Annotated in this window: 47 protein-coding genes and 1 riboswitch (1 of these 48 running past the window's edge); of the genes, 18 read left to right on the top strand and 29 right to left on the bottom strand. The window is 61.5% G+C overall.

Annotated elements, in window-relative coordinates; all coding sequences use genetic code 11:
- On the top strand, nt 1-260 hold the 3' end of the coding sequence (locus HGO38_RS21130) for an RNA polymerase sigma factor (RefSeq protein ID WP_250957882.1). It extends 307 nt beyond the left edge of the window; 260 of the gene's 567 nt are visible here — the last part of the coding sequence; its start codon lies off the left edge, out of view; its stop codon occupies nt 258-260.
- Nucleotides 261-279: 19 nt separating this feature from the next.
- On the opposite strand, the gene HGO38_RS21125 is transcribed toward HGO38_RS21130, so the two are convergent.
- Nucleotides 280-735, bottom strand: a complete 456-nt coding sequence (locus tag HGO38_RS21125; RefSeq protein ID WP_250957881.1) for a response regulator — start codon at nt 733-735, stop codon at nt 280-282.
- A 44-nt stretch (nt 736-779) separates the two neighbouring features.
- On the opposite strand from HGO38_RS21125, the gene HGO38_RS21120 reads away from it, so the two are divergent.
- Both HGO38_RS21120 and HGO38_RS21115 read left to right on the top strand, forming a co-directional pair.
- Nucleotides 780-1,535, top strand: a complete 756-nt coding sequence (locus tag HGO38_RS21120; protein ID WP_250957880.1) for a Crp/Fnr family transcriptional regulator — start codon at nt 780-782, stop codon at nt 1,533-1,535.
- Nucleotides 1,536-1,664: 129 nt separating this feature from the next.
- A complete protein-coding gene (locus HGO38_RS21115; protein ID WP_250957879.1) occupies nt 1,665-2,618 on the top strand; it encodes a 1-phosphofructokinase family hexose kinase in 954 nt (317 codons plus the stop codon).
- Here HGO38_RS21115 and ppsA read toward each other — a convergent pair.
- Nucleotides 2,602-5,001, bottom strand: a complete 2,400-nt coding sequence (gene ppsA / locus HGO38_RS21110; RefSeq protein ID WP_250957878.1) for a phosphoenolpyruvate synthase — start codon at nt 4,999-5,001, stop codon at nt 2,602-2,604. The two genes, HGO38_RS21115 and ppsA, sit on opposite strands and share 17 nt — an antisense overlap.
- 316 nt (nt 5,002-5,317) lie before the next feature.
- Here ppsA and exbB point away from each other — a divergent pair, with 316 nt between their 5' ends.
- The 3 genes from exbB to HGO38_RS21095 are packed head-to-tail and all read left to right on the top strand — an operon-like array spanning nt 5,318 to nt 7,906.
- On the top strand, nt 5,318-6,487 hold the full coding sequence (gene exbB / locus HGO38_RS21105) for a tonB-system energizer ExbB (protein ID WP_250957877.1): 1,170 nt from the start codon (nt 5,318-5,320) through the stop codon (nt 6,485-6,487).
- A gap of 4 nt (nt 6,488-6,491) precedes the next feature.
- The gene (gene exbD / locus HGO38_RS21100; protein WP_250957876.1) at nt 6,492-6,971 is read left to right on the top strand and encodes a TonB system transport protein ExbD; all 480 of its coding nucleotides are present in this window, start codon (nt 6,492-6,494) and stop codon (nt 6,969-6,971) included.
- Entirely contained in the window at nt 6,968-7,906 is a 939-nt protein-coding gene (locus HGO38_RS21095; RefSeq protein WP_250957875.1) for an energy transducer TonB, read from the top strand. The genes exbD and HGO38_RS21095 overlap by 4 nt, the downstream gene beginning before the upstream one ends.
- Here HGO38_RS21095 and HGO38_RS21090 read toward each other — a convergent pair.
- From HGO38_RS21090 to HGO38_RS21080, 3 genes are all read right to left on the bottom strand, one after another.
- Nucleotides 7,903-9,429, bottom strand: coding sequence for a bifunctional aminoglycoside phosphotransferase/ATP-binding protein (locus HGO38_RS21090; protein WP_250957874.1), 1,527 nt, complete (start codon nt 9,427-9,429; stop codon nt 7,903-7,905). The genes HGO38_RS21095 and HGO38_RS21090 overlap by 4 nt on opposite strands.
- A 171-nt stretch (nt 9,430-9,600) precedes the next feature.
- A complete protein-coding gene (gene amaB / locus HGO38_RS21085; RefSeq protein ID WP_250957873.1) occupies nt 9,601-11,142 on the bottom strand; it encodes an L-piperidine-6-carboxylate dehydrogenase in 1,542 nt (513 codons plus the stop codon).
- A 68-nt stretch (nt 11,143-11,210) separates the two neighbouring features.
- Entirely contained in the window at nt 11,211-12,494 is a 1,284-nt protein-coding gene (locus tag HGO38_RS21080; RefSeq protein WP_250957872.1) for an NAD(P)/FAD-dependent oxidoreductase, read from the bottom strand.
- 222 nt (nt 12,495-12,716) lie between these two features.
- On the opposite strand from HGO38_RS21080, the gene HGO38_RS21075 reads away from it, so the two are divergent.
- Both HGO38_RS21075 and HGO38_RS21070 read left to right on the top strand, forming a co-directional pair.
- Nucleotides 12,717-13,655, top strand: a complete 939-nt coding sequence (locus tag HGO38_RS21075) for a LysR family transcriptional regulator (protein ID WP_284739503.1) — start codon at nt 12,717-12,719, stop codon at nt 13,653-13,655.
- 93 nt (nt 13,656-13,748) lie between these two features.
- Nucleotides 13,749-13,985, top strand: coding sequence for an Lrp/AsnC ligand binding domain-containing protein (locus tag HGO38_RS21070; RefSeq protein WP_250957871.1), 237 nt, complete (start codon nt 13,749-13,751; stop codon nt 13,983-13,985).
- Nucleotides 13,986-13,995: 10 nt separating this feature from the next.
- On the opposite strand, the gene HGO38_RS21065 is transcribed toward HGO38_RS21070, so the two are convergent.
- The 7 genes from HGO38_RS21065 to HGO38_RS21035 form a co-directional block, all read right to left on the bottom strand.
- Nucleotides 13,996-16,926, bottom strand: a complete 2,931-nt coding sequence (locus tag HGO38_RS21065; protein WP_250957870.1) for an aminotransferase — start codon at nt 16,924-16,926, stop codon at nt 13,996-13,998.
- A gap of 116 nt (nt 16,927-17,042) precedes the next feature.
- Nucleotides 17,043-17,927, bottom strand: a complete 885-nt coding sequence (purU, locus tag HGO38_RS21060) for a formyltetrahydrofolate deformylase (protein ID WP_250957869.1) — start codon at nt 17,925-17,927, stop codon at nt 17,043-17,045.
- Between the two features lie 131 nt (nt 17,928-18,058).
- Nucleotides 18,059-19,366, bottom strand: a complete 1,308-nt coding sequence (glnT, locus tag HGO38_RS21055) for a type III glutamate--ammonia ligase (protein ID WP_250957868.1) — start codon at nt 19,364-19,366, stop codon at nt 18,059-18,061.
- Between the two features lie 191 nt (nt 19,367-19,557).
- Nucleotides 19,558-20,886, bottom strand: coding sequence for an FMN-binding glutamate synthase family protein (locus HGO38_RS21050; RefSeq protein WP_250957867.1), 1,329 nt, complete (start codon nt 20,884-20,886; stop codon nt 19,558-19,560).
- A 10-nt stretch (nt 20,887-20,896) separates the two neighbouring features.
- Nucleotides 20,897-21,583, bottom strand: coding sequence for a GXGXG domain-containing protein (locus tag HGO38_RS21045; RefSeq protein ID WP_250957866.1), 687 nt, complete (start codon nt 21,581-21,583; stop codon nt 20,897-20,899).
- 27 nt (nt 21,584-21,610) lie between these two features.
- Nucleotides 21,611-22,519 carry a class II glutamine amidotransferase gene (locus HGO38_RS21040; RefSeq protein WP_250957865.1) on the bottom strand — a complete coding sequence of 303 codons (909 nt, stop codon included), beginning with the start codon at nt 22,517-22,519 and terminating at the stop codon, nt 21,611-21,613.
- A gap of 121 nt (nt 22,520-22,640) precedes the next feature.
- Nucleotides 22,641-23,537 carry a GlxA family transcriptional regulator gene (locus HGO38_RS21035; protein WP_284739506.1) on the bottom strand — a complete coding sequence of 299 codons (897 nt, stop codon included), beginning with the start codon at nt 23,535-23,537 and terminating at the stop codon, nt 22,641-22,643.
- Nucleotides 23,538-23,819: 282 nt separating this feature from the next.
- On the opposite strand from HGO38_RS21035, the gene HGO38_RS21030 reads away from it, so the two are divergent.
- Nucleotides 23,820-24,848 carry a glycoside hydrolase family 5 protein gene (locus HGO38_RS21030; RefSeq protein WP_250957863.1) on the top strand — a complete coding sequence of 343 codons (1,029 nt, stop codon included), beginning with the start codon at nt 23,820-23,822 and terminating at the stop codon, nt 24,846-24,848.
- A 3-nt stretch (nt 24,849-24,851) separates the two neighbouring features.
- On the opposite strand, the gene HGO38_RS21025 is transcribed toward HGO38_RS21030, so the two are convergent.
- Nucleotides 24,852-26,117: a UDP-phosphate alpha N-acetylglucosaminyltransferase gene (locus HGO38_RS21025; protein WP_250957862.1), complete on the bottom strand. Its 1,266-nt coding sequence runs from the start codon at nt 26,115-26,117 to the stop codon at nt 24,852-24,854.
- A 102-nt stretch (nt 26,118-26,219) separates the two neighbouring features.
- Entirely contained in the window at nt 26,220-28,259 is a 2,040-nt protein-coding gene (locus HGO38_RS21020) for a GumC family protein (protein ID WP_250957861.1), read from the bottom strand.
- Nucleotides 28,260-28,653: 394 nt separating this feature from the next.
- On the opposite strand from HGO38_RS21020, the gene HGO38_RS21015 reads away from it, so the two are divergent.
- From HGO38_RS21015 to HGO38_RS21000, 4 genes are all read left to right on the top strand, one after another.
- Entirely contained in the window at nt 28,654-29,838 is a 1,185-nt protein-coding gene (locus tag HGO38_RS21015; protein WP_250957860.1) for a glycosyltransferase family 4 protein, read from the top strand.
- Nucleotides 29,835-30,953, top strand: coding sequence for a GumK N-terminal domain-containing glycosyltransferase (locus tag HGO38_RS21010; RefSeq protein WP_250957859.1), 1,119 nt, complete (start codon nt 29,835-29,837; stop codon nt 30,951-30,953). Before HGO38_RS21015 ends, HGO38_RS21010 begins: the two co-directional genes overlap by 4 nt.
- Nucleotides 30,954-31,102: 149 nt before the next feature.
- Nucleotides 31,103-32,614 carry an oligosaccharide flippase family protein gene (locus HGO38_RS21005; protein WP_250957858.1) on the top strand — a complete coding sequence of 504 codons (1,512 nt, stop codon included), beginning with the start codon at nt 31,103-31,105 and terminating at the stop codon, nt 32,612-32,614.
- Between the two features lie 18 nt (nt 32,615-32,632).
- A complete protein-coding gene (locus HGO38_RS21000; protein ID WP_250957857.1) occupies nt 32,633-34,438 on the top strand; it encodes an alpha/beta hydrolase family protein in 1,806 nt (601 codons plus the stop codon).
- Nucleotides 34,439-34,447: 9 nt separating this feature from the next.
- Here HGO38_RS21000 and HGO38_RS20995 read toward each other — a convergent pair whose 3' ends face one another.
- The 7 genes from HGO38_RS20995 to epmA form a co-directional block, all read right to left on the bottom strand.
- On the bottom strand, nt 34,448-36,934 hold the full coding sequence (locus HGO38_RS20995; protein ID WP_250957856.1) for a glycoside hydrolase family 2 protein: 2,487 nt from the start codon (nt 36,932-36,934) through the stop codon (nt 34,448-34,450).
- Nucleotides 36,935-37,007: 73 nt separating this feature from the next.
- Nucleotides 37,008-37,976: a DUF1839 family protein gene (locus HGO38_RS20990; protein WP_250958000.1), complete on the bottom strand. Its 969-nt coding sequence runs from the start codon at nt 37,974-37,976 to the stop codon at nt 37,008-37,010.
- A gap of 8 nt (nt 37,977-37,984) precedes the next feature.
- A complete protein-coding gene (locus HGO38_RS20985) occupies nt 37,985-38,893 on the bottom strand; it encodes an amino acid--[acyl-carrier-protein] ligase (protein WP_250957855.1) in 909 nt (302 codons plus the stop codon).
- Nucleotides 38,894-38,898: 5 nt separating this feature from the next.
- Nucleotides 38,899-40,080 (bottom strand): acyl-CoA dehydrogenase family protein, encoded by a 1,182-nt coding sequence (locus HGO38_RS20980; protein WP_250957854.1) that lies wholly within the window; start codon nt 40,078-40,080, stop codon nt 38,899-38,901.
- A complete protein-coding gene (locus HGO38_RS20975; protein ID WP_250957853.1) occupies nt 40,080-40,331 on the bottom strand; it encodes an acyl carrier protein in 252 nt (83 codons plus the stop codon). Before HGO38_RS20975 ends, HGO38_RS20980 begins: the two co-directional genes overlap by 1 nt.
- Before the next feature lie 201 nt (nt 40,332-40,532).
- The gene (locus tag HGO38_RS20970) at nt 40,533-41,579 is read right to left on the bottom strand and encodes a lysine-2,3-aminomutase-like protein (protein WP_250957852.1); all 1,047 of its coding nucleotides are present in this window, start codon (nt 41,577-41,579) and stop codon (nt 40,533-40,535) included.
- Nucleotides 41,576-42,640 carry an EF-P lysine aminoacylase EpmA gene (gene epmA, locus HGO38_RS20965; RefSeq protein ID WP_250957851.1) on the bottom strand — a complete coding sequence of 355 codons (1,065 nt, stop codon included), beginning with the start codon at nt 42,638-42,640 and terminating at the stop codon, nt 41,576-41,578. The genes HGO38_RS20970 and epmA overlap by 4 nt, the downstream gene beginning before the upstream one ends.
- A 147-nt stretch (nt 42,641-42,787) precedes the next feature.
- Here epmA and efp point away from each other — a divergent pair, with 147 nt between their 5' ends.
- The 3 genes from efp to HGO38_RS20950 all read left to right on the top strand — a co-directional run bounded on the left by efp (nt 42,788) and on the right by HGO38_RS20950 (nt 44,062).
- Nucleotides 42,788-43,357 (top strand): elongation factor P, encoded by a 570-nt coding sequence (efp, locus tag HGO38_RS20960; protein WP_250957850.1) that lies wholly within the window; start codon nt 42,788-42,790, stop codon nt 43,355-43,357.
- Between the two features lie 130 nt (nt 43,358-43,487).
- Nucleotides 43,488-43,703: a ribbon-helix-helix domain-containing protein gene (locus tag HGO38_RS20955; protein ID WP_250957849.1), complete on the top strand. Its 216-nt coding sequence runs from the start codon at nt 43,488-43,490 to the stop codon at nt 43,701-43,703.
- Nucleotides 43,697-44,062 carry a type II toxin-antitoxin system VapC family toxin gene (locus HGO38_RS20950; protein ID WP_250957848.1) on the top strand — a complete coding sequence of 122 codons (366 nt, stop codon included), beginning with the start codon at nt 43,697-43,699 and terminating at the stop codon, nt 44,060-44,062. The genes HGO38_RS20955 and HGO38_RS20950 overlap by 7 nt, the downstream gene beginning before the upstream one ends.
- Before the next feature lie 64 nt (nt 44,063-44,126).
- On the opposite strand, the gene HGO38_RS20945 is transcribed toward HGO38_RS20950, so the two are convergent.
- On the bottom strand, nt 44,127-45,611 hold the full coding sequence (locus HGO38_RS20945) for an NAD-dependent succinate-semialdehyde dehydrogenase (protein WP_250957847.1): 1,485 nt from the start codon (nt 45,609-45,611) through the stop codon (nt 44,127-44,129).
- Nucleotides 45,608-46,894 carry a 4-aminobutyrate--2-oxoglutarate transaminase gene (locus tag HGO38_RS20940; protein WP_250957846.1) on the bottom strand — a complete coding sequence of 429 codons (1,287 nt, stop codon included), beginning with the start codon at nt 46,892-46,894 and terminating at the stop codon, nt 45,608-45,610. The genes HGO38_RS20945 and HGO38_RS20940 overlap by 4 nt, the downstream gene beginning before the upstream one ends.
- Before the next feature lie 160 nt (nt 46,895-47,054).
- On the opposite strand from HGO38_RS20940, the gene HGO38_RS20935 reads away from it, so the two are divergent.
- Nucleotides 47,055-47,885: a MerR family transcriptional regulator gene (locus tag HGO38_RS20935; RefSeq protein ID WP_250957999.1), complete on the top strand. Its 831-nt coding sequence runs from the start codon at nt 47,055-47,057 to the stop codon at nt 47,883-47,885.
- Between the two features lie 62 nt (nt 47,886-47,947).
- Here HGO38_RS20935 and HGO38_RS20930 read toward each other — a convergent pair whose 3' ends face one another.
- The 6 genes from HGO38_RS20930 to HGO38_RS20905 all read right to left on the bottom strand — a co-directional run bounded on the left by HGO38_RS20930 (nt 47,948) and on the right by HGO38_RS20905 (nt 56,511).
- Nucleotides 47,948-49,348, bottom strand: a complete 1,401-nt coding sequence (locus tag HGO38_RS20930) for an efflux transporter outer membrane subunit (RefSeq protein ID WP_250957845.1) — start codon at nt 49,346-49,348, stop codon at nt 47,948-47,950.
- 135 nt (nt 49,349-49,483) lie between these two features.
- Nucleotides 49,484-52,597, bottom strand: a complete 3,114-nt coding sequence (locus HGO38_RS20925) for an efflux RND transporter permease subunit (protein ID WP_250957844.1) — start codon at nt 52,595-52,597, stop codon at nt 49,484-49,486.
- Nucleotides 52,598-52,640: 43 nt separating this feature from the next.
- Nucleotides 52,641-53,834 carry an efflux RND transporter periplasmic adaptor subunit gene (locus HGO38_RS20920; protein WP_250957843.1) on the bottom strand — a complete coding sequence of 398 codons (1,194 nt, stop codon included), beginning with the start codon at nt 53,832-53,834 and terminating at the stop codon, nt 52,641-52,643.
- Nucleotides 53,835-54,043: 209 nt separating this feature from the next.
- Nucleotides 54,044-54,697: a TetR family transcriptional regulator gene (locus HGO38_RS20915; RefSeq protein ID WP_250957842.1), complete on the bottom strand. Its 654-nt coding sequence runs from the start codon at nt 54,695-54,697 to the stop codon at nt 54,044-54,046.
- A gap of 38 nt (nt 54,698-54,735) precedes the next feature.
- Nucleotides 54,736-55,677, bottom strand: coding sequence for a phosphoribosylaminoimidazolesuccinocarboxamide synthase (locus tag HGO38_RS20910; RefSeq protein WP_250957841.1), 942 nt, complete (start codon nt 55,675-55,677; stop codon nt 54,736-54,738).
- Nucleotides 55,678-55,857: 180 nt separating this feature from the next.
- Nucleotides 55,858-56,511: an energy-coupling factor ABC transporter permease gene (locus HGO38_RS20905; RefSeq protein ID WP_250957840.1), complete on the bottom strand. Its 654-nt coding sequence runs from the start codon at nt 56,509-56,511 to the stop codon at nt 55,858-55,860.
- A 53-nt stretch (nt 56,512-56,564) separates the two neighbouring features.
- Nucleotides 56,565-56,781, bottom strand: a riboswitch (cobalamin riboswitch).
- A gap of 288 nt (nt 56,782-57,069) precedes the next feature.
- Between HGO38_RS20905 and HGO38_RS20900 the strand changes: the two genes are divergently transcribed.
- Nucleotides 57,070-57,228, top strand: a complete 159-nt coding sequence (locus HGO38_RS20900) for a hypothetical protein (RefSeq protein WP_250957839.1) — start codon at nt 57,070-57,072, stop codon at nt 57,226-57,228.
- Nucleotides 57,229-57,671 lie beyond the last annotated feature (443 nt).

Below are 57,671 nucleotides of genomic sequence, written 5' to 3'. Positions count from 1 at the left end.
GGGCCTTGGACCTTCAGGATTTCAAGAAAGCCTTGGATCAGCTTCCCAACGACCAGCGCGAGGCGATCATTCTGGTCGGCGCTTCCGGTTTTGCCTATGAGGAAGCGGCTGAGATTTGCGGTTGTGCGGTTGGCACGATCAAGAGCCGCATCAACCGTGCCCGCAACCGGTTGCAGGAAATTCTCGGCGTCTCGGGAGAGGGCGACTACGGCCCGGATGCACACAGCTCTGCTGTTACGAAGCGTGCTTTCGCGGTCTGATACCGCAAAGCTGGAATCGTCAGGCGGGCGATCGGCTGCTGGCCTGACGAACAGCTTCAATGATGATCTTGTCGTCGAAAGGTTTGGCGATGACGATGCTATGTCTAAGCTGCGGCAGGTTTCCGGAAATATCGTCATAGGACGTCAGGAAAATGGGCACCGCGCCGTGCTCTTGAATGAGGTTCGCATATTCCGCATTGCGGTTGATCGAGGGCGCCGCGTCCAGCACAACGACATCGTAACGCGCAGTGGCCAGCTCCGCCTCAAGGTCGTAGCGTGGGCAGACATTGACCACGCAGCCCAGTGCATCCGCCAGTATGGCCTCCACTTCCATAGCGATCAGCAACTGCTTCTCGGCAACGAGTACCCGAAATGGTTGGCAACTCATGGCTTTCGCCTCCTTAAAAAGGCCATATGGGTCGCCGGGCTTCACACTGTCATTTAAAAAAGACATACCATCCGCGGAATGGAACAATCCCGCCTGCCAGGTATTTCAAGAAGAAATGCACAGGGGACATCATGGCGGCGGAACGACGGAAGAACGGTATTCATACGGCATGTCTTGACTGTCCTTTGCGAAAAAACGAACATTTTCGTGAGTTCACGGCGCCGGAACTCGAATTCGTCCGGCGGTTCCGCAAGGGCGAGTTTCACGCCGATGCCGGTACGACAATCTTGGTCGAAGGCAGCCACAGCGCGCATCTCTACACAGTGCTGGAGGGCTGGGGCTTTCGCTACAAGATCCTCGAGGATGGTCGAAGGCAGATCCTCAACTATATTGTCCCAGGCGACATGATCGGCCTGCAGGGGGCGGTCTTCGATGAAATGGCCCATTCGGTCGAGGCCTTGACGCCGATGACGTTGTGCGTCTTCGAGCGCGAACACCTGTTCTCGCTTTTCCAGAAACATGCCGGGCTCGGCTATGACCTGACCTGGATCGCATCGCGGGAAGAGTCGATTCTCGATGAGCACCTGCTGAGTGTCGGACGCAGGACGGCCCTGGAGCGGGCAGCCTACCTGCTGGCCTTCCTCTTCGACCGGGGAAAGGCCGTTGGGCTGCTCAGCGGCAACAGGCGCCAGTTGCCGCTGACCCAGGCGCATATTGCCGACACCCTTGGACTGTCGATCGTTCACACCAACAAGACGTTGCGCAAGCTGGCCGCCAAAAACCTCGTGCGGTGGCTCGACCGCGGTTGCGAAGTTCTCAATGCCGAGGGTCTGCAGGATATTGCCGACTGGCACCCGGGCGCCATCGTCAAGCGACCCTTCATCTGATTGACAGAGCACCAAACGCGCTGGCGATCCGTTGCTCCGGTACCGCTATGCCCGCGAAACAGAACCCGCCACGGATCTTAGGACCGCAGTTATCTTTTCATTGTCACAATAAGGCGCTAGCTATGTGTCATGATCAAAATTCTCGCCCTTGCCCTCAATCCGGCCATCGATATCTCCACGGATGCGGTGAAGGTCGTGCACACCCACAAGACCCGGACACATAACCAGCGGCAGTTTCCAGGCGGCGGCGGGATCAATGTGGCGCGTGTGATTGCTGAACTGGGAGGACAATCGGATCTGGTCTACCTGTCCGGCGGCGCCAGCGGCCTTCTTCTGGAAAGCATGCTGTCGACGCTGCGGGGCCAGCAGCATGTCTTCAAGATGCACGACGCCGTGCGCATTGCCTTCATGGTGCACGAAGAAACGACCAATTTCGAATATCGCTTCGTGCCGGAAGGACCGCTGGTCTCCGAGGCCGAGGTGCAACCGGTGTTCGATCTGCTGGAAACCAGCGATGCGGATTATGTGGTGGCCAGCGGCAGCCTACCGCGCGGCTTGCCGACCGATACCTATGCCCGCATGGCCGACATTGCCGCCCGAAAGGGTGCCCGCTTCGTGATCGATACATCGGGCGAGGCGTTGCACGAGACGCTGACCCGTTCGCGGGTGTTCCTGATGAAGCCCAGCAGCGGCGAGCTGGAGAGTTTTGCCGGCCGAAAGCTCGACACGGACGGTCTGATTGCCACGGCGTCGGAGATCGTTGCCAGCGGTGCTGCGCAGAACGTGGCCGTAACGCTCGGCGCGGACGGCGCCATGCTGGTGAACGCCGATGGGGTCATACGGATGCCGGCCATTGACGTGCCGGTCCAGTCGGCCGTTGGCGCCGGCGACAGTTTCGTCGCCGGCATGGTGTGGTCGCTGGCCGAGGGCCACGATATGGCCGAGGCCTTTCGCTTCGGCGTGGCGACCGGTGCGGCAACCGTGATGACCTCGGGTACGGAACTGTGCCGACGCGCTGATGTCATGACCCTCTATGAGGCGTCCCGCGCCACTGAACGGCCCCAGGTTATGCCGGCTTCCTGACGCCTGCCTTCTCCGCCTCCGCGACCTTCTGCTTCACGTTGATGAAGCTGTCCGGGCTCACCGACATCGAGTTGATGCCGCATTGCACGAGGAATTCTGCGAATTCCGGGTGGTCGCTGGGTGCCTGGCCGCAGAGGCCGATCTTGGCGCCTGCCTTGCGTGCCTCGGTGATCACTTTCTCGATCATCCATTTCACCGCTTCGTCCTGCTCGTCGAACAGGTCTGCCAGTTCGCCGGAGTCCCGGTCGACGCCGAGCGTCAGCTGGGTCAGGTCGTTCGAGCCGATCGAGAAGCCGTCGAAACGATCGGCAAACTTGGCGGCCAGAATGACATTCGACGGGATCTCGCACATCACATAGACTTGCAGGCCGTTTTCGCCACGGGTCAGACCATTCTCCGCCATGACAGCCAGAACCTTGTCGGCCTCGCCGACCGAACGGCAGAAGGGGATCATCACCACGACATTGCTAAAGCCCATCTCGTCACGCAGCCGCTTGATGGCCCGGCACTCCAGCGCAAAACCTTCGCGGTAGCGTGGCGAATAATAGCGCGAGGCGCCGCGAAAGCCGATCATCGGGTTTTCCTCGGCGGGTTCGAATTCCGCTCCGCCGATCAGACCGGCATATTCATTGGTCTTGAAATCGCTCATGCGCACGATGGCGGGTTTTGGATAAACCGCGGCGGCCAGCCGGCCGAGGCCGAGCGACAGCTTGTCGACGAAATAATCCGGCTTGCTGGTATAGCCGGCCGTCAGCGCGGCGATCTCCTGCTTGGCCTTGTCGTCCTTCAAGGTCTCGAAATGCACGAGCGCCATCGGATGAACCCGGATGGCATTGCTGACGACGAATTCCATGCGCGCCAGTCCGATGCCGTCGGCCGGCAGGCGCCACCAGCGGAAAGCCGAGCCCGGATTGGCCAGGTTGAGCATCACCTGGGTCTCGGTCGTTGGCAGGTTGGTCACGTCAAGCTCCTCGACCGTGACGTCGGCAATGCCGTCGTAGACGAAGCCCTCGTCGCCTTCCGCGCAGGAGATGGTCACGTCCTGGCCGGAATGCAGGATTTCCGTCGCATGGCCGGCGCCGACAATGGCCGGCAGGCCCAGTTCGCGACTGACGATGGCGGCATGGGATGTTCGCCCGCCGTGATCCGTGACGATGGCCGCAGCGCGCTTCATGATCGGCACCCAATCGGGGTCGGTGGTCTGGGTCACCAGGATGGAGCCGTCGATGAACGAGCCGATATCCCGGGCATTTTCGATCAGGCAGACCTGGCCGGTCGCCACGGCGTCGCCGATCGACAGGCCCTTGACCAGCATCTTGCCCTTGTTGTGGATCGCATAGGTCTTGAAGGCGCCGGCGCCGCGGCGCGCCTGCACCGTTTCCGGCCTCGCCTGGACGATATACATCGCACCGGTGCGGCCGTCGCGGGCCCATTCCATGTCCATCGGGCAGCCGTAATGGGCTTCGATCGTCGCGGCCCAGCGGGCGAGGGTGACGATTTCAGGATCGCTGAGCACATAGGCAGCCCGTTCGACCTTGGAGGTCGGCACGTTGCGGGTCGGGGTCTCGCCGACGGCGTAGATCATCTTGATCTCCTTGGCGCCGCGTTTCTTTTCGATGATCGGCACAAGGTCAGGCTTGTCGAGCAGGGGCTTGAAGACCTGGTACTCGTCGGGATCGACCGTGCCCTGCACGACATTCTCACCGAGGCCCCAGGCTGCATTGATCAGCACGACCTTGTCGAAGCCGGTTTCGGTGTCGATCGAAAACATCACGCCGGATCCGCCGAGATCGGAGCGGACCATCTGCTGGACGCCGATCGACAGGGCGACCTTCATGTGGTCAAAACCTTTGGTCTTGCGATAGCTGATCGCCCGGTCGGTGAAGAGCGATGCATAGCAGCGCCGGCAGGCATCGATCAGGGCGGCATCGCCCTTGATATTCAGGAAGGTTTCCTGCTGGCCGGCAAAGCTTGCGTCCGGCAGGTCCTCGGCCGTGGCGCTGGAGCGGACGGCGACTTCTACCTCGGCGACACCGGCCCGGCGCGACAATTCGCGATAGGCATCCAGGATCGCGGCAGACATCTCGGCCGGCCAGTCGCCTTTGAGGAAAATGGCGCGGATCGCCTTGCCGGTTTCGGCGAGTGTCGCCTTGCCAGCTTCCCATTCGGCCAAGAGGTCCGTCATGCGCGTCTCAAGATCGTTGGCCTCGACATAGCGCCAATAGGCATCGGCGGTCGTGGCAAAGCCGGGTGGCACATGGATTCCCTTGGGCTCCAGCGTCTGGACCATTTCGCCCAGCGAGGCATTCTTGCCCCCGACCTTGGCCACATCCTGGCGACCAAGGGTTTCGAACCATGCGATGGATTGCGATGCTGCCGTCATATCCACTCTCCCTTGCGGGTGGTCTTGTTTTAGCGCGACCATCAGTCTGGCCACCCGGCTGAGTTGAGCTTAGGGGAATGAGCACGGGATGCTTTGATAGAAATCAAAGAACGGTCGCTATCGCGGCTCGCCGAGTGGGTCTGTCGTCAGGGCGGGAAAACACCGGGATGATTCTCGTTGCGCGGCAACTTATTACTTGTAAACGAAACTCAAGTTTATTATCGGAAGAGACGGGTTTGCGATTTATCGCGCCATTGTTCTGGCTGCGGGGCCGATGCGGACCAGATAAAATCGACGTTTCGAGAAGGAAATCGCCATGATCTTTCGCCCCCAAGTGTCCCTCGCCACGGCAGCGATGTTGGCCTTGCTCTTGAGTGCTGCGATCGACAATAGCGGCTTTGCCCTCGCCCAGGAAACCGCTCCGGCGGCGGCCGTGCCTAGCGCTCCCACTGCGGTCGTGCCGGCTCCTGTCCCGGCGGCAAGTGAAGCGCCTGCCGCTGCTGCGCCGACGACGTCCCGGCCGGTTGCTGTGGCGCCGACCGAAACCGCGGCGCCGGCTGACGTTCCGGCAGCCCCTGTACCGCCCGCCGCGCAACCCGCTCCCACCCAGGATACTGTCCAGGTCGTGCCTGCGAGCCCGCAAACGGCACCGGCAACCTCCGACGTTGCCCCATCTTCCGATCCGCAGGCCCCTGCGCCTGAAGCCGCCCCTGCCGAACCGGCCGGCGGCATATTCAGCGACCTCATCGAGATCCCGCGCTCCGATCTTCCGCATGATCTGTCGCCGATCGGCATGTTCCTGGCCGCGGACTGGGTGGTGAAGTCGGTGATGATCGCGCTTGCCTTTGCGTCTTTCCTGACCTGGACAATTCTGATTGCCAAGACCTTGCAAATGGCCGGTGCCAAGGCGCGGGCGCAGCGAGGCCTGAAGACCGTGCGCAATGCCAAGACGCTGGGCAATGCCGTGACTGCCATGGGTCGACGCCGCGGCGTCGTGGCGCTGATGCTCGCCACGGCAAGCCAGGAACTGCAGTTTTCCGACCAGGCAATCGACCATGCCGGCGGCGAGGGCGTCAAGGAGCGGGTCGGTTCGGCGCTGTCGCGGATCGAGGTGCAGGCCGGCCGGCATATGGCGAACGGCACGGGCATTCTGGCGACCATCGGTTCGACCGCACCTTTCGTCGGGCTGTTCGGCACGGTCTGGGGCATCATGAATTCGTTCATCGGCATTTCGGAATCCCAGACGACCAATCTGGCGGTCGTGGCGCCCGGCATCGCGGAAGCGCTGCTGGCAACGGCAATCGGTCTGGTTGCGGCCATTCCAGCGGTGGTGATCTACAACGTCTTTGCCCGTTCGGTGACCGGATACCGCCAGATGCTGGCCGATGCCGGAGCTGGCGTCGAGCGGTTGGTGAGCCGCGATCTCGACTTCCGCAAGGTGCCGACCGAAAACCGGACGGCGAAAATCAAGCTTGTGACGGAGTAAGGCCATGGGAGGCGGTATTCGCGAAGGGGCCGGCGACGATCTGGTCGAGAACCACGAAATCAACGTGACGCCGTTCATCGACGTCATGCTGGTTCTGCTGATCATCTTCATGGTGGCGGCGCCGCTCGCCACCGTCGATGTCAATGTCGACCTGCCAGCCTCCACATCGACGCCGGCGGAACGTCCTCCCGAACCGGTCTATGTGACGTTGAAGGATGACCTGACGCTCAATCTCGGCAACAATCCGGTGGCGCGCGAGGCGCTGGCGGCCGATCTCGACCGGATGACCGAGGGCAAGAAGGACACCCGCATCTTTCTTCGTGCCGACAAGGCGGTCGACTATGGCCAGTTCATGGAAATCATGAACCTGCTGCGCGATGCCGGCTATCTGAAGATCGCGCTGGTCGGTCTGGAAACCTTGCCGCAGCCGATCGCGTCTCCCCCGGACGGAGCATCGCCGGCGCCTGAGGGCCAGCAACCATGACTGTCCCTCCGGTGCAGCGTCGGTTTTCCCTTGCCGAACTGGCCCTGTGGTCGAGTGCCGGCATTTTTGTATTCGCCGCCCATGCGGGAGCCGTGGCGCTGATGCTGCAGCAGCCGGCCGAAATGGCCGCCGCCGAGGCGCCGCCCGCTGCGATCATGATCGAGATGGCGCCGGAACCGGTGGCGGTGAACACGGAAGAAGACCAGATCGTCCCCGACGAGGTCGATGCCGAGGAAATCAAGACGGCAACCACCGAGCCATTGCCGGAGCCGATCGTCGAGCCGCCGCCGGAGCCCATGCCCGAGCCGGTTGTCGAGCCGGAGCCCATCCCGGAACCGGAGCCGACGCCTCCCGAAGTGGTCGAGCCCATGCCTCCCGAACCGCTGCCGGAACCGGTGGAAGAGGTGGACCCGATCGAGGAAATGATGAAGGCCGAACTCGAAAATGTCGAGGTGCCTTTGCCGATCCTGCGTCCACCACCACCACCGCCGGAAACGAAGAAAGAGGAGGTTGCCGAAAAGCAGCCACCGAAGAAGAAGACTGTCACCCCGCCGCCGCCGGCATCGAAGGCAGCCAAGCAGGCCAAGGCGCAGGTGCAGCAGTCCGACCGGACAGCCGCCGCGCAGAACAGCACCGGTGCCGCCCAGTCGTCGGTGTCTCCGGCGCGCTGGCAGTCGCGGCTGATGTCGCATCTGGAGCGCCGCAAACGTTATCCGAGCGAAGCCAAGGCCAACAAGGAACAGGGCACCGCCTATGTGCGGTTCAGCATCGACGATTCCGGCAATGTGCTGTCGGTGTCGCTGTCGCGTTCCTCGGGCTATGCGTCGCTCGACCGGGCGGTCATCGAAATGGTGCAGCGCGCCTCGCCGGTTCCGGCACCGCCGCCGGGTGCCAACAAGACCATCACGGCGCCGGTGAAGTTCAACATCCGCTAGAGGCTTGCCAGAAGCTGTTTTGTTCGCAGAAACACTTCGAGCGGCGTTCCGGCCGCCGAGATGTGGTGCCAGTCTATGGGGCCGGTCGATTTTGCCAGCTGCCGTTCCAGAATCTCGGGCGTCGCGTCGGACGGTCCTTTCGGCCGGGCGATGACGCGGCCCTTGAGCACGCCCGCATCGGCTTCCAGCCAGATCCCGGTAAACGGCACGCCGAGGTTTTTGGCAACCGCTTCCATGGCGGCGCGGTCTGCTGCACGGTCGAACACGGCGTTGACGATCACCGTGCCGTTGCGGGCCAGGATGCTGTCGGCCTTGCGGCACAGGCTATCGTAGACTTTGGCCGAGACGTCAGGCGCATAGGCCTCCGGCGGTAGCGGTTCGCTTGGCGGCCGGTCGAACATCGCCTTGCGGATGCGGTCGCTTTCCAGCATCCGGGCTCCGGGCGGGCCGCCGATATGGGGTGCCAGGGCCTCGGCCAATGTCGATTTTCCCGAACCGCTGAAGCCGCCGATCACCACCAGGCGCGGCTTTGCGGGCTTCAATAGCTCCCGCGCGAAGTCGAAATAGGAGGTGGCGCTGGCCGTCAGGTCGCCGGAGCCGTCGCCGATTTCGGCGATCTGGGTTCCGGTGACATGGGCGCGCACGGCGGCTCTGACGGCCATGAAGAAGGGCAGAAGGGTAAAGCCATCGTCGTCGCCGGTGACATCGAGGTAGCGGTTGACGACCGTGTTGGCAAATTGCGGAAAGCCGCGATGCCAGAGATCCATCAGCAGGAAAGCCAGGTCATAGAGGGTGTCGATCGTGGCGATCTGGTCATTGAAGTCGATGCAGTCGAACAGACGTGGACCCGACGCCGTCATGTAGATATTGCGCAGATGCAGATCGCCATGGCAGAGGCGCACCTTGCCCGCGGTCTCGCGGCTGTCCATGGCCTCGACATGGGTCGTCCAGGCCTGCCGGAACGCTGCGGTGAGGGCCGTCACATCCGGTTTGGCAAAGACCTCACTGGTGGCAAAGCCGCCTTCGTTGATGTCGAGAACGCCGGCCATGTTGGCCGATCCGCTCACGCCATGCATGACGGGCGCTTTGGCATGAAATTCGGTGATCATCACCGCCGTTTCCTCCATCAACGGCTTGGTGAGCTTGCCTTCGGTCGCCATGCGATCGAACAGGTTATGCTGGCGGAACCGCTCCATTTCCACCACGGCATCGACCGGTTCGCCGGATCCGTCGAAGGCCAGCCGACCATCGGCCTCGCGGGTGATGCGGCGGACGCCGAGATAGAGATCGGGCGCGGCGCGGCGATTGAGTTCGATCTCGCGTTCGCAGAAGGCCAGGCGCAGGTCATAGGTCGAGAAGTCCACATAGGGCAGCTTGACGGCGCGTTTCAGCTTGAAGGCGCGGGCCTCGATGAGGAAGACCAGCGAGATATGGGTCTCGATGATCTTGACCTTGCCCGTCTGCCCATAGCTTTTTGCGTCGCTCAGGAAGGCGATGGCGGCCGTTTGGTCCTGTATGTCCATGCGTGCCTCAGGCGTGCTGTGGTCGTCGTGCCTGCACCTTGGCCGATTTCGCCGGCCAAGACCAGCCGACCTTAGGATGGGTGCCATCATGCCGCGTCTGACCATGAAAAAAGCCGCGCCGGCCTTTTCAGGCGCAACGCGGCTTTGAATGCTTGGCTTTGGCAGATGCGATCAGCCGACGTCGAACTTGACGCCCTGGGCGAGCGGCAGGGTCTTGCCGTAGTTGATGGTGTTGGTGGCGCGGCGCATATAGGCCCTCCACGCATCCGAGCCGGACTCGCGTCCGCCGCCGGTTTCCTTCTCGCCACCGAAGGCGCCGCCGATTTCGGCACCCGACGGGCCGATATTGACATTGGCAATGCCGCAATCGGAACCGCGCGCCGAGGTGAAGGTCTCGGCCTCCTGCATGTTGTTGGTGAAGATCGATGACGACAGGCCCTGCGGCACGTCGTTGTTCATCTCCAGCGCGTCGTCGAATTCGGCATATTTGACGACATAGAGGATCGGCGCGAACGTCTCGTCCTTCATCGGGCCGGATTGTTCCGGCATTTCGACAATGGCCGGCCGGACATAATAGGCGTCTGCCGCTTCGTTCTGCAGCAGCCGCTCGCCACCGGAGACCTTGCCACCGGCCGCCTTGGCGGCGTCAAGGGCGGTCTGCATGCGCTCGAACGAGGCCTTGTCGATCAGCGGGCCGACCAGCGTCGTGCTTTCGAGCGGATTGCCGACGGAGACCGAGCCATAGGCTTGGATCAGGCGGGGCACGAGCTTGTCATAGACGCTTTCATGCACGAACAGGCGGCGCAGCGACGTGCAGCGCTGGCCTGCCGTGCCCATGGCTGCAAAGGCGACGCCGCGCAGCGTCAGGTCGAGATCGGCGGTCGGGGCCACGATGGCTGCATTGTTGCCGCCGAGTTCGAGGATCGAGCGGGCAAAGCGGGCGGCGAGCCGCGGGCCGACCTTGCGGCCCATGGCCGTCGAGCCGGTGGCCGAGACGAGGGCGATTTTTTGATGGTCGACCATCACCTCGCCGATCTCGCGTCCGCCGATCAGCAGGGTCGAGAGATTGGCCGGAGCCGTGCCGCCTTCGGCGACGAAGCGCTTCAGGGCCTTTTCGAAGATCGCGTGGGTGGCGATCGCCGTCAGGGGCGTCTTTTCCGATGGCTTCCAGACGATCGAGTTGCCGCAGACCAGCGCCAGTGCGGCATTCCAGGACCAGACGGCGACCGGGAAATTGAAGGCCGAGATGATGCCGACGGCGCCGAGCGGATGCCAGGTTTCCATCATCCGGTGTTCCGAGCGCTCGGTGGCGATCGTCAGGCCGTAGAGCTGGCGGGACAGGCCGACCGCGAAATCGCAGATGTCGATCATTTCCTGCACTTCGCCGAGGCCTTCGGAAACGATCTTGCCGACTTCGATCGATACCAGGCGGCCGAGCGCCTGCTTGGCCGTGCGCAGTTCCTCACCCAGCAGGCGGATCAGTTCACCGCGCTTGGGGCCGGGAACCAGACGCCATTCCTGGAAGGCCTGGTGGGAGGATTCGATGGCGGCAGCGGTGGCTGCAGCGTCGATTTCCCTGACCTGCGCCAAGGCCGTGCCGCTGATCGGCGACTGGACGGCCAGCGTGCCGCCGGTAAGCTGGTCGGCGGAAACGCCGAGATCGGCCATAATGGCGCGCACATCAGCGGCGAGATCGAGTGGAGCAAGGCTCATGGGTGTTTCCTTCTTTGGACGTGTCATCTCGTTGCAGGTCGGGCCGGTCGCCCCATTCGCCTTCACGGTCAGGCGCGGGCTCCGGCAAAATGGGCAAGCTGCGCGCCGGCTTCGTACCATGTCTCCTTGAGGGTACGGAAGGGTGGATCGCGCGGATCGGTAAGCGGCAGCGGCAGTTCGCTTTCCGGCAGTTCGCCGAGGATATGTCTGGCCAGAACCTTGCCGAACACGGTTCCCGGCGCAATGCCGCGACCGTTATAGCCGGAAAAGCCGACGACATTGGCTGCGAATTTATGGAAGCGCGGCAGGGCATTGGTCGTCATGCCGATCTGGCCATACCACTCGCTTTCGAACTCGACGTCGCCGAGTTGCGGGAAGAGGTGCTTCAGACTGCGGCGGGCCCAGGCCTTGTGAATGCCCGTGCCGGTGCCGCGAAGCGCGCCGACACTGCCGAACACCAGCCGGCCGGCCTGGTCCATGCGGAAGGAGGAGAGCACTTCCTTGGTGTCCCAGCAGCCTTCGTTGCCGGGCAGGATGGTGCGGCGAAGGTTGTCGCCGAGCGGTCTGGTCGCAAGATTGAAATAGGGCAGGTGGACCTGTTCGGTGCGAACCTGCTCCCAGGGGCCGGTGCTGTAGGCATCCGTGGCAACCACGATCCAGTCGGCGGATACGCTGCCGCGATCGGTCGTGACCCGCCAGCCGGTGCCCTGGCGCTCGGTCGCGGTCACCTCGCTTCCGGTATGCAGGATGGCGCCGGCCTTGACGGCGGCATGGGCGAGGCCGCGTACATAGGCGAGCGGCTGCAGGGTGCCGGCCCGCCGGTCGAGCAGCGCGCCGCGATAGCCCTCGGTGCCGATACGCGATGCGGTCTCGGCGGCGGACAGGACTTCAACCGGTGCGCCGCGCTTCTGCCACTGGGCGGCGCGGTCCTCGATTTCCTTGAGCCCGGCAGGGCCCACCGCGCAATGCAGGGTGCCGGCTTTCTGCAGCTCGCAGGCAATCTCATGGGTCTCGATGAGGTCCATGACCACACCAGGCCCGTTGCCGAGCAAATCGAGCAGTCTTTCGCCATGTACCGGACCGAGTTCGCCCGGCAGATCGTCGGGCATGACCCACATGCCGGCATTGATCAGGCCGACATTGCGGCCGGCGCCGCCAAAGCCGATCTCCTTGGCTTCCAGCAGAATGACGCGACTGCCGGCGCTGGCCAGATGCAGCGCTGCCGAAATGCCGGTATAGCCGCCGCCGACAATCACCACATCCGCCTTGGCATCGCCGGCAAGCGGCACCGTTGCCGGAGGCTGAGGCGCCGTCTTTTCCCAAAGGCCGTGGGAGCGGGGATCGTTCAGCATGGGGCTTCTCCATCGGCTCTGCGGTGCACGGGGTGGCGCGCCGGGAAAGGGAATGTCTGGACGGGGCGGCGGAAGAAACGGCAGATGTCTTGCCGTCGCGCTGTGCCGCCCGTTTGCCCGGTGTCATTCCAAAATATACAGTCGGCCATAATTAGGTGAGGATTTTTTTGAGATATAACGATAATTTCTCAAGAGTTCATTCCATCAAGGCATAATATCCCCATGCTGCAGGCCCGCCGTTTCCTTCCCTCCCTGTCACTGCTCGCCGCTTTCGAGGCGGCGGCCCGCACCGGAAGCGTAACAGCGGCGGCCCGCGAGCTGGATCTGACCCAGAGTGCGGTCAGCCGGCAGATCAAGGCGCTGGAGGATCAGCTCGGCGTCGAGTTGTTCCTGCGTGAGCGCCAGACCATTCGTTTGACCGTTGCCGGCGACGGCTATGCCCGCGAAATTCGCGAGGCGCTGAGGCGGATTTCCAGCGCTTCGCTCAACCTGCGGGCCAATCCGCATGGCGGCACGCTCAATCTCGCCATCCTGCCGACCTTCGGGGCGCGCTGGCTGGCGCCGCGGCTCGGCAATTTCCTCAAAGCCAATCCGGGTATCACCATCAATCTGGTGACGCGCCTGGTGCCATTCGATTTCCGGCTCGATACGATCGATGCGGCGATCCATTTCGGGCAACCGTCCTGGCCGGGCGGCGAGTTGACGCTTTTGATGAACGAGACCACCATTCCCGCCTGCAGTCCGGCCTTCAAGGAAAGTCATATCCTCGCCGAGCCGAAGGACATGCTGAAGGTGCCGCTTCTGCATCTGATGACGCGGCCGGATGCCTGGGAAAAATGGCTGACGCTGAACGACGTGCCGTTCGAGACGGTCAGCGGCATGCTGTTCGATCAGTTCGCGACCGCTGCCCAGGCGGCCAAAGCCGGCCTTGGCGTCGCGCTTTTGCCGGTGTTCCTGATCCAGGAGGAGCTGCAGCGCGGCGAACTGGTCGCAGCGATCGACCGGGAGATCGAGAGCAGCGCGCGCTATTATCTGGCCTTCCCCAAGGAGCGGGCCAGCTATCCGCCGCTGGCCGCCTTTCGCGAATGGATCGCGGCCGAGGCGCAGGCGGCCACGGACAGCGGCTGCCATAAATTGCCGGCGCACCGCTTGCAAGCCTAGGGGCATTTGGAGGATAGTGCCGGCGATTTGCCGAACACCGGTCGCGGCCATAGCCTTGCGGCACACTCTCATCGACCGACGCAGGATTGTCTCATGAAGCCGATATTCGTCCAGCTGCAATGCGCCCCGGGCAAGACCTACGAGGTCGCAGACGCCATTTACAAGGCGGAGATCGTCTCCGAACTCTATTCGACCAGCGGCGAATACGACCTGCTGATGAAGGTCTACCTGACCGAAGACGAGGATGTCGGCAAGTTCGTCAACGAGAAGATCGCCTCGATCCCCGGCATCGCCCGCTCGCTGACGACGATGACGTTTACGGCGTTTTAGGCGTCCGCACCTACCAGCCTTCCGCGAGAACCTTTTCCAGCATGTCGGCAAAGAAGTCGGCGCTTTCCTTGGCAAGGCAGAGCGGCGGCTTGATCTTCAGCACGTTCAGATGGTCGCCGGTCGGCTGCATGATGACGCCGAGATCGAGCAGGCGGTCGCAGATGGCGGCCGTCTCGGTCGTTGCCGGCTCCAGCGTGTCGCGATCGCGGACGAATTCCAGACCGAGATAAAGCCCCATGCCGTGCACTGCGCCGACAAGGGGGAAACGCTCCCCGAGCGCTTCCAGCCGGCCCTTCAGATGATCGCCGATGATGCGGGCGTTTTCCTGCAGGCCTTCGTCGCGCATAATGTCGAGAACGGTCATGCCGACCACGCAGCTGACAGGGCTGCCGCCGGAGGAGGAGAAGAAATAACCCTCCTTCTCGAAGGCCTCGGCGATCTCCCTTCGGGTGATCACCGCACCGAGCGGCTGGCCGTTTCCCATGCCCTTGGCAATGGTGATGATGTCCGGCACGACGCCTTGTGTTTCGAAACCCCAGAAATGATGGCCAAGCCGCCCATAGCCGACTTGAACTTCGTCGGCGATACAAAGCCCGCCGCGGTCGCGTACCATGGCATAGACCTGTTGCAGGTAGCCGGGCGGCAAGGGAATGCCGCCGGCATTGCCGTAGACGCTTTCGCAGACGATGCCGGCAAGGCCCGATCCGGCTGCATCGATCTTGGCCAAAGTGGAGGCAACGGCGTCGACATAGCCATCCGTCGAACCTTCACCGCGGTACTGGCCGCGATAGGTATTGGGCGATAGAACCGGATGAACCCAATCCGGCCGGGTCTCCAGAGCCCGCGGATTGTCGGCAATGGAGGTGGAGACGGCGTCGCTGGCGACCGTCCAGCCGTGATAGGCCTCCAAGAGGCTCAGCATGTTGCGGGCGCCGGACGCGGCCCAGGCCAGCCGGATGGCCAGGTCGACGGCCTCCGAGCCGCTGTTGACCAGGAAAACGGTGTCGAGGCCATCGGGCGCCAGGCTGGCAAGTCGTTCGGAAAACTCGGTCACCGCGGCATAGTGAAAGCGGGAATTGGTGTTGAGCAGCGACCATTGGTGGCCCGCGGCATGGGCCAGCCGTGGATGGCCATGGCCGACCATGGTGACGTTGTTGACCATGTCGAGATAGGCGCGGCCCGTTGTGTCGAACAGGTGCTCCTTCCAGCCCCGTTCGATCTGCGGCGGATGGGCATAATAGTTTTTCTGCGGTGCTGCGAAATTGCGGTGCCGGCGGTCAAGCAGTCTATCGCTTTCAAGCGGTGGCGCATCGATATTCGACCCTAACAGCGCCGACGGCGAGGGGCAGAGATGGTGCCAGGCTTCGGCATGGCCGGGTCGGGCAAACAGCGGCGGCACGAGATCGTCGTCCCGGCAGAATTGCAGCCGCAGGCCGCCGATCGTGCCCGGTGCGCCGGCGATACGGCCGAGGTCCTGGCCCCTTTGGATCTCCATGCCATCGTCGATCGGGCAGTCCAGGCCATGGATGTGCAGCGCCAGGTTTTCCCCCTGGAGGATGATGTGCTGTTCGGTGATCTGCAGCACGCCGTCGAACGGTGCCACCGCCAGGGTTTCGGCCGGCAGGCAGGCGTCGATATGCAGCGCGAAGTTGGCCGGCGCGCGGGCGGAGAGCGGCTTGGTATAGGACAGCCGATACTCGCCGTAGCGGGTGGTGGCCACGCCGGTGTCGGTTGCCACCTGGGCCAGCAGTTTCCAGTCGATCTCCGGATCGGACCATTCGTCCTGGATGAAATCGAAGCTGCGGGTCGACAGGTCTGTCAGGCGAATCCTGTCTGGGTCGATATCGGGCAAAAGGCGGCCGATGTCCGGCAGGCCGGCGGCGATGTCGACAGTGTCGCCCACAGCCTGCAGGATCGCCGTCTCCATCAAAGAGAAGGGTACCGAGGTCGCGACCTCGAAGATCTCTCTCTCGTGGGCGGCGTTGTCGATCACATAGCCATTGTCCGGATCGATGGCGCGCTGTTGCTCGCTGCTGGCGACCAGCACACCGGCACGCGCCACGATCAGCGGCCAAAGCGCCCGCAGCTCGCTTGCATTCAGCGGGCTGACGGCATGAAAAGCCCGCACCGCCGGCAGGATGAAAAACGGATCATGATCAGCATGATGCAGCAGCGAGGCGCAGGTGACGGCGAGGTCGGCGACCAGCCAGCTGGAGATGACGTCGCCAAAATCGATCACGCCATCGGGGATGGGGCGTCCATACGGATCGGGTCGGCTGACGACATTGTCGTCGGTGATGTCCTGATGGATGGCCTGCACGGTCAGGTCAGGGGTCAGGGGTCGCAGCCGCTTCATGGCGCTGATCATCGCCTTGGCGATCTGGTCGCGCAGCGGCCGGTCGGTCACGGCGCCGAGCAGGCGCAGCGCCACCGGGCCGGCGCGGCGCAGATCCCATTGCAGATCGCGCTCAAGCCCGTCATGGGAAAAGTCCTTGAGGCCAAGTGCGACGCGCCCGGCAAGATCGCCGAGGGCGGCAACGGTCGGCTCGGCCAGGTGCTTGCGCCGGGTCAGCGGTTCGCCGTCGAGATAGGACAGCAGCCGGACCTGGTAGCTTTCGCCATCGACCGCGAGCGCGACGATATCGGCGCCGTTTGTGGCTTGGATCGGTTCCGGCACGCGGGCCATGCCGTCGATGGCGCGCAGATGGCGCATGGCGGCGTTCTGAGCCTCCAGCTCGACCGTTGCATATTCGGCGCGGCAGATCTTCAGGACGAAGCGGGCGGCGCCGGTATCGATGCGGTAATTGCGGTCCTGCTGGCTGCCGAGCTCGACAATGTTGCCCTCAAGCCCGTAATGCTCTTTCAGGATCTCTGCAGCCTGCTCGGGGGAGACGGCGGGCCGGGCGAGTTCGGTGCGCTCAAACAGAGTGCTGTCGGGCATGGCTGTTCTCCTTTGGAGACTTATAATTCAGCCGACAATATCAAACGCATAGCGCGCGTCCATCCCGGCCGCACGGATCGGCGGCCGGCGCTCTGTATAGCCATGGCCCGAAAGGGTCAGCCCATGCGCTCGGAGGCGTAGGAACCTGGGCTGGCCGGGAAGACGACCGTGCGGTTGCCGTTGATGAAGGTGCGGTGATGGATATGGGCGTGGATGGCGCGGGCCAGCACCTGGCTCTCCACGTCGCGGCCGATCGAGACATAGTCCTCGGCTGACTGCGCATGGGTGATGCGGGCGAGATCCTGCTCGATGATCGGGCCTTCATCGAGATCGGCAGTGACGTAATGGGCGGTAGCGCCGATCAGCTTCACGCCGCGCTCATAGGCCTGCTTGTAGGGGTTGGCGCCCTTGAAGCTCGGCAGGAAGGAGTGATGGATGTTGATGATCCGGCCGGACATGGTCTGGCACATGCTGTCGGAGAGGATCTGCATGTAGCGGGCCAGCACGATCAGTTCGGTGCCGGTCTGCTCGACCACTTCCATGATCCGTGCTTCGGCTTGCGGCTTGTTGGCCTTGGTGACCGGGATGTGGTGGAACGGAATGTCGTGGTTGACGACCACTTTCTGGTAGTCGAAGTGGTTGGACACGACGCCGACGATCTCGATCGGCAGCGCGCCGATCTTCCAGCGGTAGAGCAGGTCGTTGAGGCAGTGACCGAAGCGCGAGACCATCAGCATCACCTTCATGCGGTGGGCCGAATCATGCATTTCGAAGGTCATGGCGAATTTTTCGGCGATCGGCGCGAAGCCCTTGAGCAACTTGTCGCGGCTGATGCCCTCTTCGGAAATAAAGCTGACGCGCATGAAAAATTTGCCGGTGTCGAGGTCGTCGAACTGCGAGCTGTCGACGATGTTGCACCCTTCGTCGGCCAGATAACCCGAAATGGCGGCAACAATGCCCCGGGTGGACTTGCAGGAAACCGTCAATACATAGCTTGTCATTTCTCGACCCTTATCCTCGGCCCGTGGAGGGCATGCGGCAGTTGTTTACCCCAAGTGAAAGGCGCCGGACAAGCGCCGGCGCCAGATTGTTGGAATAGCTGTTCTGCGAACAGAACGATTATGGCCGCCCCTCAAATGTCGAGGGTGTTGTCGCGCTCCCATTGGGTGAAGTGACCGGCATAAGCGTTCCACTCATTGTGCTTGAGCTTAAGATAGGCTGCGGAAAACTCCGTTCCCATTGCGTCTTTCAGAAGCGTATCCCCGTCGTATTGACGCAAGGCATCGAGCAGATTGAGCGGAAGGCGCGGCGCGTCCTTTATCAGATGGCCGTCCTGGTACATGTCGATATCGTGATGCGGGCCGGGATCGGCCTTGGTGCGGACGCCGTTCAGACCGCAGGCGATGATCACGGCCTGCAGCAGGTAAGGATTGACGGCACCGTCCGGCAGACGAAGCTCGAAGCGGCCGGGACCGGGAACGCGCACCATATGGGTGCGGTTGTTGCCGGTCCAGGTGACCGAGTTGGGCGACCAGGTGGCCCCCGACGTGGTGCGCGGCGCGTTGATGCGCTTGTAGGAATTGACCGTGGGATTGGTGATGGCGGCCAGCGCCGAGGCGTGGTTCATGATTCCGCCGAGGAAATTCCGGCCCTTGGCGGACAGGCCGAAATCGGCATTGTCGTCGGCAAAGGCGTTGGTCTTGCCGGGCAGGTCCCAGACCGAGATATGGCAATGGCAGCCATTGCCGGTCAGTCCCTTGAAGGGTTTGGGCATGAAGGTGGCGCGAAGCCCGTGCTTTTCGGCCACCGATTTGACCATGAACTTGAAGAAGGAATGCTTGTCGGCGGTTTTCAGCGCGTCATCGAATTCCCAGTTCATCTCGAACTGGCCGTTGGCATCCTCGTGGTCGTTCTGATACGGCCCCCAGCCAAGCTCCAGCATGTAGTCGCAGATCTCGGCGATGACATCGTAGCGCCGCATGATGGCCTGCTGGTCGTAGCAGGGCTTTTCCGCCGTATCGAGGCCGTCGGAAATCTCCGAGCCGTCGGCGGAAATCAGGAAGAATTCCGCCTCGACGCCGGTCTTGACGCGCATGCCTTCGCTCTGGGCTTCACCGATCAGCCGCTTCAGCAGGTTGCGCGGCGCTTGGGCCACCGAGCGGCCTTCCATCATGCAGTCGGCCGCAACCCAGGCGACGTCCTTCTTCCACGGCAGCTGGATCACCGATGCGGCATCCGGCAGGGCGAAGAGGTCGGGATGGGCCGGTGTCATGTCGAGCCAGGTGGCAAAGCCGGCAAAGCCCGCCCCATCGCGCTGCATGCCGGCAATCGCCGGGGCCGGCACCAGCTTGGCGCGCTGCCCGCCGAACAGGTCGGTGTAGCTGATCATGAAATATTTGATGCCATTGTCCTTGGCATAGGTTGCAAGATCGAGTGTCACGTCGTTCCCCTTTTGGATTTTTTAGACACTTATGCTTTTTAGAAAGAATGGCCCCTCATCCGGCCCTACCGGGCCACCTTCTCCCCGCAGGCGGGGCGAAGGGGACGGAAACGTTTCCGCGAGTCCCTTCTCCCCGTCCCAACGCGGAGAAGGTGCCAGCAGGCGGATGAGGGGCAAATCGAAACCTTACGTCAAAACCCTCCCTTGCCGGGAATCCAGCTGGTGCCGGCCAGCGGTACCTGGGCCATGGCCGAGGCCTCGATGGTCAGGGCGCAGAGGTCTTCCGGCTCAAGATTGTGGACATGGTTCTTGCCGCAGGCCCGCGCGATGGTCTGGGCCTCCAGCGTCATGACCTTGAGATAGTTGGCAAGCCTGCGGCCGGCCAGAACCGGATCGAGGCGCTTCATCAGCTCGGGATCCTGGGTGGTGATGCCGGCCGGGTCGCGGCCTTCGTGCCAGTCGTCATAGGCGCCGGCGGTGGTGCCGAGCGCATTGTATTCCGCCTCCCAATGCGGGTCGTTGTCGCCGATCGCGACCAGTGCCGCTGTGCCGATCGAGACGGCGTCGGCGCCGAGCGCCAGTGCCTTGGCGACATCGGCGCCCGAGCGGATGCCGCCCGAGATGATCAGCTGCACCTTGCGATGCATGCCGAGGTCCTGCAGGGCCTGGACGGCGGGGCGGATGCAGGCAAGCGTCGGCATGCCGACATTTTCGATGAAGACGTCCTGGGTGGCCGCCGTGCCGCCCTGCATGCCGTCGAGCACCACGACATCGGCGCCGGCTTTGACGGCAAGCGCCGTATCGTAATAGGGCCGTGCGCCGCCGACCTTCACATAGATCGGCTTTTCCCAATTGGTGATTTCGCGCAGTTCGAGGATCTTGATTTCCAGGTCGTCGGGGCCGGTCCAGTCGGGATGGCGGCTGGCGGAGCGCTGGTCGATGCCTTTCGGCAGGGTGCGCATGTCGGCGACGCGGTCGGAAATCTTCTGGCCGAGCAGCATGCCGCCGCCGCCGGGCTTGGCGCCCTGGCCGATGACGATCTCGATGGCGTCGGCGCGGCGCAGGTCATGCGGGTTCATGCCATAGCGCGACGGCAGATACTGGTAGACGAGGATCGAGGAATGGCCACGTTCCTCCTCGGTCATGCCGCCATCGCCTGTCGTGGTCGAAGTGCCGGATAGCGATGCGCCACGGCCAAGCGCTTCCTTGGCCGGGCCGGACAATGAGCCGAAGCTCATGCCGGCAATGGTGATCGGGATCTTCAGCTCGATCGGCTTCTTGGCAAAGCGCGCGCCCAGCACGACATTGGTGTCGCAGCGCTCGCGATAGCCTTCCAGCGGATAGCGCGAAATCGAGGCGCCGAGAAACAGCAGGTCGTCGAAATGCGGCACCTTGCGCTTGGCGCCGCCGCCGCGGATATCATAGATGCCGGTTGCCGCGGCCCGGCGGATTTCGGACAGGGTGTAGTCGTCGAAGGTGGCGGACTTGCGGGGCGTGGTGGGCGGGTTGTGATAGCTCATCTCATGTCCCTCAATAGGCGTCGGCATTGTCGATGTTGAAATTGTAGAGCTTTCGGGCCGAGCCGTAGCGCTTGAACTCCTCCGGCTTCACATCCGTCACGCCGGCTTTGTCGAGAAGCGCCTGCAGGATCTCGATATGCTCGGGCCGCAGGTCCTTCTCGATGCAGTCGGCGCCGAGGCTTTTTACGGTGCCGCGTACGAAAAGCCGGGCTTCATAGAGGCTGTCGCCCAGCGCATCACCGGCATCGCCCAGCACCACTAGGTTACCGGACTGCGCCATGAAGGCTGACATATGGCCGATATTGCCATGCACGACGATATCGATGCCCTTCATCGAAATGCCGCAGCGCGACGAGGCATTGCCTTCGATGACCAAGAGCCCGCCGCGGCCGGTGGCGCCGGCATACTGGCTGGCATCGCCCTTGATGGTGACCACGCCGGACATCATGTTTTCGGCAACGCCAGGGCCGGCCGAACCATGGATGGTAATCGTGGCCTGGGCATTCATGCCGCCGCAATAATAGCCGACATTGCCGCGCACATCGACGCTGACCGGCGCATCGATGCCGACGGCGACCGCGTGGCTGCCACGCGGGTTCAGCACGTCGAAATGCAGGTCGTTGCTGCCGGCGGGAATGTCGTGGAGGCTTTGATTGAGCTCACGCAGCGGCGTGATGGCAAGATCGAAACTCGGCATGCTGGTCTTCCTTGTCGGCCAGTTTGGTCAGGCGGCGTGTTCGTGTTCCCAGAAATAGACGGTGGCCGGTTCCGGCTCCCAGATGCGGGCAGTGTCGATGCCGGGCAGGTTGACCAGGGCGCGATATTCCGAGCCGAAGGCGACATACTGGTCGGTCTCTGCCATGACAGCCGGCTTGCAGGCGATCGGATCGCGCAGCACGCCGAAGCCCGACTTGGTGCCGACCACGAAGGTGAAGAAACCGTCGAGGTCGTTGATGGCGTTGTCGAGGGCGGCGCCGAGATTCTGGCCATGGGCCATTTCGGCGGTGAGATAGGCGGCGGCGACTTCGGAATCGTTTTCCGTCTCGAACGACATGCCCTCGCGCTTCAGCTCGCGGCGCAGGTTGTTGTGGTTCGACAGCGAGCCGTTGTGCACCAGGCACTGGTCGGCGCCGGTCGAAAACGGATGGGCGCCGAGCGTCGTGACGGCGGATTCGGTGGCCATGCGCGTGTGGCCGATGCCGTGGGTGCCGGCCATGGCATTGACCGCAAAGCGCGACACCACGTCCTTCGGCAGGCCGGTTTCCTTGTAGATCTCGATGGTGTCGCCGCTCGACATCACCCGGATATCGGGGCGGAGCGTCGAGAGAAGGGCGCGCGCCTCGGCCACCTTGGTCGCATCCAGCGTAATGACGGCGTGGGAATTCTTGATCTTGACGTCGACCTCGCTGTCGAGGCCCTTGGCAAGATCGGCTTGAAGGCTTGCGAAATCCGTCTCTGAGGCGGCCGATTGCACGGTGATCTTGGACTTGCCCGATTGCGGTGCGCCGTAGATGGCGATGCCGGCGCTGTCGGGGCCGCGGTCGGTCATGATCACAAGCATTTGCGAGAGCAGGGCACCCAGTTGTGGCTCCAGGCTCTTGTCCTTCAGAAACAATCCAACAATGCCACACATCGGCGCTCACTCCATCCGCTTTGAGAGGTTTGCTCTTGCTCATCTGGGTAACAGGATTGGCGTTTGGAATCAACTCTTGAGAAATATATTTTCCTTAAGAGAAATATGTTTGACGAGACGATCAATGGGCCTTGCGACCGTTGCGCGGCGTGACGCCGAAATGCTCGCGGTATCGCCGGGCGAAATGGCCGGGGCTGGCAAAGCCGCAGGCAAAGCCAATTTCGGAGACGGACAGGGCGCTCTGCTGCAGCAGCTTGCGCGCATGTTCGAGCCGTAGCCGACGGTATTCCAGCGTGAACGTGGAGTTCAGATGGCCGGCAAACAGCCTGTCGAGATGGCGCGGCGTGACGCCGGCGAAGCGCGCCATGGCATCGCGGTCGAGCGGCTGCTCGATCGTCGCCTCCATCTTTTCCAAGGCGGCCAGAAGTGCGGGATGATGCAGGCCGTGACGCTCGGCAAGCGAGGCGCGTTGCGGCTCGGCGGCGGAACCGACCTGGGTGTGCAGATACCAGTCGCTGACACGGGTGGCGAAGGCCGGGCCGAAGCGGGCGGCGATCAGCGCATGCATCATGTCGAGCGGCGCCACGCCGCCGCCGCAGGTCAGGCGGTTGCGATCGAAGATATAGCGCGCCTGTTCGGGTTTTAGGTCCGGGAATTCTTCGATCAGCGCCGGCGCATGTTCCCAATGGATGGTGAAGCGATGGGCGCCGAGCAGGCCGGCGGCGGCCAGCAGATAGGGACCGCCGGAAATGCCGCCGATCCGCGCGCCATCCCGCTCGAACGCCCTGAGGCTGGCATAGATGTTCGGCCAGTGCCAGCCGGAGGGATGGCCGCCGGCGACCACGAAGACCGAATGCAGCCGCTCGCCGCGGGCCGGCAGCGGCTGGGCCGGTACCAGTGCCCCCGACGAGGAGCGGACCATCTCGCCATCCGGCGAATAGATATGGACCCGGTAAAGCTCCCGCCCGGCCAGGAGATTGACGGCGCGCAGCGGTTCGACGGCCGAGGCAAAGCACATCAGCGCAAAGCCCGGGACCAGGATGAAGCCTATATCCTGGATCGTATTGTCGATATCCGTCACGTCCTGTCCTGGCTGGTTTGTGCTGCTCCCGTCTTTCTTGCACGATGACGGCGCCTGCGAAAAGAGCGGTATCGTAATTGTCCCGGTTGACGGCGGCTGTGTGCACTCTCTACGCTGGCGCATGGAAACCGAGCGGTGGTACGGGCAATGACATTTGGCAAGCGGTCCGACGGCCGGAAAGAGACGAGCGGCCTTAGCCGTGGGATCGGGATACGGGTGATGGCGGCCGGTCTGGCGGCCGGGCTGATCGCCAGCCCGTTGCAGGCAGCACAAGGGTGCTTTCGCGGTGTAAACCTGTCGGGCGCCGAGTTTGGCGAACTGGACGGGCTGCCGTTTCAGAACTACATCTACCCGTCCGAGGAGACGATCCGCTATTTCGCGGGCAAGGGCTTCACCTCGGTGCGGCTGCCCTTCAAGTGGGAACGGCTGCAGCCAAAGCTGAACGGCGATCTGGCGCCCGAGGAGGTCGAACGGCTGCGTTCGACCGTCGCCCTGCTGCGTGAGGCCGGGATCAGGACCGTCATCGATCCCCACAATTTCGGCTATTACAGCAACAAGCAGGTGGGAACGACTGACGTTCCGGACGCGGCGTTTGCCGATTTCTGGAGCCGGCTGGCCGCGCTTTTCGCCAATGACCCGGATATCACCTTCGGCCTGATGAACGAGCCGTTCGACATGCCGGCCCGCCAATGGCTTCAGTCCGCCAATGCTGCGATCGCTGCAATCCGCGCCACCGGGGCCGGAAACCTGATCCTCGTGCCGGGCACGGTGTGGACTGGGGCGCATAGCTGGGAGTCCGGCAATTATGGTGGCGCCAATGGCGAGGTCATGCTGGGCGTCGTCGATCCGGTCGACAACTATGCCTACGAAGTCCACCAGTATTTCGACGATGATTTTTCCGGCACCAAGGACAATTGCAGCCGTGCCGCCGATGCGATCAGCGCGATCGAGAATTTCACGCGCTGGCTTCGCAAGAACGGCAAGCGCGGCTATCTCGGCGAGTTCGGCGCGCCGGGCGAAGAGGCCTGTATCAAGGCGATCGATGGCATGGTCTCCGTCGTCGAAAGCAATCGCGATCTGTGGACCGGCTGGGCCTATTGGGCGGCGGGTGACTGGTGGCCGGAGACGGAGGCCCTCAACATCCAGCCAACTGCCAGCGGCGACCGGGCACAACTGGCCGGCCTGTCGCGCTATCTCAAGGATTTCTCGGCATCGTCGGGCACCTGCGCTGCGCTCGACAAGCGCTGATGTTCAGGCGTTGGGCGTTGTGGGGTGGCGCCTGGACGCGGCCTTCTCCTGCTTTTCGACCGCCTGGACCCAGGTCCAGTCCACGCGGTCTGCCGTGCCGAGGATGAACCACATCAAGGCGGCCGTCTTGATCGAGAAGAAGGAATTGCTGATCAACATCAGCAAGAGCAGGTAGATGACGATCATCGAATGAAACGACCAGGCTTTGGCGTCCTTCAGCGGTGCGAAAATCAACGCTGCCCAGAGACCGATGAAGCCGAAAATGCCGAAGCTCGTCAGCGTGTAGGCAAAGCCGGAATCGGCTGTGAAGATACTGGTCGCGGTGCTGCCCAGCACGACCGACAGGTCGAGATCGATCAGAATGGCGGCGGTGACCTTCAATCGGCCGGCGACATCGTTGGGACCGCCCTCGGCGCCGATGGTCAGACCATAGGCCGCGATGACGGCCAGTGTGAGAAAGGGCAGGACGAGCCAGACGATCTTCGGCACGAACCGATAGAATGGCAGACCGAGCGTCATCACGATGCAGGTGAAAAATCCGAACCGTGCATCGGCCAGAATGGTAAAGGCCAAGGCGGCTGCCATGACGGGGAAGCGAAACCGCATGCCGCCGCGAAACAGCGCCCAGGCGTAGATGATGGCGCCGAAATTGCCGGCCGAGACGGGTTCGAGGAAAACGGAGGAAACGCGGTGCTGCCCGAGGAAGGGCAACAGCGAACGCGGCTCCGGCCGGATGCCGCTGATGAACAGGCCGCGGGTTTGTCCGAAGGTGTCCTCCGGCGAGACGGTGCCGCGGGCCATGTAGTAGCCAAGCACGTTGAAGAAATCGAGATAGGTTTCAAGCAGGAAGTATTCGAACAGGGCGATCACAAGGACAATTGCAACCGACAGCGCGATCAGCCGATCGGCGAGCCGCACAGACTGGATCTTGGCGCCGGCAAAATAGAAGGCGACGGGAATGAACACGTCCCGCATCGCCTTGACGTCGGCCACGCCGCGCAGCGCAAAAAGCAGCAGCATATAGCTCACGAACAGGGTCAGGATGAGATAGATGTCGAGACGCCGATCGAACGCCACCAGGAAGGCGCAGCCGATCAGCAGGATCTCGCACATCATCACATGGCTTTCGGACACCGGCATGATGCGGGTGTTGACGAAGCACAGGAAGAGATTGAAGGTCAGGGCGCCCAGGATGGCAATCGTTGCCAAGGCATGGCGCAGTTGCTCCTGCAACTGCGCCGAAGGGGTCGCCGACGATGCCGGATCCATCCCATATCGGCCAGGGTTGCCCGCAACCATGGTCTCAGCGTCCGGATGGTGACCGGCGGGCCGGCACCGTCACGCCTGAGGTTATCGTCCATTCCGCGCCGTTCACGCGCCGTCTCCCATGACGATGCGGCCCAGCATCCGGTCTCGCCAGGGTTCCAGCAGCATGGCAATACCGCCGGTCTGCGACCCAGACCCTGCGCCGGCTTCGGTCAGAAGAACGATCGCGTCGCATTGCGGCAGCAACTCGTTCAGGTGGCCGGCTGCCCGCGTGCCGCAGGCATTGACGATAACGAAGCCTGCCAGATGATCGCTGCCGCGGCTGACAAAGCGGGAATAGGTCGGGCGCGACACGGACGGAGCCTGTGTTTCAGGTGCCGGGGCGATCAGCTGTTCGTATTTCAGGACATCCGCCAAAGGTGCGTCGAGCGTTTCTTCCTGCGCCAGCGCCAGCGAAAGGCTTGGCCTTGCCGATCGGGAGTTTCTGCCGCTGGTGCTGTCGCGCAGGTCGCCGGGTGCATAATAGACATCGCGACCGCGGTCGACCAGCGACTGCACGATATCGGCGATGACGTCGGCCGCCTCGCGGATCGGGCCGTCGGAAACGAAGGCGATGGTGGCCCGGTCGTCGTGGTCCAAGGCATCGAACAGCAGGCCGGTGACGTTGGCGATCGCCTGTTCTCGCCGTTCGGCAAGGCTTGTCTCGTCGACCCTATCTCGCCCGAACAGTTTCGGCAGGAGAGAGCGGCCCTTGGCGGTCTGGTCCATACCCGTCGGTATGGTGGCAAGGACGGTAAGGGCCACCCTCTGGTCCGGCTGTTTTTCGGCGGTTGGTCTGCTGCCCAGCAGTTCCCGCAAGACGGCAAGTCCGCTGCCGAGCGCTGTGCCGAACAGGCCGGCCGCCATCAGGATCAACAGTTTGAGCGTGGTCAAGGATTTGGGCGAGGCGACTGCGCCGGTGATCACCCGGGAATTGTTGATGCTGATCGTCTGCTGCTGGCTCAGTTCTTCGGCGCGGCTGAGGAAGGCCTTGTAGATCGTGCGCACCGCTTCCGCTTCGCTCTCCAGCTGGCGCATCTTGATCTGGGCCGCACTGCTGTCGAAGCTGGTGCGGGTCATGTTTTCAAGCCGCTCGGACAGAGCCTTGGTATTGGCGGCGGCCCGCTCGTAATTGGTCTGCATCGCCTGGCGGACGCGATCGAGCTCCTGCTGGATGGCCTGCTGCATGTTGCTGACCTGGGAGCGGATCGCCTTCAACTGCGGGTGGTTGCTGCCAAGGCTCGTCGACATCTGTGTCTGGCGGTCGAGAAGCTGGACATAGCGGTCGCGCAGCAGGCCGATCGAGGTCGACTGCAGCGCTTCTGGGATCGCGCCTGCCTCCACCGCGGCCATGGTCAGTTTCTTGGTCTGCTCGTAGATCGTCTGCTGCTGCTCTTCGACGCCGCGCGCCTCGATCAGCTGATCGTTGATGCCCTGCAATTGCTGGTCGATGACCAGGCCCTTGTCGCCGGTGCTGGCGAGGCCATTGTCCGACTTGAACTTTTCCACGGCAAGCTCGGTTTTCAGAACGCGGTCGCGCAGTTCGCTGGCCTGGACCTGGAAGGCATTGCTGGCGCGTCTGGCAGCTTCTGACCGCGCCACATCGACCTGTTTCAGGTAGACGGTCGCGATGGCGTTGGCGATGTCGGCGGCTTTGCGCGAATCCGCATGATCGACCGTAATGGTCATGATGAACGACTGGCCTTCACGTTCGACCTTCATCTTGGCCTTGAGGCCGGCTGCCACGCCGGCCAGCGCATCGGCCCGGCTCAACTTGTCACCGATAACAGGAGCGCCGAAAAACGGATCCTCCAGCAGGTCCAGCTTTTCGATGACCTCATTAAGGATCGTGCTCGACTGGACCACGAAAATCTGGCTGTCGAGGCTCGACTGGTCGACGGCGGCGGCAGGGCCGGACTGGCTGCTGTCGCCGCTTTCGGCCAGCAGACCCTGGGGATCGAGAAGCAGTTCGGTCGAAGAGGAATAGATAGGCTTCAACTGCAAGACATAAAGCAGCGCCGCGATCACGCAGACGGCCATGGAGACCGCAACGTAATACCACCGCCGCTTCAATATCCCCGGTAGTTGAAAAATGTCGATGTCCATATTCCTGTCCAGGGCCCCGCAGCGGGCCGGAGTTGTTGTCGGTTCATGGTCCGGCGGGAAATCCGCGGGTTGAGAGACCATGTGTGCAGGCGGGGACCGCCTGGTTATGAGTTGCCCGGCCGGATGCCGGAATAGGACAGCCAGCGCCGGTTAAAGAAGCTGCATAGTTGCAGATCATGGTTAACGAGTTCTGAAATACCCGGCGCGAAACATGATGCTTTGCGGTTTTGCCAGGCCTTTGCGGCAAGATGCGGCGGAGCGTGGTTGGGCGATACCGGATCTTAATATTTTTCAGCCACTTAATTTGCCAAATCCACCGCCTGCCGGATGCGGTCTTTTCGGCCTGCGGTAACGGTAAAACGCAAGCAGCGGGTAGGTAATGGATACCGTCGAGATGACCCTTCCGGATGTAGGTGGACCTGTGGCGCCACCTCCTCTGATTGTCCATGTCGTTCGGCAATATGCGCCGAGCCAAGGCGGGTTGGAAGATGTCGTCGCCCATCTCGGCACTCATCTTCTGGCAAGGGGTTTCCGCGTCCGGATTGTTACCTGCGATCGGATTTTCACGGATCTGGAGCGTCGCCTGCAGCCGTTCGAGATCATCGGCGGCGTCGAGATCGTCCGTATCCCGTGGGCCGGTTCGAAACGGTATCCGCTCGCCCCTTCGGTCTTTCGCCATCTGGCGGATGCCGACCTCATTCATGTTCACGCCGTGGATTTCTTTTTCGATGCGCTCGCATGGGGGCGCCTGCTGCATGGCAAGCCGATGGTGGCGACCACCCATGGCGGCTTTTTCCACACGGCGAAGTATGCCCGGATCAAGAGGGTCTGGTTCCAGACCATGACGCGCCTGTCGGCCTCCGGTTACAGGGTGCTCTGCTGCTGCAGCCGGTCCGACCTGGCGATGTTCGAGCCCATTGCGGGCGATCGGGCGGTGCTGATCGAAAACGGCGTCGACATTTCGAAATTCTCCGGCCTGTCGGCAGCGGACCCGAACAAGCGGATCGTCACGATCGGTCGCTTCTCGGTCAACAAGCGGATCGAGCGGCTGCTCGACGCCATGGCGGTTCTGATCCGCAACGACAGCGACTGGCATCTCCAGATCATCGGCTTTCCGTCCGATTGGACCTTGGAAGATCTCACTCGCGAGATCCGCGCCCGCGGTCTTTCCGATCATGTGTCGGTCCATGTATCGCCCGACAACCTGCGGATCCGGGACTTGATCGGTCAGGCTTCGGTCTTCGCGTCGGCTTCCGACTATGAAGGGTTCGGCCTGGTCGCGATCGAGGCCATGAGTGCGGGCCTCGTGCCGGTCCTTCACCCGAACGAGGCCTATCGCTCGCTGGCGGCTGCCCATGACGGCGTCGTGCTGGCCGATTTTGCCGATGCAACAGTTGCGGCCCAGCGGATCGGCGATGCCTATAACGCTTTGCTGCGTCAGCCGGACGAAACCCGGCAGCGCCTGATGGAGCAGGCCGGCGGCTATGCCTGGGACAGGGTCGCGCAACGCTATATCGACGTCTACCGAGCCGTGTTGAGCGGCGAGCCACTGGCCGGCTTGGAGGGCACCAGGGGATGAGCGTCATAAAGGGCCCGCCGCGGAACGTTCTGATTGTCACGGGGCAGCATTTTGCCGAGGCGCCGCGCAAGGTGGATCTGCATTTCATGGCCGATGCCCTGCGTGCCCAGGGCGATCATGTGGATTTCCTGGTCTGCCGGCTGAGCTTTGTCAGCCGGTTCCTCAAGGACGGACGCTGGAATTTTGCCCGGCAGCGGCCGCTCAATCGCTGGGTGGCGATCGACCGTGGTCTCGAGGAGTTCATCTGGTATCAGGCCATCCACCCGATGAACCTCAAGATCGGTATCTTCAACACGGTTTCGGGATGGCTGTTTCGGCAGTACGGACGTTTGATGCCGAAGACGGTCAGCAACCGCCTGCCGTTCTACACCCATATCCTGATCGAGAGCGGACCGGCGCCTCTGCTGGGGCCGGAGATCCGCAAGATGGCACCCGACGCGCAACTGATCTACCACGCGGCCGACCGGCTGACGACGATCAACGTGCACCCTTGCGTCGAGGCGGTGCTCAATGAGACGATCGGCAGCTACGACCTCGTGCACATCATGGCCGAGGCCTTGCGGCAGGATTTTCCGCCGGATGCGCCGATCCTCTATCTGCCGCACGGCATCGCCAAGGCGGCGTTCGACGACGCCCACAACAATCCCTATGTGGGCAGTCAAAACGCTGTCAGCGTCGGCGACATGCTGTTCGATGCGGGTGCGATCGACGTGCTGGCGAAGGCCAATCCGGCCTGGACCTTTCATCTGTTCGGCAAGAAGGCCATTCCCTCGGTGGCGCGGCCCAACATTGTCGCCCATGGCGAAGTGGCCTTCGACACCATCATTCCGTTCATCAAGTTTGCCGATATCGGCATTGCACCCTATCGGGACAGCAGCAGTGCCGACTATCTCAGTCAGTCGAGCCTCAAGATGATCCAGTACAGCTATTGCCGGCTGCCCATCGTCGCGCCGGCATTTGCGTCCGCAGGGCGGGATCATGTCTGTGCCTATCAGCCGGGCGATGCCGGCTCCATCCGCGACGCCTTCGCGAAGGCGCAGGCCTTCGACCGCAGTTCGATCGATACAGGTTCCATCATGAGCTGGGACGAAGCCGTCGAGACCTTGCTCGAATGATCGGCGTCGCCCAGATGCGGGTGGACTGATAATGCCGGCAGATCCGGGCATCAAACGAGTTTTTTAAGTTTTTCGCCCTAGAAACGGGTGTGGCAACCTGCGGCGCATGGGTTCGACGGCGCCGGTCCTCAGACGGGTAGAAAATTCGCATGGTCAATCGTATCGTTGCAAACTCGGCCTTGAACGCGGCGGCGGGCCTGTCGCTTCTGCTGGTGGGTTTCATCTGCTCGATCATCACCGCGCGCCTGCTCGGACCCGAAGCCAACGGGATCATCGCCTTTTCGCTGTGGCTTGCCGTCACGGCCTCGCTGGTCGCCGAACTCGGCACGGGCGTCATGCTGCTGCGCCTGCTGCCGCAGTTGAAGACGCAAGGCTATTCGCCGGAGGATCGTCGCGGCTTTGCCGCCTATCTGCTGCGTCCGGTGCTGATCTCGACGATCGCCATCGTTGCCTTTTACGCACTGTTCTTCTGGCTGGCCGAGCGCGAGCATTGGGCGACGAGTGCGCCGACCGTGGTGCTCATCACCGGCGTTCTGCTTTTCGTGCAGTCGATCGGCTCGTTCACGAAGAACTATCTGCTTGGTGAGCAGAATGTTGCAGCCTTCTTCCGCCTGTCGGCCATCGCCGGCGGTCTTCAACTGCTGAGCGTGCTGGCCGGTGCCGTGTTCTTTGGCATTCCAGGGGCGCTGGCCGGCTATACGATCGCCTTCGGCCTGCAATTCGTCTACTCGCTCGGCATTCTGAAGACCAAGGTCAATCGCTGCGGTATCTCGGCGCGGTATCTTGTCGGCTCGTCTGCCCTGTTGTCGATGCAGTTCGTGGTCGATTCGATCTTTCTCAACCGGGTCGAGTTCTTCTTCCTGCAGCAATATCAGGGCATCGAAGTCGTCGGCTTTTACGCGGTGGCCTTTTCGCTGGCCAATCTGGCGCTGCAGCTGCCGGTGCAGCTCTCGGGCAGTCTCGTGCCCTATTATTCCGAGAAGCTGCATGCGCAGGACGGCCAGGGTTTACCCGTCGAGGTCTTCGAAGGCGTGGTGCGTAGCCTCTCCTATGTCACCCTGCCGATGAGCTTCGGCCTTGCTGCGATTGGGCCGACATTGGTGACGCTGGTGTTCGGCGATGCCTTTGCCTCCAGCGGGCCGATACTGAGCGTCCTGGCTCTCGGGGTTCCGGCTGCGGTCTACAGCATGATCTGCACCCAGTATCTGTTCTCGCTCGACAAGATCCGCGAGCGGTTGATCGTCGGCATCGTTGGTGCCATCGTCATGGTGCTCGGCGATCTGGCGCTGGTGCCCTCCTATAGAGGCGAGGGGGCGGCTCTGGTACGGATCGCCGTCTTCGTGGTGATGAGCCTGTTGATGATGCGCTGGATGCATTTTACCGGCTCGCTGAAAGCCATGTTTGCCAGCCTCGCAAGGGTGACCCTGGCAGCGCTTGTCTGTGGTGCCGTCGCCTACGGTGTCATTGCAGCCGTGGCAGGGCTCGCCGGACTTGTGCTTGCCATCCTGGCTGGCGCGGTGGCCTATTTCGTTGCCTTGAAGCTGTTGCGGGCAGTGCCTGCGCAGGATCGCGAGGCCATCGAGAGCATTGCCGCCCGTCTGCCGGGGCCGCCGGCCCGTGCGATCATGCGCCTGGTCGGGTTTTTGTCCGCCGCGAGGTAGACGGGGAGGGGGGAGGCAATGGAAAACAGGAGCGCGCCGGGGCAAGCCGGTCATGTCGAGCGGATGCGGCGAGGCGCGCCGACCTCGACGGCGATCCCTGTCGTCTTTTCCCAGACGATCGGTCTCTTCATGCCGGCACAGGCGCCAATGATGCGGGATGTCGCGGTGCTGTTTGCCAGCCCGTGGGGCATCGAGGAAATGTGCACCCACAAATTCTGGCGGGTGATTGCCGAGCGACTGGCGGCAGTCGGTGTGTCCAGTCTGCGCTTCGACTATCCCGGCACGGGCGATGCGGGCGACGGGGACGAATTCCAGGCGGGTCTATCGACCTGGGAGGATAGCCTGGTCGGGGCCGCAGAGCAGTTGCGGCGCCTGTCCGGCTGTCGGAGGATCATCGTGGTCAGCCAGGGGCTGGGCGCGGCGATTGCCACGAATGCCGCGGGCCGGCTGGGCGAGCTTGCCGGCATGGCGTTTCTGGCACCGGCGATTTCCGGACGGTTCTATCTGCGGGAGCTGCAGTTCTGGGCCCGCGCGATCGATGATGGCATGGGGCTCGCCGCGGCGCATCGCTCCAGCGGTGGCGTGGCGATCGCCAGCCTGAGGATGCCGGAGCCTATCGCCGCGGATGTCCGCAAACTGGATCTGATGGCGGTGGCGGCTGCACCCTGCAGCCCCTGCCTGGTGATCGAGCGCCCCGACCGGCCGGCCGAGAGCGGTTTTGCCGATCGTCTGGAGACCCTCGGTGCGACCGTGACGAGGGCCAGTTATACCGGCTATGACGCGCTTGTCGCCAATCCCACCATGGCGAAGATGCCGTTGGCGGTCGCCCGGACGCTGGTCGACTGGGTCGTTGATCTGCCAGCGGGCCAACCGGTGTCTACGGCAGAGACAATCACCGATCCGCAATATCTGTCAGGCGATGGCTATCGGGAGACCCCGCTGACATTCGGCCAGAGCCAAAGGCTTTATGGCGTTCTGTGCGAACCGCTGGGCAAGCGGCAGGGGGCGACAGTGCTGCTTCTCAGCACCGCCTATGACCGACATGCCGGTTGGGGCCGAACAACCGTCACCATGGCGCGCGACCTTGCCTGTGAGGGCATTGCCAGTCTGCGCTTTGACCCTGCCAATGTCGGTGACAGTCCGCCGGTTGCAGGACTTGCAGAGCAGGTTCTCTACACCGAGACGCAGGTCGCCGATGTGGTAGAGGCGCTGGATCTGGTCGACGAACGCGGCCTCTTGCCCGCAATCGTGGTCGGTCGCTGCAGCGGCGCCTACCTCGCCTTCAGGAGCGCCTTGCGCGACCCGCGGATCAGAGGCGTGGTGGTTGCCAATCCCTTCGCCTTTTTCTGGAATCCGAAACGCAACGTGGACGAGTTCCTGAGCGTGGTGCCGCGGTCGCTCGATACCTACAAGGCACGGCTGTTTCAGCGCGACACCCTGCGCCGGCTGCTCGATGGCCGGATCGACGTGCGCGTGGCTTTTTCGAATATGGTCAAAGCCCTTGGGCAGCGGCTGCTGCAGGCGACAGGGGCAGGTCCCTATCTGCTTCCCGAACAACGGCGCAATGGTCGGGAGGTGAAAAGTGCATTCGTGAAGCTCGCGGCGAGGGGGACCGAATTGCGGATCCTTTATAGCGAACACGATATCGGCCTGACCCATTTCGCCAGCCATTTCGGCGCCGATGGAGAAGGGCTGAAACGCTATCCCAACGCGCGGATGGCCATGATCGAGGATACCGATCACAACCTGACGCCGGAGAAGGCGCGGCGCGTCTATTACGAGGCGATCCGTGAAATGGCGATGGCGCAGTCGCCCAAGTGGTAGACGGAATTCTCAGAAGCGCACGGTGCGGCCTGAGCCGGCCGTTGTGATCTCGCCGGCCGGCTTCTGACCCGCTGCTGCACCATCGCGCGGCAGCAGGCGGATGCGGCGGGTCTGGGCCGGTGCCAGATGGAACCAGTCGTCTTCGGCACGGTAAGCCTCCAGATCGACATGCACCGATTGCACAAATCCGTCAGCGGTCAGGTCGATGCACCAAAGGCCATTGTCTTCAACGAGAGTCGCGGTGATCCCAACGTCGTGCATGGCAATGGCGCGGCCTTGCGGGAAGTGGAAGGCCTGCGAAACGATGTCCCCGGTCTCGCTTTCGACCAGTGTCGCAACGGTTACGTCATGGGATGGCGGGCCGAAGCGGAAGGCATAGGTGGTGTCGAAGAAGGCGCCGAAGAGGTCGGTGCAGGCAACGGTCAAGGCATCCCGAGGCGGCAGGGTCATTAGACGCTTTCCGGTCACGACCGGTGTTTTGCCATCCCGCAGGCAGGTCACCTCCAGCGTCAGGGTTTTCGCGATCGCGGTCTCGTTCAGGACATGCACATCCAGTCCATTGGTGCCTTCGTCGGTGACTATCACTTTGAGTGGCGCGAAGGCGCGGCGGGCGGCATACCAGACGGGTTTCGGCTCGCCGGTGGAATCGATCACGCCCCAGCCGGCGCCGGGCATCAGGTCCTGGAGCGTCCAGATCAGGGCGCCGTTGCAGGAGGAGGATGGACGGCGCCATTCAGCAAAGGTCTCCTCGATGACCTCGCCGGTGACGGCTCTGGAGAGATGCAGGTAGCGCGGCAGGTTTTCGCGGCGCAGCCGGGTCGGGTCGACATCGTAAAGCAGGGCCAGATAGTGATCGCGCACGTCCTCGAAATCCCAGGAGGCGCTGCGGTCGCGGGGCACGCGCGCCTTCCAGCGCGGGTCGTGAACGGGCGGCACGGCCAGATGGGCATCCAGCGTGCGCTGCTGCGGGATATTGGCAAAGGCCAGGCTCTCGGCGGCAAAGCGCACATCGGCGCGGCGTGCGTCGTCGAGCGGCCGACAATAGGCGCCGACGCCGTAGTAATGAGAGACGCCTTCGTTCGGCGAAAACGGCATGGCGCCGCCGCTCGGGCTGTTGACGACATAGGGCACGTCGGGTCGGGAGGCTGCCGTCAGGTCCTTCAGGACCTGTTCGCAGAAGGCACCTTTCCAGGTGCTCTCCGGCAGGCCGAGCATGGCGCCCTGCTGGTAGATCTCGCTGCCGCCACAGACGATCGCGAGCGACGGAGAGGTTTGGATGCCGGTCAGCAGCTGGTCCACTTCGCAGGCGACATGGGCCATGAATGCGTCGTCGGCTGCAGGATAGTCAAAATTGGCGAACATCAGGTCCTGCCAGACCAGAAGGCCGAGCTGGTCGCACAGGCGGAAGAAATCCGGCGTTTCATAGGCCATGGTGCCGCCGATGCGGATCAGGTTCATCCCGGCTTCCACGGCGCGCATCAGCCAGGGCGCATAGTCTTCACTGCGGCCCGGCAGACGGGTGATATCGGCCGATGTCCAGACGGCACCGCGGCAGAAGACGCGCTGGCCGTTGACGAGGATGGCGAAATCCTTGCCGTCGGTGCCGCGATCGATCCTGACCGTGCGGAAGCCGGTGAGGCCCAGCGAATGGGGTTCGCCGTCGATGGTCAGGCCGATATCGTAGAGCTTCGGCTCGCCATGGGTGCGCGGCCACCAGGGCTGGATACCGGGCAGGGAGAGTTCTGCGGTATAAGATCCGTCTGCCTGTCTGGTGAAGGCCGCTTCCTGTCCGGCACAGTGTAGCGTGATGGCGGTTGCAGATCGACCGTGTTCTCCGGCCAGACGCAGCGAAACGCTGAGAGTACCTGTGTCGTCTTCCGTGAGGTTGGAGCGGATCTGGACGTCCGACAGGCTGTGTTTGGCGGGCCGGATCAGGCTGATGGGACGCCACGGCCCGGCGGCGTGGATCTCCGGGCACCAGCCGGGCATGTAGCCGAGCGCCGTGGTGCGGATCAGGCGCAGGCCCTGATGGCTCATCATCTGCGGGCGCCAGCGGGCGCGCGGTCCGCGCCGGGCGAGATGGGGGCCAAGAGCCCGGAAGCAGATCGCCAGCTGATCTTCACCTGTCAGCGTGACGGGCAGGTCATGACTCTCGAACATGCTGTCGGAGGACAGGACCAAGACACCATTCAAGAAGACTTCGGCAATCGTTGCCAGGCCCGAAAATCGCAGAACCGCAGGTCCCGGCGCTTCGCCCTCCAGCGAGCGGAAATACCATGCATCCTTGCCATCGAGCGGCTGCGGGTTTTCGGGATCGAACAGGCCGGCCTTGCTGAGCGCTTCTGCGACGGTGCCCGGAACGGGGGCGGGCAGGCGGGCGGCGGGCCGGTGAATGGCGTCGGGGCTGGCAAAATGCCCGGCCTCGGAGATCAGGATGGTCCAACCGCCTTCGAGAGGCCGCTCATCGGCGCCGAGATAGATCAGGCGGTCGGCCATGTCGTAGGGCTCCGGGTTGTCTGGTGTTTCGTTTTCTCAGGGATAACCGGATTCCACGTTTCCCGGACAAACGCTAGTCGAGCTTTTCGCCGAGAGCGCCCATCAGCTCTTCCCACGCCTCTGCCGTCGGGTCGAGAACCGATTTCAGCGGTTCGAATTTCTTGCGCGTCACGGCGCGGGCCAGCTGGAACTGAACCGTCTTGGCCGTTTCCGAAATCTTCAATGCCTGCTCGATCGGCGTCTGGAATGCGCCCTCCGGCGACAGCCAGGCAAGGTGGCTGGCCAGCAGCTCAAAATTGGCGCCGAACTGGCGCAGCGTGTTGAAGGCATATTTGTGGAAATAGCCGAACGGCCGCTCGGCGATCGCCTCGACCTGGGCCGGGAAGACGCGGGCAAAATCGGCGATCGGGTTGATCGTCGGCCGGCGACCATAGTGGAGTTTCAATAGGTCGTGGGCCTTGGAGCGAAGCACCCTGTCCTCGACAGGCTTTTCGGGAAATTTTGCAAATTCGGTATAGGGCAGGAAGGGCAGGCTGTCGGCGGGGAGAGCCTTCTGGAACAGGCCGTCGAAATCCTCGCCGTCCAGATGAAAGAAACCGCCGTTGTGGAAATAATCCATGCTGCGGCCGGCCAGATCCAGCCGGTTGATGGCAACCGTGGTCTTGCCGTGATCCTGCCGGTAACCGACGCCGCGGGTGTCGGGCATGAAATAGCTGTCCATTTCGACCAGGCACAGCCGGCCGCGGCCGATCTGCTCGGTCACATGGGCTTCCACGGTGTCGAAGATCGCAAGCTCGGTGCAGCGGATGCCATAGAGCTTCTCGAGATCCTCCAGGGGCACCTTGAAAAAGGTGAACTGGTCACCTTCGAATTCCTGGGTCAGCGTGAAGCCGAGCATGGCCTCGGGTGCAACGCCGAGGCTTGCCAGAACCTCGATCCACAGGTCGACATAGCAATTGGTTTCCGGCCACATGCGCTCGCTGGAATGCAGCGGGTGCGGCTGATAGGTGGCCGGATCGAGGTTCGCGAATACGGATGTCATGCCAGCGATCAGCCCCAGAGCGCCTTGCGCACCGTGTCCGGCCATTGCTTGACGTCCAGGCCATGATGATGGAACAGCGCGAGAGCGATGCGCTCCAGACCGAAGCCGACGCAGGCCGTGTGGGCGACCGCACCATCCTCGAGGTTCAGGCCCCATTTGGTGCCGAAGGCATCCTGATGGTAGTTGAAGCTCATGCAGGCGGTGGGCTTGGATACCGAGGTGATCGGGATCAGCAGCTCGAATTTCAGGTTCTGGTCGCGTTGGTTGTTGGCGAGCATCTTGCCGGCGCGGCCGAAGAACGGGTCGTTGGCGACGTCGATTTCCACCGGCAGGTCGAGGCCGGCCATCATCTTCACGCCGCGATCCATCCAGGTCTGGCGGAAATCGGTGACATGCTGCTCCGTGCCCATGCACACATATTCGCGCATGCGGAACAGCTGCTGGCGGGCCGGATCGGTCGACGGTTCATGGCGGAAGCAGTAGGACTGCAGGTCGTAGAGGCCGCCCTTTGCCGGCAGGTTGCCGCGCTTGGCAATCGTCGGATAGAGCGGATAGCAGGCGGCCGGCGTCAGCACGATATTGGTGGCCTTCTGCTCGCCGGTCCAGTCGGTGCCGTCATCCATGCTTTTCAGCAGGCTGACATGGTCCAGTTCGCAGCCGCAGAAGCTGTGCACGGTGCCGGCCAGCTGCGGAAAGCTCTTCATGTAACCGCTCTTTTCGAAATAGGCGCGGTTCATGCCGGGCGGAAAGCGGATGGCCTCGGCGCCATCGGCGCCGCCGAACGTGTCGATATAGCGCTCGAAAGCGGCAATGACGTCTTCGAACTGGCCGCTGCGGCCGTAAAGGCCTTCCACGCCGGTGTCGATCAGAAGCCCGGCATCGAACAGCCGGTCGAGAAGAGATGTCTGTGCGTCCATCGGTTTTACCCCAACAAGCTGGTGTCCAGTTTATGTACCAAGAGCATGTTCGATGTGTTTCCAAGGATGCGATCGTTGGAAATCATCAGCTGCGCGGAATGGGCATCCCGCAGGTGGCGGCCAAGGCTGTACGGCGTGCCGTTCTTGTAGCCCATGATGCCGCAGATCAGCATGGCATGGTTGATGATCGTCAGGATCATCTCGGACGAGGCGATCTTGACATTGTTCATCGCCACCGAGAAACCGAAGGACGACAGCCGATCGGCATCGTGCTTGGCCTCTTCATAGGTCTTCAGGCCGGCAATCACATTCGAGCGGACAAGCTGCAGCAGGCTGGACACTTCCGCCAGGCGCAGTGCTCCCGGCGGCTGCGTTCCCGGCGACTTGCGGGCCGCCGCGCGGACAAAGGCCTGGGCGCGGGCGACGGCATCGACGGCGATGCCGTACCAGACGCCGCTCCACAGCAGGTGGGACGCGGCCAGCATGGACTGTGCGGCAATCTCTGCAAAGGGTTTCGGCAGGATCTGCACGGCCGGCGCCTCGCCCTTGAACAGGAAGCCATCGGAGCGCGTGCCGCGCATGCCAAGCGTATCCCAGTCATGGGTCTTTTGCAGGCTGTACTGGCCTTTCAGGAAAACGGTCATCACCTGATCGGACGGTGCGGCATCCTTGTGGGCGCGCGAGGTGATCAGGATGGCGTCGGCCTGCTCGCCATAGGAAATGACGGTGGCGTCCTTTTCCAGCCGGCAGGTGTCGCCATCGACTTCGATGGCGCAGATGCTGTTGCGCAGATTGCCGCCGATGCCGCCTTCGGTGGTGGCGGAGCCGAGCAGCAGTTGCTGTGATGCGATGCGCTGCATAAATGCGCTGTGCCAGGCGTCATCGGCTCCATGCTCGACAAGGCTCGAACATTTGATGTGATGCATGGCGAAGATCATGGCGCTGGAGGCGCAGGCCTGGCCGAGCGTGGTGCAGATCTCGGCGATTTGGCTGAACGTGGCGCCTTCGCCGCCGAGTTGGATTGGAACCTGAATGCCCAGCAGGCGCTCGGCCTTCATGGCGTCGAGGGCTTCCTGGGGGAAGCGGCCACCGGTGTCGACGCGATCGGCATATTCGGCAGCAATAGCGGCAACGCGGGCCGCGCGGACTTTGAAATCCGGGGAAGGACGCTTGATCGAGACGTTCATCAGGCGACCTTTCTTTCCTCCAGGATGAGCGACACGGTGCGCTCGATGGCGTCGATGCTGACGAAGGATTTGCGGTTCAGCAAATGGTCGGGAAATTCGATGTCGAAAGCTTCTTCGATGCCCAGCATCAGTTGAACCGAAGCGAAAGACGACAGTCCGATGGCATAGAGATCAGCATCATGGGCGATCTCGGTCGCCGCGACAGGCAGGCCACCCAGTTTCGTGAGCAAGTTGCGGATTTTCTCATTCATCTGAAATTTCCTTCCCGTTTTAGACTGTGCTTATTATTTGCAACCTTCTACTAGGCAAAGCATAAGATTCCGCTAAACGCGTTAGTTAAATTAGGATGACCGTGTCCGGAAATCGATCAACAGTGCGCCACTTGATGTTCAAACGTCAAGAATGCGGGTAAATTTTCTAATGAAGGCCTATTTTGGCGCTTAGATGCCCGCTCAACCGTCGGTATAGCAATGTTTGGCACCACGATAGTCTTCGACGAGATAATCGCCATCTGCTTGTGCCGAGATCGTCTCCGCGCCGACCGGTGTTTTGCCATGGCCGCCGGGAATGTCGAGCACATAGGTTGGCTGGCAGAGGCCTGAGAGCGTGCCGCGCAGGGCGCTGACTAGGGCCTGTCCCTGCGCGATCGAAACCCGGAAGTGGCCTGTCCCCGGAGCCTTGTCCGGGTGATGCAGGTAATAAGGTTTGATCCGCCATTCGACGAAGGTGCGCATGAGCTCGGCGAGGACCGCCGCATCGTCGTTGATGCCCTTGAGCAGCACGGTCTGGCTGACCATGACAATGCCGCTGTCGATCAGCCTGGCGCAGGCGGATCTCCCGTCAGACGTCATCTCGCGCGGGTGATTGGCGTGCAGCGCGACATAGGTGGTCTTGCCGCTGGAGCGGATGGCGTCGACCAGCGCCTGGTCGACATGTCCGGGATCGACGACCGGCACGCGGGTGTGAAAGCGGACGATCCGGACATGGGGAATGCCTGCCAGGCCCTGCATGATGGTGGCCAGCCGGCGCGGCGACAGCACCAGCGGGTCGCCGCCGGTCAGGATCACTTCCCAGATTTCGGCATGGCTCCGGATATAGTCGAGGGCGCGCTCAAGAGCTTCCGTCGACAGCATGCCGTCGCCCTTCGGGCCGACCATCTCGCGGCGAAAGCAGAAGCGGCAATAGACCGGACAGATGTGCACGGCCTTGAGCAGCACGCGGTCGGGGTAGCGGTGGACGATGCCTTCGACCGGGCTATGGACGTGATCGCCGATCGGGTCGGCGTTTTCGTCCGGCGTGTGCACGAGTTCGTTTTCCGTTGGCACAAATTGTGCGGCGATCGGATCGTGTGCGTCTTTACGGTCGATCAGATCGACCAGCGTCGGCGTCAGGGCCACCGCATAGCGCGAACCCACATCGTGAAGGCCGTCGGCCTTGGCCGCCTCGATGAGGCCGGCGGTCAGCAGGTCGTCGACGCTGGTGAGGCTTCTGCGTGTCATGCGGTCGTATCCGCGACAGGGGCCCAGATGACCTGCTCGATACGCTGGGCGCCGGTGGCCAGCATCACCAGCCGGTCGAAGCCGAGCGCTATGCCGCTTGCCTCAGGCATGATGGCAAGGGCTGCGAGAAAGTCCTCGTCGAGCGGATAGGTTTCGCCATAGACCCGCTGCTTTTCCACCATTTCGGCCTGAAAGCGGCGACGTTGCTCGGTGGCGTCCGTCAGTTCGCCGAAGGCATTGGCCAGCTCCACGCCGCAGGCGTACAGCTCGAAGCGTTCGGCGACGCGCGGATCGTGTGCTGAGGGCCGGGCAAGGGCTGCCTCGCAGACAGGGTATTCGTCGAGAATGGTTGGCCGGCCGAAGCCGAGATTGGGCTCGACCTTTTCGACGATGACGCGGCTGAAGAGATCGGCCCAGGTGTCGTCTTCGGCGTGACGGATGCCGGCTTGCAGCAATTCGGCCGCCAGATGGTCGCGGTCGGTAGCGCCGCTGGCCTCTACGGAGGACAGCAGGTCGATGCCGGCATAGCGCTTGAAGGCGTCTGCGACGCTTATTCGCTGCGGCTCCTGGAAGGGATCGGTGCTGCGGCCGCGATAGGTCAGCAGGCCGGCCTTGACCACATCGGCGGCCAGCGCCAGGATCTCGGCGGCATCCGCCATCAGCGCCTCATAACTCTCGCCGGCCCGGTACCATTCGAGCATGGTGAATTCCGGGTGATGCAGCGGGCCGCGTTCGCGGTTGCGATAGACATGGGCGAAGCAGGCGATACGCTGCTCTCCGGCGGCCAGCAGTTTCTTGCAGGCGAATTCCGGGGAGGTGTGCAGATAAAGCGGCGTGCCCTGTCCATCGGGGCCGATGGCTTCCGTCGCAAAGGCGTGCAGATGGGCCTCGTTGCCGGGCGAGACCTGCAGGGTGGCGGTATCGACCTCGATGAAGGCCTGTTCGGCGAAGAAACCGCGCAACCGTGCCTGGATCGCATTTCGACCGAGCAGAAACGGACGCCGGTCGGCATGGACGCCGGGCGTCCACCAGGGCGAGGCGGATGGACGGTTGTCATTCATTCCGGTTTCTCGGTCCTTATCGCAACACGGGCTGGCTATTTCGCCGATTTTGGGTTAGGTGCGCCCAGGAAAAAAGATATTGAAGACGTCGGTAAGGACGACAGGCCGTCCTTTACGATGGGTCTTGCGCAGATACAAGGAATTCCAATGGTCAAGGTCATCGCCTCTTCGGTTCGCAAAGGCAACGTGCTCGATGTGGACGGCAAGCTTTACGTCGTTCTCACCGCTGCCAACTTCCATCCCGGCAAGGGAACGCCCGTCACCCAGGTCGACATGCGCCGCATCGTCGACGGCGTGAAGGTTTCGGAACGCTGGCGCACGACCGAACAGGTCGAGCGGGCTTTCGTCGAAGACAAGACCTACCAGTTCCTTTACGAGGACGGCGAAGGTTTCCACTTCATGAACCCGGAAAACTACGATCAGGTGGCGGTCGACGTCGAGACCGTGGGCGACGCCAAGCCTTATCTGCAGGAAGGCATGTCGGTCATCCTGTCGATCTACGAAGGCATGGCGCTGGCGCTGCAGCTGCCGCGCCAGATGACCTTCGAGATCGTCGAGACCGAACCGGTCGTTAAGGGCCAGACGGCGTCGTCCTCCTACAAGCCGGCGATCCTCAACAACGGCGTGCGCACCATGGTGCCGCCGCATGTCAATGCCGGCACCCGCGTCGTCATCCTGACAGAAGACAATTCCTACGTCGAACGCGCCAAGGATTGATCCCTGCCGTTTTCAAGACTTCGAAGCCTCCGCAGGGTGAACCGTTGCGGAGGCTTTTTGCTATTGAGCGGCAGATTGAAAACAGGCCTATTCTGATATATATTGACGATATCAAATATCGGGGGAAGCGATGCGTACACTGGTAGATATCGGCGATGCCGAGGTGAAGGCACTCGATCAGATCGCAAGCGAACAAAAGGTCTCGCGAGCTGCATTGATCAGACAGGCGATCGATGGGTTTCTGAAGGTCCAGGCCAGAAAGACCGAAGGCGATGCGTTCGGCCTCTGGGGTGATCATGCGATCGATGGGCTCGCGTATCAGGAAGACTTGCGGCGCGAATGGTGAAGGCGCTTTTCGACACTAATATCCTGATCGACTATCTGAACGGCGTGGAACTCGCGCAGGATGAGCTGAAGCGCTATTCGCAAAAGGCAATCAGCATCATCACTGCAATGGAAGTTCTGATCGGCGCCAGACCGGATGTCGAAGCGGGAACGCGGGCATTCCTTGCCGGCTTCCAGATCATCCCGCTTGACGATGTCGTTGCCGAACGCGCTGTTGCTATCCGCAAGAGCGAGCGTATCAAGCTGCCGGATGCAATCATCTGGGCAAGCGCTGATGTGCATTCGATGTTGATCGTGACGCGCAACAGCAAGGATTTTCCAGCTAATATGCCGGGTGTGCGGATCCCCTATCTGCTTTGATCAGATTGATGCCAGAGCCTAGACCCCGGACGGGATCCGTCCGGGGCAGTCTCTTGACCTCTTCTTACTCGATGCCGCCGAGGCAGAGATACTTTATCTCGGTATAGTCGTCGGTGCCGTATTTTGAGCCTTCGCGGCCAAGGCCGGACTGCTTGATGCCGCCGAAGGGCGCCACTTCCGTGGAGATCAGGCCGGTATTGATGCCGACCATGCCATATTCCAGGGCTTCGGCGACCCGGAAGATCTTGGCGATATCTTTTGAGAAGAAATAGGAGGCGAGGCCGAACTCGGTATTGTTGGCGAGTTCGACGACTTCCTCTTCCGTTTCGAACTTGAAGAGCGGCGCCACCGGACCGAAAGTTTCCTCGACGGCGACCCGCATGTCGCTGGTAACGCCGGTCAGGATGGTCGGCTCGAAGAACAGGCCGCCGAGATCGGAGGTTTCGCCGCCGGCGGCAATCTTTGCACCCTTGGAGACGGCGTCTGCAACGTGTTCGCGGACTTTCTTCAGGGCATTTGTGTCGATCAACGGACCGGTGGTGACGCCTTCTGTGAAGCCGTCGCCGACCTTCATCTTGGCGACGCGCTCGGCGAGCTTCGCAGCGAAAGCCTCGTAGACGCCGGATTGCACATAGAGGCGGTTGGCGCAGACGCAGGTCTGGCCGGCATTACGGTATTTCGAGACCATGGCGCCTTCGACGGCGGCATCGAGATCGGCGTCGTCAAAGACGATGAACGGGGCATTGCCGCCCAGCTCCAGGCCGAGCTTCATGATCTGGTCGGCGCCCTGGCGCATCAGGATGCGGCCGACATTGGTGGAGCCGGTAAAGGTCAGCTTGCGGACCTTGTCGTTCTCGCACATTTCCTTGCCGACCATGGCCGCATCGGTGGCGGTGAGCACGGAAAAGATCCCGGCGGGCAGGCCGGCACGCTCGCACAGAATGGCCAGGGCCAGGGCCGACAGCGGCGTCTGGGCGGCGGGCTTCGAGACCATGGCGCAACCGACCGCAATGGCCGGCGCCATCTTGCGGGCCAGCATGGCATTGGGGAAGTTCCACGGCGTGATCGCGCCGACGACGCCGATCGGCTGCTTGATGATGATGATCCGCTTGTCGGCCTGATGACCGGGGATCGTGTCGCCGTAGACGCGCTTGGCCTCTTCGCCGAACCATTCGACATAGGAGGCGCCATAGAGGATTTCGCCGCGGGCTTCCGGCCAGGGCTTGCCCATTTCCATGGTCAGGATGGTGGCGAGATCGTCGGCATTGGCGACCATCAGGTCATAGAGCTTGCGCAGGATGCCGGCACGCTCCTTGCCGGTCTTCTTCGCCCAGGCCTTCTGCGCCTTATAGGCGGCATCGATGGCGCGGGTCACTTCGGCCTGTCCGAGATCGGGCAGGGTGGCGATGACCTCGCCATTGGCCGGATTGGTGACGTCGAAGGTCTTGCCGCTGTCGCTGGCCGATAGCCAGTCGGCACCGACCAGCGACTTGTCGGTCGCCAGCGACGGGTCTTTCAGCTTGGATGTCAGTGTGGCCGAAATGCTCATTTCTTTGCGTCCTCCGCACATTCGCGAATGGAAGCCTCAATGATGTCGAGTGCTTCGTTGAAAATATCATCCTGCACCGTGATGGGGGCGAGGAAGCGGATCACGTTTGAATAGATGCCGCATGTCAGCAGAATGAGGCCCTTTTCGAGCGCCTTCAGGCGCACGGCATTGGTGAAATCGGCACTCGGCTTGATCGAGCCCGGTACGGCGAATTCGACGGCATTCATGAAGCCCGGACCGCGAATATCGGAAATCTGCGGGATATCGGCGCGCAGCGCCTCGAGACGCTGCTTCAGGCGGCCACCCAGCTGGTTGGCGCGGTCGCAGAGCTTTTCTTCCTCGATGACGTCGAGTACGGCATGGGCTGCGGCAATGGCAAGCGGATTGCCGGCATAGGTGCCGCCCAGGCCGCCGGGGCCGGGGGCATCCATCAGTTCGGCGCGACCGGTGACGGCCGAGAGTGGGAAGCCGCCGGCCAGGCTCTTGGCCATGGTGACGAGATCAGGCGCCACGTCATAATGCTGCATGGCAAACATCTTGCCGGTGCGGGCAAAGCCGGTCTGCACTTCGTCGGCAATCAGCAGGATGCCATGATCGTCGCAGATCTGGCGCAGGCCCTTCATCAGGGCGCGCGGTACTTCGTAGAAGCCGCCTTCGCCCTGCACCGGCTCGATGATGATGGCGGCAACGCGCTTGGGGTCGACATCGGCCTTGAACAGCTTGTCGAGCACGTCGAGCGAGGTTTCAACGTCAATGCCGTGCATCTCGATCGGGAACGGCACGTGGAAGACGTCGCCCATCATCTGGCCGAAGCCGACCTTGTAGGGCACGACCTTGCCGGTTAGCGCCATGCCCATGAAAGTGCGGCCGTGGAAGCCGCCGGTAAAGGCGATGACGGCAGAGCGGCCGGTGGCGGCACGGGCGATCTTGACGGCGTTTTCGACGGCTTCGGCGCCGGTCGTCGCAAAGATCGTCTTCTTGGTGCCTTCCACCGGCACCATGGCGTTCAACCGCTCGGCCAGCGCCACGTAGTTCTCATAGGGCACGACCTGGTGGCAGGTGTGGGTAAAGCGGTCGAGCTGCTTCTTGACGGCTTCGATCACCTTGGGGTGGCGGTGACCGGTATTGAGAACCGCGATGCCGCCGGCGAAATCGATATAGCGGTTGCCCTCGACATCCCAGATCTCGGCATTTTCGGCCCGATCGGCGTAGATCTGCGTGGTCATGCCGACGCCGCGCGAGATGGCGTCGTTCTTGCGTATTGCGATCTCGGAGTTCTTCATTTCAAAAAAATCCTCTGGTGAGCGGTTTACCTTCGGCGTCGGTTTCTCGGTGCGATCGCAAGGCTGCGATATTTCCTACATTTTTTCTGTAGACTTGCAATATGGTTTATCGCAATCATCACGGATGACGACACCATCGCGCAGACAGGGTTCGGTCCTCATGGATATCATCCGTTTCAAGATCGCCGAAGCGGCCCGCATGGCGGGCGTTTCCCCTTCGACGCTTAGACTATGGGAAACGCAGGGCTTGATCCAGCCGATCCGCACCCCATCCGGGCAGCGGCTCTATGATCGCACCCTTGTCGAAAGGTTGAAGACCATTGCCTGGCTTCGCCAAGAAAAGGGTCTCAATCCGGCCGCGATCCGGGAAAGCCTGCCCGCGGAAATTGCCGCAGACCAGAAAGGCAGGGTCCCGGCGCCCAGCGAGGAGATGCGGGACACGACAGAAATTCCGGTCGGTCTGAAAGTGCGGCGGCTGCGGCGGGATGCGGGCAGGACACTGGAATCCGTCGCTCAGTCCACCGGCGTCTCAATGTCCCAGCTTTCGACCTTCGAGCGCACGTCGCAGGGGCTCTCGTTTACCGCCCTGCATGCCGTGGCGCGCGCTCTCGGCACAACCATCGCATCACTGAGCGGACAGGAGCGCGGCGAGGGCAGGGAGTCGCTGATCAGGGGCGGAAGTTGGCCGAGTTGGCCGCCGACGTCATCGGGCGTGGCGGTGCAGGTGCTGGCGGAAGGGCGCAACCAGATGGAATGCAATCGTTTCCAACTGGCACCGGGAGCCTCGAGCGAAGGCGCCTACCAGCACGAGGGCGAAGAGTTCCTGCACGTGCTGGCCGGCCGCCTTGAGATTGTTCTGGACGGTGACATGTTTTTCGAACTGCATGCCGGCGACAGCTTTTACTTCGAAAGCCGCAGGCCGCATGCGTGGAAGAACAGTTCGGACGCTGAGACCGTGCTCATCTGGATCAACACGCCGGCGACATTCTGACACGCGATCGAATGAAAACGCCCGGCAGCCCCAATGGCTGCCGGGCGTTGCGATACATGGAGTTACTTAGCGACCTTTGCCGGAAAGGCATAACCGCCGCCGATTGCCACGTTGAGGGTGACGTAATCGGTTGCCATCTGTCGGATGGATGATGCAAGGCTCGCCTGAGCGGTTGTCAAAGAACGCTGCGCGTCAAGAACATCGAGCAGAGACGATGCGCCGTCCTTATAGGATGCTGTGGAGAGCACCAAAGCTTCCTTGTAGGAGCTCACATAGGTGCTGTTGGCGGCAACGGAACGGGCGTCGCGGTTATAAGCTGCGAGCGCGCTCTCCACGTCTTCAACTGCCTGCAGTACCGTTTGCTTCCAGGCCAGGTATTTTTCGCGGGCAATGGACTCTTTGCTCTTCACATTGGCACGTAACGTTCCGCCATCAAAGATTGGCAGGCTAAGGGAAGGTCCAAAGGACCAGGAGGTGGCTGTTCCACTAGCATTGCTGGAACGCACATAAGATGGCGAAATGGACCCACCCAGGGTGATGGATGGCAACAGCTGTGCCTCGGCATTGCCAATATCATACACGGCGGCAGCCAGAGCACGTTCGGCACTGCGAATATCCGGGCGGTTGCGAATCAGATCGGCCGGTATGCCGGAAAGAACCTTGCCGCGCGGAACGGGTTGACCAGTGTTCTTGTTCATATCATTGATCAACGTGGCGGCCGGAAGCCCAAGAAGCGTCGAAATTTGGTAGGCGTAGCTGTAGTAGCTTGCTTCATAGCTAGGAATGTCGGCCAAGGTCGAATTTACCAGACCCTCTGCCTGAACCACATCGAGGCGGGAGGCCGCGCCTGCCTCGAGCTGGAGCTTGGTGAGCGACAATGTCTCGCGACGGGATTTGACGGCCTCATTGGAAATGGCAAGCTGAGCCTGATAGTAACGTGCGTTAATGTATGCCGTTGTCAGATCAGACAAATACGTCAAACGGGATGTATCGACGCTGGAATAGGCTTCATCCAAGGAAGCCAGGGCGCTCTGCTTGGCGCGGCGATATTGGCCCCAGATGTCAATCAGCCAGGACACGGAAAGTCCACCACTTGACGTCCAGGTCTTAGGGCTGGAGGTATAGCTGCCATTTGTCTGGTCGCCCTCGAAGCTTGCCGTCCCGGTGAGGCTTGGCAGCCCGCCGGCTCCAGAGGAAACGACGGTGGCCCGGGCCTGCTCGATACGCTCCATCGCCTGCAGGATATCGAGGTTCTGGGACAGCCCCTGTTCAACGAGGCCGTTCAGCCGCTTGTCGTTGAAAGCTGTCCACCAGGCGGCCATGGAAACGTCGCCGGACGATTCCTTGCCGCCTTCGGCATATTTCATCGGCAGGTCGGTCGTGGGCGGAGTGTGTTCCGGTCCGCTGACGCAGCCGGACAGTATAAGCATTGCGAGGGGTGCGGCTACACGAATGGATAGCATCATTTTATCCTAGGATACACGCGATGAACTGGTGCATCTGCGGGGGCGTCATGCCGTCCCCAAATGCCCGTACTCGGTATGTTAACAAGGGAATCAACACCCTCACGATTTATTAACCTATCAAGGGCGAATTCTTCATGACAGCCCTTCTTTCGGTTTTGCACGGTTTGAAATGCGACGAATGATGACGAAGAACGACGGTACGAAGAAGATGCCAAGGGCCGTTGCTGCCAACATGCCGCCGAGCACACCAATACCGATGGCATTCTGCGCGGCGGAGCCGGCACCGGTGGCGATGGCCAGCGGCACGACACCCAGAATGAAGGCCAGCGATGTCATGATGATCGGTCGCAGACGCAACCTTGCAGCTTCCATCGCCGCTTCCACCAAAGACAGGCCCTGTTCCTGCCGTTCCTTGGCAAACTCGACGATCAGAATGGCGTTTTTGGCCGCCAGACCGATTGTCGTCAGCAATCCCACCTTGAAGTAGACGTCATTGTCCTGCCCCATGAAATGGGCTGCCGCCACGGCGCCAAGCACACCGACAGGAACAGCCAAGATGACCGAAAACGGAATCGACCAGCTTTCATAAAGCGCCGCCAGGCAAAGGAAGACGATCAGCAGCGACAAGGCGTAGAGAAGCGGAGCCTGTGAACCGGACAGCCTTTCCTGATATGAAAGGCCCGTCCATGCTGTCGTGTAACCGTTGCCCATCTGAGCGACCAGCCGCTCGACTTCGTTCATGGCATCACCGGAACTGACGCCGGCCGCCGCCGAGCCTTCCATGGAAAATGCCGAGGTCGCATTATAGGTCGAGATGGAAGGAAGGCCATTGACCCATTTGGTCTCGGTGAAGGAGGAGAAAGGCACCATCTCATCGCTCGAATTGCGGGCATTCCAGTATTTCAGGTCCTCCGCCTGCATGCGATAAGGCGCGTCGGCCTGGACGTAGACCTTCTTGATCTTGTTGTTGAGGGTGAAGTCATTGACGCTGGTGCCGGCAAAAATGGTCGTCAGCATAGAGTTTACATCGGAAATCGTCACACCCATGGCGCTCAGCTTTTCCTGATCCAGCAGGATCTTGAGCTGACTTTCCTGGTCCCGGTCATTGCTGCGCATGGACGTGATGAGCTTGCCGCTATTGGCCTCCTGGGCCAGAAGCTTCGACGCATTGACCAACGCTTCCGAACCGTGGTTGCCGCTATCGACAAGATACATCGAAAAGCCGCTCGAATTGCCCATACCCTGAATTGCCGGCGGCAGCAGCGGGAATACCTGGGCTTCGCGGATCGTGAAGAAATACCCCATAGCCCGTCCAACAATGGCGCTCGCGGCGAGCTTCGGATCCGTACGCTCGTCGAAATCATGCAATTTCGCAAACACCAAAGCGTTGTTCTGGCCGGATCCGTTGAAGCTGAAGCCATTGACCGCGAACACGCTTTCAATGCCCTCCTTCTCCTTGTCGATGTAATAGTCCTCGACTTTCTTGATCACCTCAGCCGTTTGCGCAGATGTCGCGCCGTTCGGCAGCTGAATGATCGTCATCAACACGCCCTGATCTTCCTGTGGCAGGAAGGAGGATGGCAATCTGGTGAAAAACCAGGCGCATCCACCGATCACGATGGCGAACATCAGCAACAGCCGCAACGGCCGTCCGAGAAGATAGCCGACCGTGTTGACATAACCATTGGTGGTCTTATCGAAATTGCGATTGAACCATGCGCTCAGGCCCTTGCCTTTTTTGTGATGATCAATCGGCTTGAGCATCGTGGCGCACAGGGCTGGGGTCAAGACGAGAGCCACCACTGCCGAGAGCAACATGGCGGATATGATCGTCACGGAAAACTGGCGATAGATGATGCCGGTGGAACCGCCGAAAAATGCCATGGGCACGAAAACCGCCGTCAGCACGAGGGCAATGCCCACGATCGCGCCAGTGATTTCACCCATGGATTTTTCCGTGGCCTCCAGAGGCGAAAGTCCCTCTTCCGACATGATACGTTCGACGTTTTCCACCACCACGATCGCATCATCGACGAGCAGGCCGATGGCCAGAACCATGGCGAACATCGTCAGCGTATTGATGGAATAGCCGGTGAGTGCCAAAATTCCGAAGGTTCCGAGCAGAACAACCGGAACAGCAATCATCGGAATGAAGGTTGCCCTGAGATTTTGCAGGAAAATGAGCAGAACAAAGAAGACCAGCACGATCGCTTCGATCAGCGTATGAACCACTTTTTCAATCGACAGGGAGACGAAAGGCGTCGTGTCATAGGGATAGATGATTTTGACATTTTGCGGCAGGGAAGGCGCAATCTCCGCCAGTTTTGCCTTCACAAGCTCCGCCGTATCCAGCGCATTGGCACCGGTTGCCAGGTTCACGGCAAAGCCTGAGGCCGGGTTGCGGTCGGATCTCGATGAGGACGTGTAGCTTTCCTGCCCGATTTCAACCCTTGCCACATCAGACAGTCGCACATTGGCACCACTGGTGTCGACCTTGAGGATAATTCTTTCAAATTCCGGAACGGTTGTCAGCTGGCTTTGCGCCGTCATGGTGACGTTAAGTTGCTGGCCTTCTAGCGATGGCAGACCACCCACCGAGCCCACCGACACCTGCGTATTCTGAGCCTCGATGGCGGATGTCACATCAGCGGGCGTCAGCTGGAATTTCTTGAGCTTGAACGGATCAAGCCAGATCCGCATGGCGAAGGCCGAGCCGAATGAGTTGATGCTGCCGACGCCCTCCAGTCGCTTGACCTGATCTTCGATCAGGGTGGAGAAAATATCGCCCAGGTCGGCCGAGGATTTCGTCCCGTCACTGGAGACCAGGGCGCCGACAAGAAGAATGCTGGACGTTGATTTCGTGACTTCAATGCCCAGATTTTGCACAATGGACGGAAGTTGTGAGGTGACGAGTTGAAGCTTGTTTTGAACCTGAACCTGGGCGATGTCGGGATCAACGGTGTTGTCGAAGGTCAGCGTGATTGTCGACTGGGCAGTCGTGGACGAGGACGTCATATATGTCAGGCTATCAAGGCCGGTCATCCCGTCCTCAATGATCTGCGTGACGGTCTTCTTCACCGTTTCGGCGCTTGCACCGGTATAGCTTGCGCTGATTTTCACCGTTGGCGGTGCAATTTCCGGGTATTGCGAGATGGACAATGTGTTGATGGCAAATGCGCCGCCGAGCATGATCACGATCGCGATCACCCAGGCGAAAATTGGCCGCCGTATGAAAAACTTGGACATTCTCTAATTCCTGATCACGATGTTGCCGGAGATGTCTTTGACATCATGATTTCGGGGCTGCAGCATTTGCCGGGTCGGCAGGTTTTACGATGACAAAGCCTTTGGCATCCACTTCCGACGGGATAGGATTGACGATGGCGTTGTCCGAAATCCATTGAAAACCATCCACGATCAGATGGTCACCATCCTTTATGCCCTCATTGACCAGCCAGTTGTTGCCCGAGAGTTTGCTTGTCCGGAATGTGCGGGTCTCAACCTTGTTTTCGGCATTGACGAATTTCGCCGTCAGATCGCCATTCGCATTGCGCCCTGCGGCACGCTGCGGAATGAGATAGCCCTTTTCCTGGCCGACCGTGATGGTGGCGCGCACATACATTCCCGGCAGGATCAAATTGTTCGGATTATCGAATAATGTTCGGATGGAGATTGTTCCGGTTGTCGTGCTGACAGCCATTTCGGACATATCCAGTTTACCCACCTGCGGATATTCCGTTCCGTCTTCCAGTGTCAGACGGATGTCGGTGGTGTCCGCTCCGCTGTTTCCAGCGGCGATAGCCGCCTTCATACGCTGCAGATTGATGCTGGATTCGTTCAGTTCGATGTAAATCGGATCAATCTTGCGCAGCGTCATCAACGAATCTGTCTGGCTCGCCGTCACCACATTGCCAATCGAGTAATTGGTTGCCGATGTCACGCCATCAAACGGCGCCTTGACTTCGGTCAGGTCGAGACTGATCTGCGACGTTTGCAGGGCAGCACGCGATTCCGAAACGGATGCCTTTGCCTGAAGCAAGGTTGTCTGCGCGTCTTCATAGTCTTTCTGTGAGGCGCCGCTATTGGCAAGCCGCTCATATCGCTGAAGATTGGCCTCTGCGGCAGGAACACTGGCCTGATTTTTCTCAAGGGCCGCCTTGGCCTCCGCGACCTCGGCGACATAAGTGTCGTCCTCAATTTTATAGAGCAAATCGCCGGCTTTGACGAAATTTCCTTCCTTGAAGGCAATCTCTTTGATGATGCCGCCGACCCGAGGGCGAATATCCGCTGACTGGAAGGCGGTGGCGCGGCCCGACAGCACGGTGGTCAGCGGCTGCACACCGACCGTCATAACCACGACACTGACGGGAGACGGTGGCCTTGCCGCCGCCGCGGGTGCGGTCTTTTCGGACTCATCGCTGCAGCCTGCTAGAGCGGCAACAACCAACAGGGCGAATGCGGGCGGCAACAGACGACGATACATGGGCAGCTTTCCAAAACGAAGTGACAGGCGAGGGTTCATCACCGATGACAATAAGAGGCGAAGTCCGAAAAATTAACAGCAATTAATGTCTTGACCGACCGGTAACGCAAGCCTCCTTGCGACTGATTTCGACAAATTCGCGCGGCTATCAACGCATATTTCGGAATATGCTAAAAGAACCTAATACAAGTGACGTAAGTCAATTATCGTCACCTGACAAGAGGATTTTGCAGTGCGGCATTTATCAAGTCGACCACTTCTCGGCAACGTGTTGCCAATATGTCAGGCTTTTCATTCGCGATCATGACAGGGTGCAGCACGCAGGACAGCGCCATGGCCGCAGTGTGGGCAGAGCGGAGGCTATCCTCGACATGATAGATACCCTGCCGCATGCCATCTTCGATAATCGATGCGATGTCGGCCGCCACCATGGCCCTGTAGTGCAGACCGCATTCAAGCTCCTGTCTTGTCGTCAGCAGGATCATTTCGAAAACGTGTGGATTGTCCTTGAGATCGCGCAGATGGCTTTCCATCAACTGTTCCACCATGCACAGGAGCCGCTCAGGCGGGGCCTTGCCGGGATCCGGCCGGGCCAGTCGATGGGCCAGGCTTTCTATATGCCGCGACGAGATGGCATCGATCAGGCTGGTCTTGGTATGGAAATGCTTGAAGACATTGGCGGGCGACATGCCAAGTGCAGCGGCGATGTCGGCGATTGCCACGCTGGAATAGCCGCGCGCTCGAAACAGGCTTTCGGCGATGTTGAGAATATCCTCGCGGGTTTCCTCAGCCTTGCGCCGCGGACGACGCACGCTGCCGCCATCCGATGGGCTCGGGGCTTTTTCGCCGCAACCGATTGCCATTGTCTTGGACGCTATCGCCAAAGTTGGTCCTGCCTCTTTTAGAAATATGCAGCGAGATTGTTGCGTATCCGGTCTCGCGGCGTCGCCGCACTGTCATCCGGCACGAATATCGCCCCGGTAATCGCTTCATAGGCCTTAATATAGACCCGCGAGGTCTCTTCGACCAGTTCGACCGGGATTTCCGGGATTTCGTCTTTATAAGGGTCGCAGCGCTCGGCCACCCAGGACCGAACGAAATCCTTGTCGAAGCTGGCCGGCCGCTGGCCCTTTTCGAAGCTGTCGGGATAGCTTTCGGCGATCCAGTAGCGGCTGCTGTCGGGCGTGTGGATCTCGTCGGCCAGAATGATGGTGCCATTCTCGTCCGTGCCGAATTCATATTTCGTATCGACCAGGATCAGGCCACGCTTGGCGGCCATCTCCTGGCCACGGGCAAAGAGCGCCAGCGCGTAGCGCGACAGCGTCTGCCACTGCTCCGCCGTCAGCAGACCCTTTGAGACGATTTCATCAGGCGTCAGCGGTTCGTCATGGCCACCGTCAAACTCCTTGCTGGTCGGTGTGATGATCGGCTCGGGCAGGATCTGGTTGTCGCCCATGCCGTCCGGCAGGGTGATGCCATACATGGATCGCTCGCCTGCCTTGTAGAGTGTCAGGATCGAGGTGCCGGTGGTACCGGCCAGATAGCCGCGCACGACGATTTCGACGGGAAGGATGTCGAGCCGCTTGCCGATCACGACATTCGGATCGGGATAGTCGAGCACATGATTGGGGCAGATGTCCTTGGTTGCCTCGAACCAGTAGCGGGCGGTCTGGGTCAGAACCTGCCCTTTATACGGAATGCAAGTGAGGATCCGGTCGAAGGCGCTCAGCCTGTCGGTGGAAATGATGATGCGCCGGCCATCCGGCAGATCGTAATTCTCGCGAACCTTGCCGCGATAATAGGCCGGAAGCTCTTCGAAATGGGCTTCTGAAAGAATACGCAATGGTTCCACCCTTCTTCTAGCAACGGATCCCGCGCCTCAAGCGCATGCGGACCGGACGTGATCTTTCTCTGGCTATGTCAAGCTTTGCCGATGGGGGCAAGCATAAGAGCCACAAAAAAGGCGCACGACCCGACAGCCGTGCGCCCCTGACTTCTCAGCCTTGACTCTATAGTGCCTGTCTCACGCAAAGGTCAGGCGGTTGACCTCCGTCATGCGGGACACCAGGCCGTTGGCGCGCAGGCCCTTGATGACCGTGACCGCGCCGAAGGTGATCAGCGCCTCGACCAGGAAGACCGGGAAATAGGCGGCCACCCAGGTTGCCCAGTCCGTCATGGCAACGGCATCGTTGGAAATCATCAGCCAGAAGCCGACCATGGCCGAGACGCCGGCGTAATAGACGGCATCGATGCGCAGAACCTTCGACAGGGTGAAACGATCGTTGAGCCGGGCATCGAAAAGACGGCGGCCGAACGAATAATGGACGGCGATCATCGGGATCATCAAGGACAGGGCATTGACGCCGAGATGCGGAATGTCGGCCGGCTCGAACAGGAAGGCCTGCAGCACCAGGCCGAGTGCAAAGCCGAGCATGGCCGGCGCGAACCCGAACAGCATATAGACTGTCGTGGCGCCGATCAGATGCAGTTCCGATGGTCCCACCGGGAAATGCCAGGCCTGCATCAGCACCGTGAAGATCACCGCGGCCAGCGCTGTCTTCGGTATGATAAGAGGATTGCGGATGATCGCCGGCACCTGCGACGCAACAAGGCTCAGTGCTGCGGCATTGGCCAGCGCCAGGCGCACGGGATCGATAATTCCGATTTCGATATGCATGTTTTTCCTTTCGACCGCGCCCACCGCGCGGATTTCAGTGAAGCGCCACGGGTCTCGTGGCCGATGCGATGGCAGGTCTCCTGGCTTGCGGGTCAGTGCTCGGTCCGCCTTATCAGCCGCAACGGGGCCAATGGCTTGTTGGACGTCGCTCTCCGCTCACAGTTGCGGGGGCAGCCACGGTTTCGGTCCCTGATGGGTAGTCCTCACCGTATTCCCTTTTCATCCGCCCTCTCTTTTGTATCGGGCGAAACCATTGCAGTATTCTGGACGCCTGTCCGGCGTTTCGCAGTGCCGGGAACGACATGGTCGTGCGCAGCGAGACGAACGGAAAAGCCCTTCCTTGTTAGGGCAAGCCCCGGATTCATTCAAATGGAAATTGGTCGAAGGCGCGGGAGCCAATTTGCCGCATTGATGGTTGTCAAGCGGGCCGGTAGTGCTTTGACAAATGCCAATCGGAAAGGGCCCGAAGATCACAGGCGGGCCAGGAAAGGGTGTCGTTCAATGCTGGCAAGAGCCATTTATCATGTCCCAGTCTTCGGGTGGATGCTGAAGGAAGCGATGACCGGGTCGGTGACGGCCAAGATCCTGTTCATCATCAATTGCCTGCTGTTGTGGATCCTTGCCATCCTGTTCTTCGGCTATCCCGCCATCATCCTGCCGGCGCTGACGGCCGTGCCGATCATGTTCGTCGTCTTGATCCTCATCACCAAAGGCTGACGGCGACCGTGCGGTGCGTTGACCGCAGGCGGATGCCGGCACTCCGTATTGAAAGACGCCTGATCGCGCTCTCTATAGAAAGCGATCAGGCAGAAATTTGAGCGAACCAGGGGCAGCGGAAGACGTTGGCCAACCTTTTTGTCGTCGGGGCAGGCCGCTCACCTGCACAAGAGCGGCCATGCCGCTACCGCTCCGCGCATTGGTGATGCGTTGTGCACTCGCTGCGTGCTTCAGAAAAGTTCCCAAAATCCAACCTACCGTTTTTCTCTAGCTTTATCAGTGCGTTAGAAAAAACGACAGTTTTTTGACGGCGGGGTGTTGACTTAGTCGGGTTGTGGGATCTATAAACCGCTCACTGAACGAGGGCGGCGGCGCTGCTGGCGACGGTGACTTTCGTTCTAAAGAAATCCGACAGAGCTTGGCCAGATTGGCTGGTTTTGGGT

The sequence above is a fragment of the Rhizobium sp. CG5 genome, from assembly GCF_023701945.1.
In the GTDB taxonomy this organism is placed as follows: domain Bacteria; phylum Pseudomonadota; class Alphaproteobacteria; order Rhizobiales; family Rhizobiaceae; genus Allorhizobium.
Note: the sequence above shows the minus strand (reverse complement) of the source record. Positions and strands in the feature narration are given on the sequence as shown.

Bases quoted from the DNA above. Each gene is read 5' to 3' on its own strand.
- HGO38_RS21065 (WP_250957870.1), bottom strand. From the start codon at position 16,926: ATGCCCGACAGCACTCTGTTTGAGCGCACCGAACTCGCCCGGCCCGCC.
- epmA (WP_250957851.1), bottom strand. From the start codon at position 42,640: ATGAATGACAACCGTCCATCCGCCTCGCCCTGGTGGACGCCCGGCGTC.
- HGO38_RS21015 (WP_250957860.1), top strand. From the start codon at position 28,654: ATGACCCTTCCGGATGTAGGTGGACCTGTGGCGCCACCTCCTCTGATT.
- amaB (WP_250957873.1), bottom strand. From the start codon at position 11,142: ATGAGCCTTGCTCCACTCGATCTCGCCGCTGATGTGCGCGCCATTATG.
- HGO38_RS21040 (WP_250957865.1), bottom strand. From the start codon at position 22,519: ATGTGTGGCATTGTTGGATTGTTTCTGAAGGACAAGAGCCTGGAGCCA.
- HGO38_RS21000 (WP_250957857.1), top strand. From the start codon at position 32,633: ATGGAAAACAGGAGCGCGCCGGGGCAAGCCGGTCATGTCGAGCGGATG.
- HGO38_RS20925 (WP_250957844.1), bottom strand. From the start codon at position 52,597: ATGTCCAAGTTTTTCATACGGCGGCCAATTTTCGCCTGGGTGATCGCG.
- HGO38_RS21030 (WP_250957863.1), top strand. From the start codon at position 23,820: ATGGCGGCCGGTCTGGCGGCCGGGCTGATCGCCAGCCCGTTGCAGGCA.
- HGO38_RS20900 (WP_250957839.1), top strand. From the start codon at position 57,070: ATGACCGGGTCGGTGACGGCCAAGATCCTGTTCATCATCAATTGCCTG.
- HGO38_RS20930 (WP_250957845.1), bottom strand. From the start codon at position 49,348: ATGCTATCCATTCGTGTAGCCGCACCCCTCGCAATGCTTATACTGTCC.
- HGO38_RS20955 (WP_250957849.1), top strand. From the start codon at position 43,488: ATGCGTACACTGGTAGATATCGGCGATGCCGAGGTGAAGGCACTCGAT.
- HGO38_RS20985 (WP_250957855.1), bottom strand. From the start codon at position 38,893: ATGGACGCACAGACATCTCTTCTCGACCGGCTGTTCGATGCCGGGCTT.
- HGO38_RS21005 (WP_250957858.1), top strand. From the start codon at position 31,103: ATGGTCAATCGTATCGTTGCAAACTCGGCCTTGAACGCGGCGGCGGGC.
- HGO38_RS21115 (WP_250957879.1), top strand. From the start codon at position 1,665: ATGATCAAAATTCTCGCCCTTGCCCTCAATCCGGCCATCGATATCTCC.
- HGO38_RS21035 (WP_284739506.1), bottom strand. From the start codon at position 23,537: ATGTGCTTTGCCTCGGCCGTCGAACCGCTGCGCGCCGTCAATCTCCTG.
- HGO38_RS20950 (WP_250957848.1), top strand. From the start codon at position 43,697: ATGGTGAAGGCGCTTTTCGACACTAATATCCTGATCGACTATCTGAAC.
- HGO38_RS21045 (WP_250957866.1), bottom strand. From the start codon at position 21,583: ATGCCGAGTTTCGATCTTGCCATCACGCCGCTGCGTGAGCTCAATCAA.
- purU (WP_250957869.1), bottom strand. From the start codon at position 17,927: ATGACAAGCTATGTATTGACGGTTTCCTGCAAGTCCACCCGGGGCATT.
- efp (WP_250957850.1), top strand. From the start codon at position 42,788: ATGGTCAAGGTCATCGCCTCTTCGGTTCGCAAAGGCAACGTGCTCGAT.
- HGO38_RS20935 (WP_250957999.1), top strand. From the start codon at position 47,055: ATGGATATCATCCGTTTCAAGATCGCCGAAGCGGCCCGCATGGCGGGC.
- HGO38_RS20970 (WP_250957852.1), bottom strand. From the start codon at position 41,579: ATGACACGCAGAAGCCTCACCAGCGTCGACGACCTGCTGACCGCCGGC.
- HGO38_RS20945 (WP_250957847.1), bottom strand. From the start codon at position 45,611: ATGAGCATTTCGGCCACACTGACATCCAAGCTGAAAGACCCGTCGCTG.
- HGO38_RS20905 (WP_250957840.1), bottom strand. From the start codon at position 56,511: ATGCATATCGAAATCGGAATTATCGATCCCGTGCGCCTGGCGCTGGCC.
- HGO38_RS21090 (WP_250957874.1), bottom strand. From the start codon at position 9,429: ATGGACATACAGGACCAAACGGCCGCCATCGCCTTCCTGAGCGACGCA.
- HGO38_RS21050 (WP_250957867.1), bottom strand. From the start codon at position 20,886: ATGAGCTATCACAACCCGCCCACCACGCCCCGCAAGTCCGCCACCTTC.
- HGO38_RS20975 (WP_250957853.1), bottom strand. From the start codon at position 40,331: ATGAATGAGAAAATCCGCAACTTGCTCACGAAACTGGGTGGCCTGCCT.
- HGO38_RS21010 (WP_250957859.1), top strand. From the start codon at position 29,835: ATGAGCGTCATAAAGGGCCCGCCGCGGAACGTTCTGATTGTCACGGGG.
- HGO38_RS20990 (WP_250958000.1), bottom strand. From the start codon at position 37,976: ATGACATCCGTATTCGCGAACCTCGATCCGGCCACCTATCAGCCGCAC.
- HGO38_RS20915 (WP_250957842.1), bottom strand. From the start codon at position 54,697: ATGGCAATCGGTTGCGGCGAAAAAGCCCCGAGCCCATCGGATGGCGGC.
- HGO38_RS21070 (WP_250957871.1), top strand. From the start codon at position 13,749: ATGAAGCCGATATTCGTCCAGCTGCAATGCGCCCCGGGCAAGACCTAC.
- HGO38_RS20995 (WP_250957856.1), bottom strand. From the start codon at position 36,934: ATGGCCGACCGCCTGATCTATCTCGGCGCCGATGAGCGGCCTCTCGAA.
- exbB (WP_250957877.1), top strand. From the start codon at position 5,318: ATGATCTTTCGCCCCCAAGTGTCCCTCGCCACGGCAGCGATGTTGGCC.
- HGO38_RS21120 (WP_250957880.1), top strand. From the start codon at position 780: ATGGCGGCGGAACGACGGAAGAACGGTATTCATACGGCATGTCTTGAC.
- ppsA (WP_250957878.1), bottom strand. From the start codon at position 5,001: ATGACGGCAGCATCGCAATCCATCGCATGGTTCGAAACCCTTGGTCGC.
- HGO38_RS21095 (WP_250957875.1), top strand. From the start codon at position 6,968: ATGACTGTCCCTCCGGTGCAGCGTCGGTTTTCCCTTGCCGAACTGGCC.
- HGO38_RS21020 (WP_250957861.1), bottom strand. From the start codon at position 28,259: ATGGACATCGACATTTTTCAACTACCGGGGATATTGAAGCGGCGGTGG.
- HGO38_RS21075 (WP_284739503.1), top strand. From the start codon at position 12,717: ATGCTGCAGGCCCGCCGTTTCCTTCCCTCCCTGTCACTGCTCGCCGCT.
- HGO38_RS20980 (WP_250957854.1), bottom strand. From the start codon at position 40,080: ATGAACGTCTCGATCAAGCGTCCTTCCCCGGATTTCAAAGTCCGCGCG.
- HGO38_RS21080 (WP_250957872.1), bottom strand. From the start codon at position 12,494: ATGCTGAACGATCCCCGCTCCCACGGCCTTTGGGAAAAGACGGCGCCT.
- HGO38_RS20940 (WP_250957846.1), bottom strand. From the start codon at position 46,894: ATGAAGAACTCCGAGATCGCAATACGCAAGAACGACGCCATCTCGCGC.
- exbD (WP_250957876.1), top strand. From the start codon at position 6,492: ATGGGAGGCGGTATTCGCGAAGGGGCCGGCGACGATCTGGTCGAGAAC.
- HGO38_RS20920 (WP_250957843.1), bottom strand. From the start codon at position 53,834: ATGTATCGTCGTCTGTTGCCGCCCGCATTCGCCCTGTTGGTTGTTGCC.
- HGO38_RS21025 (WP_250957862.1), bottom strand. From the start codon at position 26,117: ATGGATCCGGCATCGTCGGCGACCCCTTCGGCGCAGTTGCAGGAGCAA.